The organism is Arthrobacter sp. Y81 (genome assembly GCF_002929335.1).
In the GTDB taxonomy this organism is placed as follows: Bacteria; Actinomycetota; Actinomycetes; order Actinomycetales; family Micrococcaceae; genus Arthrobacter.
This window is the reverse complement of record NZ_PJIL01000012.1, coordinates 1-57,671: the sequence shown is the minus strand read 5'-3', so window position 1 is coordinate 57,671 and position 57,671 is coordinate 1. Positions and strand designations below refer to the sequence as shown.

The window sequence follows — 57,671 nt, the reverse complement described above, 5'->3', positions numbered from 1 at the left end:
TGAATCTGCTGCTCGACGTTGTAGTTGCAGAGCGCGGAAAACCAGTGACGTTCAGGGAAGTGCAAGCAGACCTTGCCCGGAGGGGCATCAAATTGTCCCGCGCGCGCTGGTTCTACATGAAAGAAGGGACTGGCCGTCTGGTCAGCGATCCGGTTTTGCTGGCTGGCCTCTGTGACATCTTCAAGGTAGACCCGTCCTATCTGACTGGCGATGATGCAGCCTTGCCCCAACGCATTGATTCCCAGCTTGAGTTCGTCAAGTCCCTGCGTGCGGCCCGTGTGAAGACCTTCGCCGCCCGCACACTTGGGGACGTGTCACCGGAGACTTTGCAGGCCATCTCTGAATATCTCAACAAGGATATTGGACGCCACCCGGGAGGGGAGCAGGCGGCGATTACCCCTCCAGAAGATATTCAAGATGAGCCGCCAGCAGTTCCTTGATCCGTGTCTGGTTGGCTGAATAGCGTGGTGAGCGGCCATGCCGCCGGCCTGGTTCAACGTCGACTAGGACGGCGCCGGACTCCTCCAATATCAGCAGGTGTTTGGCCACGCTTGGTTCGCCGGCGCTGACTGATGCCGCAATGTCCCCACGGGAGGCGGGGCCGTGCGCCGATAGGTAGCGGAGGATCTCATTCCGTGAACGGTTGCCAAAGGTCGCGACGGCGGCTTCGACGTCGGGTGACCATGCGTCGTCGTGAGGCTGGGTAATCCTTGGCATGGAACCATTCTTATCTACAGTTCGAAGAAAAGTAAGACCCGTCGTCTTGACGATACTTTAATTATCCTTGAGAATAGTTTGCATAGCCTTATTGCATTCGTGGTCGGCCCTGGTTTAGCGGCCATTCTTGAGGTGTCGGGCGTGCCGTCACCGGACTTATTGGAAGCGTTTAGTCGAAGCGGTGAAGATCCGTGCGAGTCGAAGCCAGAGCGAATCAGGCCCACCATGACGAAGCAAATGCAGTTACCGTTGATGTTTCCTTGCACAGGCCGCCAGCGCCGACCGCGCTGGCAGTTCCGGTGGATCAGATCATGGTCGCCGTTGACGGTGTGCGCCGATATGTCGTTTCGCATCTGTCCCGGATCGGCCGGGCCTGCGACGTGGACGACGTTATGCAGGACATCCGGGTAGCGGTGTGGGATGGCGTCACCCGTGGCCATTATCGGCAACTCCCAGGTGTTCCCTTCGGGGCCTGGGTCCAGGGAGTGTGCGCCAACGTGTGCGCCGCGCACATCCGCAGGGAACTGAGCCATCAGACGTTCCCGTTGCTCATCGAGCCCGGGGATGCGGACGGTCCGGCGTCGCTCGATGCGCTCGCGATTCTCGGTATCGGTGGCGTGGATCGAAGTGCTGAGAAAATCATCGATCAGGAGTGGGCGCGAACGATTATCGAACTGACGCGGGCAAGCGTGCCGGGGCAAGTTTGGGACCTCGCCGTTGACAGTCTAACCGGGCGCCGCCAGTACGGTCCGCCGTCGCCGCAGGACCGCCGCCGATGGCACGCTGCGACCGTCGTGCGCCAAACAGCGAGGACTGTTCAAAACGCACTGGAGGTTGAGACGGCGGAGATCCGCACTATCGCGGACGTATGCCAGCGTGCAGCAGATTGCCTGCCCACAACTGTGCTGCGCCGTACTGCGGCAACCATTGTTCGTCCCGATCTGCGAGGACCAGAGCGGGCCAGGGCTTTGGCGACGTTGGCTACTGAACTCGGCGTCACTGAGCGCTACGTGGCCGTGCAGATCGGCTTCGCCCGAAGGCTGTATCAGACGTCCTGGCGGATTCTCCGGGGTGGAAGGCGACCTGCCCGCTAAGTCATGTCCTCAACGGCTCAGTCTGCAATGAACTGGCGAGGAGGCTGGAATGTCGTTGACCCGGAGAATTGCATTGCCTGGCTCGAGCAGCCAACGGCGATGGTTGTTCCTTGCGTTCGCGGTTTTGAGTGTGGCGACCGTGTTGTTCGCTTTGACGCGGCCGACCCCGAGGCCCGCACCTGAGCCAGGTCCAGCGCTGTCGGCGCCGACTCCCCAGAGTTTGGCGGCCTCCTCCACTGGGCCGCAGTCAGAAGCGCCGACGATGGCTCCCCCCGCCGTCGAAGGACTCGACAGGTATGGCCCGCCTCGCACAACGGACTTCCGCAAGCTGGCATCGGCGGCAGCGACAGCGATTTACACATGGGACACGCGCACGGCGTCGTACTCCGAGGTGTACTCCGGCCTCCGCAGCTGGTGGCATGTGCTCCCTGACGGGTCCAATCCTCTGGCCGTGTTTGTCCAGGAGTTCGAAGCGACTGGGATCAATGCCGGAACCTATCAGTATCTGGCCGGGCAGCAGGCGAACCGTTCGGCAAGGGTGGAATCCATGATGTGTGACAGTGAGCTTGCCAAGGTGCGAGAGCGACCGGCGCCCTGGATGGGTCTCCATGTTTGCACGGTCTCTCTTCGCGTCTTGGATCAGTCAATTTCCGCCCACAACACTTATACGGCCCCAGTCAGCGTCATGCTCAACTGTCCGCCAGCCGCCAGTGCTCCTTCGGATCATTGCATCATGGTCGGCTTCTACGCCGCGCCGAACAGGATCGTCTACTAATGCCGGTTCCGGCCATGTTGGCTGTCCTGGCAAGGCGCCGGATCATCCTTCGGGCTCTGGTGGCCGCGGCCACGACCGCGATCCTGGCGGGTGCTTTTGCGCTCTGTGCGGCCGTTGCAGTGCTCGGCGCCAACGCGACGACCACCGGCTCGATCTGCTATTCAGCAGGGTTGAGTGGTCAGCGAGGCGCCGACGCGAGCGGTGCCTTGGACATCGGCAATAGCAGCCAGGCGCCGGTCAACCTGACGCCCCGGCAACTGAGTCTCGCGAGGGACTACATCTCAGTCGGCAAGCAGTTGGGCGTGCCACGAGATGGTCAGATCATCGCAATCATGATGGCTTTGCAAGAATCCAGTCTCAGAATGCTGGCCAACGTGAATGTCCCCGCATCACTCAACTACCCTCACGACGGTGTTGGAACCGACCACGATTCCCTTGGCACCGCTCAGCAACGTCCGGCTGCCGGCTGGGGAAGTGTCGAAGAGCTGATGGATCCCATCTATAACGTGCGGGCTTTCTATGGGGGAGCGTCTGGTCCCAACCGGGGGAGCCCTCGCGGTCTTCTGGACATCCCTGGATGGCAATCCATGAGCAAAGGCCAGGCTGCCCAGGCTGTTCAGGTCTCGGCGTTTCCTGAGCTGTACGCGCGGTGGGAGCCGGAAGCCGTGGCCATCGTTGTTGCGCTCGACGGCGGGACCGCGCCTTCGGATTGCGTTAATACACCGAGCGCCTCAGCGCCTTCAACAGCGTTGGCGGATCTGAGCCAAATCCGAAGTGATATCCTGCGGTTTACTCGCGATGGCGTCGGTGGATCCTATGTGTGGGGCGGGGCGGCTTTCAAAGCGTGGGACTGCTCCGGCTTCGTCCAATGGATCTATCGGCAAGCCGGAATCAACCTCCCAAGGGTGGAGCAATGGAGGGTTGGGGTGCGGACGAACAATCCGCAGCCAGGGGACCTAGTCGTCCAGAACGCACAAGGGCCGAACAACTGGGGCCATGTTGGTATCTACGCCCGTGAAGGCATGATGTACAGCGCACTCAACCCCTCTGTGGGGACGTTGCTGCACCCGATCGCGTGGAATTCGGATACGGCCTATTTTGATCTACTGCCCTGACAAGTGATCCGGGCATCGCTTGCACCACACGGCCGGCCTGAGCGGTCACTATGGACCACTACAGTCCGCTCTCACCCTTCCACTCTTCCGGTGTCACCCGCTTGATGCTCGATGAGTGTGCCCAGCCCAAGTGGTACTTGCCTGAAGAGTCCATCCATTCAATCAGGCCGTAGGTGTGCGTCCACCCCACAGCCTTGCCGTAGATTCCGCTCACGTAGACCAGAGGCCGGCCGTACTTCGGGAAGTCTCGGATTGGAGCTGGGTCATCAATCGGTCGGCTCTCTTCGGCTTGCATCCGAGCAAACATGCGCTCGGAGTCGTCGGGAGTGCCACGCTTGATCACAGTAAAAGTATAGAACATACATTCGAATGAATCCCTCGCCCCATAACGTAACAGGACACACCGACGGGGTAAGGGGCCGATGGATTGGGCCATCACCGACGGCCCTCCTGCGCAGGTAGGCACGGCACAAGCCCCCAGTCCTGCCGACATTCAGGGTATCCGCGACAGGGTATTCAGGTGATGTCAGCGGCGGGGGACCGGGTCGACAGCTGCCGTATAAGGTGATGCGTTTCGGTCCGGTCTTGACGATAGTTTCCTGTACGGAGAAGCCTTCGGCCCGGAGCAGGCTGGCGTGTTCGAGCCTATCGCGTCGCCCACTGTCGGGCGCCAGCGGCGGGGCTTACGATCAGCCTTTGAGCAAACGCGATTGCGAGAGCAGGACTTCAACGTGAGCGACAACCCGTACCGGCAGCCATTGCCCCGCAAGGAAGAAGAACCCTCGTAACGTCCTGCTCTGGTGGGCAGGAATTCTGGTTGGCTTGGTCGCCGCCGCTGAACTGTTCTCTGTTTTCACCGTGGCCGTCCACCTCAACGGCAAGGAGGCCGCACCCTACATGAGGGACGTGGCAGAGCACCTCAAGACTGAGCCGGAGTGGAGGCTGTCAGCGATTCTGAAACGCTGCACACCGGTTCCTACTGCCTCGTACCAGCATGCCCTGAGCTGAACCAGCAGTGGGACCTTGGGATGGAATCCATAAGCTGCCCGGAGCTGCACCAGCTTCTTACAGACTCTGGATACGAGGTCATCACCCGCAGGTCCAGCTTCACTCCGGAAGCAAATGAACAAGCGGCGAACTGCACACAGAAGGCAATGAACGCCGTCTCATCCGATGCTGAAGCAGCGGGAGGGTTGGTACGAATTGAAGTAGTCGTCTTCCCTCCCAGCGTCCACCCGACATCAAAGCGCGAACACTACGAACTTACGCTTCGCGTCATCAAATAGGGGCAAGTCAACGATCAGGATGCCGCCCCCACATCGGTTGTACGGGGCCGGGGTCCGTCGGGCACAGGGGGGCTACCAGCACGGTAACGGGCGAGACAACCACAAGCTTCAGCGCGGCGGCCAATTGCCACCACCTAACGCAGGCCCGCGTGTCGCTATGCACGGCAAGTTACGCTGCTGGCGGCGCTCCCTGGAGAAGTGCTGTGTGGAACTTTGTTGCCGACGCCAACCACGGCGACGCTTCTGGCCTAGGTCTTCCCCATGAAAACCTTCATCTCTGAAAGGCCAGGGGTTCTGTCCCAGTTGTTTGAGCTGGCATACCCGAAGTTCTCGACAAAGCGGGCAAGGGCTAGGTGGGCTGCTGTTCGTGGGAGTTTTACGTGGTGAGTTCCAGGCTGGGTTAGGGACTTGTATGGGGGGCCCATCGTTTTCAGGATTTCCTCGACAGTCGTGTATCCGAAGTCGTGCAGGACGGGTTCCAGCAGTGTCACGATGGCTATGGAATCTGCCTTTCCGGCTGCCAGGGTGCGCAAAGATTCCTTTGTGAGGTCTATGCCCGTAGTAAGTGCGTAGCTTGCTGCTTCCGTGAGTGCTGCCGGCGTAGCTGCTACCCCAAATTCGGGCAGCCTATTCAGTACGGCATTCTTTACCTCTGCCGGCACAGCGGCACTTGTCAGGAGCGACCCCAGATCCTCCGACGGTACATGTTCGGGTTCCAGATACTTCGAGAACTGTTTTGATTGGTGAATCGCGAATTCACGGGTAGGCCAATCAAAGCCGACCGCCGGTCCATACGATTCGGCCGTGTCATTTACTATCCTGTCCCTGATGAGGAGCCCGATCAGCTGCCCGGGCTCAGCGTGGATCCGGGCAACGTCGACAAATTCCTTAAGCGCGAGGCTTTCGGCCAGCTGAACACGTGTGCCTTGATCAGGCAGAACTCCACCAGCGTTGAGGATCAGGACGGCCAGGGTCTCCTTGGCCTCTTCCGTGGCGTTCTCGTACTCAAGTACGGCTCCGGCAGCGGTGAGGAAAACAGCCAGATCTTCGTCGATTCTCCCGGTTTCCCGAACGTAACTTTCGAGGTTTGCAAAGGTGGGAAGCAATCGGTTTTCCTTGGCGAGGGACGGCCAAGTCGTCCTGTTGATCGCCTGGATATCGGCAACGATGCAACCAGGCGCTGCGTGCTTTGCGAGGGCGGCCACGGCTGACGCGTCGCGGGCTGCGGCGTCCTCAAGGATTTCGATGAAGCGGGATGGCGAATGGATGGTGTGGGAGGGTTCCGGTCTTCCGGACATCAAGGGAACATACTGGTCTGCATTGTCCAGGACATAGGCATATACCGTGGCATTCCTGTCCTTAATGGCGTCGAGCGCGAAGTCATCGTGCCCGTCCAGCGCGGCCCTCAGGTTGGTTACCGTCAGATGGTAGAGGCTGTTTTCGACGATGCCACGTTTGAAAGCGGCATTGAGCGGCAAGAGTGTGGGTAGCGAAACGTCTAGTTCCTTGAGGATTTCCATGACCGGGCCGATGGCTTGGACATGAGAGGGGTCAGCTGTGAAGAGATTCATTGACGCATAGTTGTCCTCAATGAAGGGGCCCAAACCGTGCAGACTGTAGTCCACGTCCGTTTGGGCGCCAGTCAACGCAGCGTTGAATAGGTCTGTTTTCAGCTCAAAGTCAACCGCCATGTCGACAATGGTGCTGAAGATTTCCGGCATGAAGGATGCGAGCTTGCGATACAGGGCTTCGCGCTGTTTCCCTCTGGCCAGGTACGCGGTTGTGAAGTCCTGCTCGTCCTGCCCTGGAACTGCGAGATTGCGGATGATGGGGGTACAGCGGATGTCCTCCCCTGCAAGCAGGTAGTCGAGGATCTCGATGTTGTACATGCTCCGCTCGGCCAGAACGTTAGGGCCGGCCTCCCCCAACATCGCCTCGATATCGGTCGAAGTCGGGAACGGAAAGTTGATGCCCATGCGGTTGGGTTGCACATGGTGGAGTATGAAGTTCATGGCGTCGATGCTGACGTGGACGCCTTGGAACTGCGAAGTGTAGAGCGTGAAATTCCTGTCAATGAATCCCTTGTCGACCAAGTCGATTGCCAGTGCGGACCCCAGGAGGTCCTGACGGATTGTCTTCAGGGACTGCGCTTCTTCTGAGACCTTAACGGTGTACTCGGGAGAGGCGACGAGGTCCGCCATGTCTGCACTCAGGAGGAACCGTCGCGATGCGTCGATTTCTTTCAACCGGGCCTTCAGCCTGTCGTGGTCGTATTGTTTCCAATCTTCCGGGGAAAGCTCCTTCCCGAAGGCCTCGCTGATGTCCTCAAGAGTGAACACCAGCGCGTGAGGGTTGTTGTTCGTATCCCTCACACTGACCGACAGCTGCCCTCCTCCTTCCATATAGGGCTTCCAGAAGAGAGCAGTACGTATCTCTGCCCGCGTAAAGCTGCCGGATGCTATAGAGAACGATATCTGGCGGAAGCTGACGAGACCTTGATGGCGGAAAACCCTGAAGACATACCGCTCGAGCTTTTCCCCCAGGGAATCAGCCAGCGAAGCCGAAGCATCTGGCCCTGCCACCAGTTCGACCTGGATCCTCGTGGCTTCCTTATCCAGTTCTGCAACATTTTCATCCACCAGTGCACGGCTGGTTTCGTATAGCTTGTCGAGTTGGCCGCTGCCTGTTTTGATCTGCTCGAAGTCGGAAAGGTGGATGTTCTTGTACACGATCATCGCAAACAGGGAGTCGGCGTTCAGTCCTGGGAGCGCCTCAGCAGATAGCAGGAGCCGTTCCCTGAATATGCCGTATTCGTTGTGAATGTTCTTTATCAGGCGCATGTCAGGTATGTGTCTGGCCGCCAGGGCGACGAGTTCCCGTGAGACGTCCAGGCCGGACTTGGTCAGGATGTCTGTCATATGGTCCCGTGCGCTGCGGTGCGTGATGAAAGGCACGACGGGTATGACCAAATCGAAGAACTTGGTTCTGTTCGCCCGCTCGGTCTCGGCCTTAGCCGCATCAGCTGGCTTGGAGGTCACGCTGGCGTTCCCGGCGACGTCGGGAGCGGTCGGGTCATCAGATCCGAGCTGTTCGAAGATGCTGTCCTTGATTGCATAGATGAAGCGGATGTTGCGATCAAGTTGTTTGGAGTTATTGAGGATGGTATTCAGCTCACGGAGGGTTTGAAAGATGTGCGGATCCTCAAACCGGTCGATGTCCTCAAATATTGCGATGTCGTAGTGTGTGGCCCCAAAGAAGTAGACGATCTCGTCCAGGTATTCATCGAAGTAGCTCCCTGACTTGTTGGACAAGGAAATGGTTGCCGGACCGGCGATGAGCTTCTCGATCCAGAAGCGGTTGTGAAAGACCCAACGAGCGGCAAGAATCAGCCCTGCCACCAACACGAATAGCGCCACGTGCATGCCCACCCTGGCCAACGGGTTGTCGCCTGCAAAATTGATGAGCCGATCGGTGAAACGGGTGAGATACCCCAGAAGGACGACTGTCGCGGCGCAAATGACTGCCGCCATCGATTCACGACTCCACTTGAAGGAGCCCATACGCCGATATCTGGAGCCCGGAACGCGGGCAGGGTCCTCCCGATACAGCAGCTGCTTAACGATTTCCTTCTGGATGCGGTTGGTTTTCGTCACCGGCACGGGCTGGCCGCCGTCCGCGGCAAGCGCAGTCGGTGGTTCGTCTCCGAGGGTGGACAGTGAAAGGGTAAGGACTTTGCCCTTATCGGCCCGTTCGCTGACTTCTTGGAGGATGCTGCTCTTACCGATGCCATAGCCGCCGGTCAACGCAATATTGCGGAGGGTATCCCGGTCAGAACCTGTAAGTGCTTCCTGAAGATACCTGACGTAAAGGCCATGGTGGACTTCTTCGTACCCGGCTGTCAGAGGGAGCAAACCAACCCTGCCGTCGCCGTAACCAGCCGCGCGGAAGGTTACATCGTCAGCGGCCCCGTCAGACTGGCCGGAAGGTTCTGTGCCGGCGGGAAGAGTTTGCGAAGCGGTGTCGTCCATGCCAAGAATCCTACGGTTGGAAGGCCACTCCTGCGCGTACGCCAGATGGACACCACCCCCTGGTTTGTGCGGATGGTCAGGTCGTACTCGCTCGCTGCCTTTTCCTGGACACCGGTCAGTGTCCCGGCAGCTGCTGCCGTTGGTGCACGGGACTTCTGAAGATTTGGATGAGGGGTGACATGTAGCGCTGCGAAAATGCCGCCACTCATCGCTGCAATTCACAGTGCAAGACTGCCTCACGGCCGAAATTGTGTCTCAGGGAGCCCGCCCGTAAGAACGCTCGCTGGAGGAGTGCCAGGAACGGAAAATGTGTGCGGCGTCGCAGTTCCTTGGAAGTCGGACGGCGAGAGCGGCAGGAGGCCTTCAGTAGAGATGAAGGTAGAGGACCCATTTACTTTAGGTTGTGAGATTTCGAGCCAATGCGGTTTTCTCCCTGTAGCGTGAGACCGTCCCCGGCCTCACGGGTGACTCGAATAGCGAAGGGCAGCGGCCGCAGTGAGCCACAGCGAGCAGAAGCGATTGGACATGGAATGGCGCCCGCCATACGAAGACCTGCCGGACAAAACGGTGGGCGTTGATACAAGTGCACGATCGGTGAGGCCCAACCCATTCGCCCGCCCGGATGAAGATGCAATATCGGAGCACGTCCAAGAGTTTCTGCGTCACACAGGGATCGACTGCCAGAAGGCGGTTCCGCTAGGAGTCGGAGCGGCCGCCGGTGGCCCCGGCACTGTCGAGGCCGTCTTCCGGTTCTTGAAGCCAGTCGGTATCGCTATTCAGGTATTGAAGTTTCTCCTGGGTTGGCGCGGACGGCTTGCAGCGCTTAAGCGCCGCAAGCTCTTACCTAAGGTGGTCGTCACCCTGCTGGCGGATCACATCGAGCCGTCCAGGACGGGTCCAAATGAGTGGGAGGATACAGCTCGGCTTCTGGCACTCATCCTCCCGGACCTTCAGAAGAATTTAGAGTCAGAGTTTCCCAGTTGTAACTTCCGTTACAAGTTCTACGCCAGGGCGCAGAGGATCCCCTACGTCCTGCTCCGCGCGGGCGATGGCCTGTCCGTGACGGACAATCACGTCTTGCGGATGCTCAAGCACCTCGAGCGAGACGCAGCGTCTCTCACGCTGTTGCACTGTGAGGGTTGGTTTGCTTTTCCGAAGGTTGTCGCGTCAACTTCATAGTTTGACCCATCCAGTTCCCGTGCTCATTCCTCCCACCCGAGTGGTGGGGTGGTATTCCTTATCCGCCCATCGGCGCCCGTTCGTGATGTCGCCCCGGCTTTTGTTGATCGGGGTCTTACGCCCCTGTGAGCAAGTACGTCGGCGGAACCTAGTGAAAACAATCTGAGTACGGGCGCTGAAACGCGCTCCCTGGCGGGGAGGGACCTGTTCGGCTCAGAAAGTGTATAGGGCCTTCTTGCAGAGCGGAACCGCTCTCGTAATAGGGGACACAGGTCCATTACTACCAATCTGACAAACTGACAATTAGTAAGTTCAAATCCGAGCAGATCTCAAATGGAAAGGAAGCACATGGCAAGGCAGTGGCAGAAGTTAACGGACGGCGGCCCTGATGTCCTCCTGGATTCCGACGAGCTCCTAGCGACATTCTTTATTCCACTGCCTGACTTCATGCGGATACCTGACAACACCGTCATGACCACCTACATGTCGATAGATTCGTCCGTGATTGCATGGCTTGACTCATATGGTCCGATCCCGCCAAGAACTGGGGTGGACCCTGGCTTCCCAAATTCGACCAATCTTGTCGACACGGCACTCTTAGCCGGATCTACCGTGTTCCGTCGCTACGAAGCGGACATTGTGGAAGTGTCTGAGTTGCCACTCATGGCTGAGATGTTCACTCGACACATGCCTGGTACGACCCGAGCTCGTGCACCTAAAAAGCCTGACGGAGAGTCACCAAACTTGTTTCGGTCAGTGGCTGAAATAGCAATCCCCTTAGATTCAGTGTCTTTTGACCTTAGCTTGAGCAACGCAACTGCCGGACCACGAATTCGCAATAAGAAAGACATCTCTCACGAATTCTTACGATCAGCACTCGACAGCGCACTGGAAGTGCTTCGATCACGACAGTCTGCATACTACGGAGCAACACGAACCGCAGTGACACTGATGCAATTCGAGCTGCTCCCACCGGTTATTCTGATCGCCATCCGCTCGTTGAACGAGATTGCTGATGGAGTAGAAATATCACCCAACCCGTTCGTAACGGGTAACACCCCAACCCAAATAGGTGTGATTAACGACCTTAGCGAAGACGAGATGTTGAAGTTTCAGCACGCGGCGAGCAGCTCTTCACCATTCAACCTCTACCTAGATCTCTACCGACAAGGCACGGTTGCGCTAGCACGCGGTAACACTCGGGAATGCGTCGTGATGATGGCGACCGCTGCAGAGTCTGTCGTCAATGTCTTCCTTGCTCACCTGCAATGGGAAGAATGTCTAACACCTGAGCTGAGCGCTAACGAATGGTCGTCGAGCGTAGATACGCGTATCAAAACCTCGTTTCATAATCGTCTGGGAGGTGTTTGGAGTGCCACCGTGCCCGGCCCAATACAGGACTGGGAGCGCCAAGTTGCTGCCATCCGCCACAGAGTCGTCCATGCTGGTTACAAGCCCACCACTGGGGAAGCACGTTCCTCCCTCGACGCTCTGAACTCACTTGTCAGCTACTTTGGGAACAGAGTGGTGCACAGCGGAAACCTTCGAAAGTACCCAAGAACGGCAATAGCCCTGCTTGGCGTCGAAGGCCTGAAGCGTCGGAACAGATACACGAGAGCCGTGCGTGACCTCCTAAGTGATTCCTCTGAATTGAAGTGGGACGAAGTCTTCGCCCGGTGGTACGAGACACAGATACGCTGCATACAAGACCTAACCTCTCCTCGGCGGTCAGAATTGAGTAGGGCTAATTACTTTCTTGTCTTCAAGTCGAAAGATCACTACGAGTGGATAGCTAGCGATTGGAGCACGCGGCAGGCCGTCAAAGTGGATATCACCCCCGCGAAGGGGACTTTTGATCCGGTGCAAAGTATCGCCCGTTCGTTTTCTAGCCCAGGCAAGGAACAGGTGAACTTCCCAGTCTCTGCTGTCCTCCCAGGGGACGCGGTAGACGCCGCAAGTCTTCAGGGTGACTGGGTGGAGGACTACCACTTACTTCCAATGCACGGAGTGATGCGAGACTCTAGTGACTTCGTCCGCTAAGGACCCTTTCTGGCGCAGGAACCAAGGCCCTAGTCGGCCACGGTTTTTCCGGCGGCACGGTTCTGTTCATCATGAGTGGGCGGTGCTGCAGACAATCTCAGCTACCAAGCGGCCCCTCAAAGCCATTGACGGCCTCGTCCATGAGATAACGTGCGGGACGATGTCTGCCACGTCTTCATCGTCACGGACTCGCAAGCCCCGAGCGCCCGGCAGCACCGTTCGATAGCGGCGATTGTTCATCCTCCGCTCGGCCGAAACTGCGTCCTGTTCGGCGGGCTTGCAGCTAGTTCACGCAGCGAATCCGTTTACACGTTGCGCGAGTGCGCCACTATGAAGCCATGCGATCATGTCGTCCGCCCCAACCACCTCCATGAAGTCGTGAGCTCAAACCCCTCATTCCCTTGGAAGACGACAGATGGAGCGCGCGATGTTTCTGGCAGCGGTGGATCCTGGCATCACCCCGAACACGAACTTCCCCTTTCTCGAATCACTCAAACAGATCGGTGGAGGCATCCTGGTGGGGGCCTTCATTGTGATCGCGATTGTTGCCATAGTTGGAGCCGCAATGCTCCTCGCCGGCAAGCTCAGCCAGTCATCGCGGCTCGCGTCGGGCGGCGGCATGATCTTGCTTTGGACAGGACCCGTAGCCGCAATTCTGGGCGGGATCAACGGCTACATTCTCTGGTCCCAGTCGGCGTTCAATCTCGGATTCTAGGTCCAGCCTCATGCCGGTTCAGTGCGACCTGGACGGATGGTGGCCGCCCGGTTGCGGTCTCGTCTCGCAAGCCAACGACGGCGTCCAAGGCTCCATCACGTCGTTCTTCGCGAACATTCTCCAAAGCACGGCCTCCTGGATCTGGTCCTTCATCACTGGCGCGTTTAGTGTCTCTGACGTCGATGATTCTCAATGGACGGCCGTCGAAGGACTAACGAGTTGGTGGGTTGTCATCATGATGACGCCGCTGGTCGTGGCCATGATCCTCCAGCTGCTGTCCGGTCTGATCAGCCAACAGCCCCGCCGCTTAGTGCGCGCTATGGTTGGCGGCGCGGCGGCCATTCCCCTGGTGGCCGGTGCCGTTTACCTTGTCCGCCAGCTCACCAAGGTAGGCGATTCCGCGGCTACGGCATTGCTCGACTCCATGGGGACGGATCCCTATCTGGTGTTCATGCGGCTCTTTGGCTTCGAAAGGGCCCCGGCGGACTCCGGCAGGGAATGGAACGTCGTGTCGTTGGCCCCGGGAACCAGCGGCGGTGCGGCCGGGGCCGTCGTCGTCACCGTGATGGCTGTCATTGTCGTCTGGATCCTGGCCTTCATTCTGATGTGTTCGATGATCTTCCGATCCTTTGCGCTCATCGTGCTCTCCGCTGTTGCTCCAGTCGCTCTCATGCTGATGCCGTGGGACAAGACGAAAACTTGGGCCCGTCGGTGGTGCGAGATCGTCGTTGCCTTGCTGCTCGCCAAGCCTCTTGCAGCAACTGTGCTGGCCGTGGCCATCAAGCTCTTTGCCGACTCGAAGTCATTCGCCGGGCTGGCCGCTGGTGTTGTGGGCATGGCACTGGCCTGCGGTGCGCCTCTGATGGCATTGCGGCTCGTGAGTTTCGCCGGAGGCGAGCTGGCCGCGGCCGCGCAAACTGCCGGTGGTGGACACGTCCTCACTCGAACCTCCAGCTTCACCGCCCGGCAGATCAGCCGGCAGACCGGTGGCCGTTTCACTCTGGCTGGGATGGCTGGTTGTTCGTCGATGACCCGCCCGATCCAGTCGAGCCGTCATCAATTCCCCACACGCACTTTGCCGGCGGGAGCCCCCCTTCCGGGAAGGCCAACGGGGGCAACGCCGTCATCGGCGCCAGCTGGCAACGCCAGTGCGTTGATGCTCGACGCCGGCACCTCGGCCGCCAGCCCAGGCTCGCCACCGGGAAGCAGCGCACAGCCGCGCCCGGTCCCGGGCGCATCGGCATCGGGAAGCAGAAGTGGCGGCAACGCCCCAAGCGAGTCACCAAGTCCGTCGTCGCCGCTTCCAATTAACCCGCCACCGATCGCCCCGACGGCCAAGCCTCCCATCCACCAGCCACGAGTCATCCAGCCCCCAACCGACGGTGATTTCCATGTCTGAAACTTCACGCACCCTCGAGGCAGTCAAATTCCCCCGCTACGAGCGCCGCGGCCTGTTCATGGGATTGAAGTGGTATCAATTGCTGCTGCTCGCGGCCGGCGTCGTCGTGGCAAGTCTGGCATCGGCATCTGAAGGACCGATCGGTTTGTTCGCGTCGGGACCGTTGTGGCTGGTGCTGATGCTCCTCGGCTTGTTGCAGTATTCACGGATTCCGTACCCGGTATGGGCCAGCCATGCCGTCCTGTTCTTCTACCGATCGATGGCCGGACAAACAAGGTTCCTAACGAGACCTGAACGAGCAGTCCTGGGTGGACGGCTGGCGCTTCCGGGAGGGTTGGGGAAGCTGGAATTGCGTCGGACCGCGCGAGGGGAGTGTTTCATCGTGGACGCCCGCGGCAGGGAGGCGATAGCCGTACTTCGTTGCAGCACCAGGTCATTTGCGCTGTTAGACAGCGACGACAAAGCATGGGCCGTTCAGGCTTGGTCCCGCGTACAGGCGGGCATGGCCCAGCGAACAAGTCTCGCGAGAATAGCAGTGCAGGACTTTACGGTTCCGTATCCGTCCACCGCCCTGCGGGACTTCTACGAAATGGCGTCCCCTCGGCCGACGGGCGTCTCCAGCGAACTCACTTGGGGTCAGCGCGCGTACGAGGATCTGATTTCGGCGGCGGGATCCACGATGAGCCACGATCTCCTGATCGCTCTTGTGGTCGATATGGCCAAGGCCCGACGCCGGATCAGAGAGTCGGGCGGGGGACTGGTCGGTGTCGAACGGGTGCTTCGTCTGGAGGTCGAGGCCATGACCACAGCGCTGGGGACGCACAGCGTCAAGGTAGAGGAGTGGCTGCCGGAAGGCGGAATCCTCGACGTCGTTCGGGGCGCCTTTGATCCTACCGCCGTCGCAAGCGGGGCAGGGAAACCGGCCAAAAAGGGATCACAACCCGGAGACTCCATGCCTCCCAACGTGCCTGCGGGGCCTATGGCCGTGGAAGAGCACTGGACATACGTCCGCACTGATTCCGGTTTTCATCAAACGTTCTGGATCGCTGAGTGGCCACGGCAGAAGGTGCTTCCGGGGTTCCTCCATCCGCTGATTTATGTGGGTGACTTCCGGCATACGGTGACGGAGGTGATTCGGGCCGTGCCCACAACCGAGGCGCTGCGGGACATCCGTTCCGCCCAGGAGGCCCATGAAACCAGGCGCCGCATCAATACCCGCTTCGACAGGCCGCTGACCCGCGAGCAACGGGCTGAGGAAGAAGAGGTCGCCCAGCGCGAGGAGGAGATCGTCGCAGGGCACGGGGACGTCAGGCCCGCTGCCTACGTGACCGTTACTGCAGGGACCTTGGAGGACCTGGCCCGTCACCGGCAGGAACTGGAGTCCGCGGCCGCGGGAGCCTTCGTCGAATTGCGCCTGCTGGCCGGGCAGCAATGGGCTGCATTCGTCGCCGGTGCGCTCCCGTTCGGTCGGGGGCTGCGATGACGCGGACAAACCAGTCGGTTGAATACGTGCCGGCGGGCGTGAACCGCAGGGAGCGGAAGGAACGACGGCGGCGGTCGGCTGCCGCTGACAGCCGACCGTGGGCGGCCGCTCTAGACCGGGCCGGCGAGATGGTCGGCACCCGGCTGGATACCGCCGGGCGCGGTGGCGACTGGGGGAATCGGGAACCCGCCTCGCTGCGTGGCCCCCACCGCTTGCGCCCGGCACCACACCGCGCGTCGACCCTGACCTTCGCCGCGGCATATCCGTTCATCACAGAATCCGGGCTCGGCCACGAAGGCACCTATATCGGCACCGACGTCTTCGGCTCTGGAGCGTTCTCCTACGATCCGTGGATTCTCTATGACAAGGGCGTCATCAGCGGACCCTCGATCGTTGTCATCGGCACCGTGGGGACCGGGAAATCCATGTGCGGAAAGTCCCTGGTGGCCAGGTCCATCACGCTGGGGCGGAAGGCCGCCGTCGCCTCCGATCCCAAAGGCGAATGGGTTGCCGTAGCCAATGCGGTTGGCGGCAAGGTCATTTCCGTAGGCCCCGGTCGCGCCGCACGCGTCAATCCACTCGACGCGGGGCCGCGGTCCAGCGCCTTGAGTGAGGCGCAGTGGCAGGCCGTGGTGCGCCAGCGCCGTCGCTACCTGTTGGTAGCACTGGTTTCTCTCATGCGGCAGGGCATGCCCCTCCGTCCGGTGGAGCACACTGCCCTGGACATGGCTCTCATGGAGACGGTAGCCGAGAACTCGAATCCGACGCTGCCGATGGTTCTGGACCATCTGTTGAACCCGTCGAAGGAAACGATCGGGCTGGTGGGCAAGGACGGGGGACTGGCTGTCAGCCACTCCCTGAGACGGACAGTCTCCGGTGACCTGGAAGGTATGTTTGACGCCCCGTCTACGGTCGCTTTCGACGCCGATGCGCCCATGATGGTGATGGACACTTCTGCGCTCATCGGCGCCTCGGAGCAAGCATTGTCCCTGGCCGCCGCGTGCGGTGCCACGTGGCTGGAGGCAGCCGTCACAAATCCCGACGGCGGCAAACGGCTGGTGGTGTACGACGAAGGCTGGCGTATGCTGGCCGACCCGTACATGCTCGCCAAAATGAGCGAGCAGTGGCGGCTTGCCCGCACCTATGGCATTGCGAATCTGCTCATCATGCATAAAGTCGCCGACCTCAACGAAATCGGAGACAGCTCCAGCGGGCACCGGCAGAAGGCACTCGGCCTGCTGACCGAGGCGGACACCAGGATCATCTACCGGCAAAAGCACGACGCGATGAGACTAACCAAAGAAGCCCTGGGCTTGTCGGAGGCCGAATGCGAGCACGTAGAGAACCTCCCCAAAGGTGTCGGCCTCTGGAAGGTCGGGAACCGTTCCTTCATTGTGGCGAACCGGGTCACGACCGATGAGCTTGAAGTCTTCGGCACCGACGACCGGATGATCTGAATGCCACAGATGAGTTCGCGGCGAGGCACCGACAGCCCGTTGGTCACGGCCGGGCTTATCGCCGTGGCCGGTTATGTCTGTCTGTGTTTCCTGGTCCAGGGGGCAGCTAACGTCGTGGTGACCTGGCGCTGCGCCGGCAGTCAGCCGTCGCCGTTCAACCCGGCCGCCGCCGTCGGACTTTTCATCGGCCGGATCAACTGGATCGTCCGCGTACCGCACGGATGCGACGTCGGAACCGGCAACATCTGGTGGATCGTCGGCCCAGTCCTCCTTCTGGCGGCTGCGCTCGCCGTCGGGTCTGTCTTGGCCTGGAGGCGGTGGAAGCAATCCGGCGCGTGGCTGCGCCAGGACATCCTGAGCCGCGAGGGCATCGCGCGCCGCACCGAGATCCTCCAAGATTTCGGGGCAAAGGCGGTTCTGAGGCGGGGCAAGTTCACTCGGCCGGGCCTCGCCAAGCCGCGGATCCAGGACGTGGCCTGGACACTGGGCCGTTCCCGCGGTGTCACGATCCATGTCTCCACGGAGGAATCGATGGTCATCCAGGGTGCTCCGCGATCCGGTAAGGGCCTCTATGTGGTCATCAACGCCATCCTCGATGCGCCGGGCGCTGTGGTCACGACGTCCACCCGCGCCGACAACCTGGTGGTCACTATGAAGGCCCGTGCATCACGCGGCAGGCCGGTCACAGTCTTCGACCCACAAGGCATGTCCGGACTGCCCTCGACCCTTCGCTGGTCTCCCGTTCGTGGCTGCGAGGACCCGGATACCGCCACGCGCCGCGCTCTCGTCATCACCGCGGACACGGAGATGAAGGGTGAGAACGCCGCATGGCAAAAGCGCTCGCTGATCATCCTGCAATGCCTCCTTCATGCCGCGGCCTTGTCCGGCGAGGGCGTCCGCGCGTTTCGGCGCTGGTCCTCGAGCCCGGTCTTGGCACGTGAGGCGTTGGAGGTCCTAAGCCAACCGGCGGCGGCGATGGGGTGGCAGGCCGATCTCATGGGCATCCTCGAGGATGACCCGCGGAACACGTCCAACTCATGGATTGGTGTGTCGGCTGCTGTCGCACCGCTGTCGTCACCGAAAGTGCTCGCCGCGCTGGATCCACGGGACGAATCTGAAGAATTTGACCCGAAGAGGTTCATCCGGGACTGCGGGACCCTGTACCTGATCGGCACCCGGGCGGGAGCTGCTGCGGCCGGGCCGTATCTTTCGGCTCTGATCGACGACATCGACAACGCCGCGCGCGAGATGGCATTTGTCGCTCCGGGAGGAAGGCTGGATCCGCCGCTGTCCCTCGTCCTGGACGAGATTGCCAATCTGGCCCCATGGCCGGGCCTGCCCATCGCCCTCTCTGACGGCGGAGGCATCGGAATATCAACGCTGGTGGTTCTCCAATCCCTGTCCCAGGCCCGTACTGGCTGGTCAATCGATGAGGCAGCCACTATTTGGGACTCGGCCATCATCAAAGTAATCTTCGGCGGCGGCTCCGACGAACGTGACCTGCGCGCGCTGGCTGGGCTCCTGGGGGAGCGGAGCCTGACCCTGAACACCCGTTCCTGGTCTGCACAGGGCCGGCAGGACGGCGAACAGATCAGGGAGAGCCCGGTCCTGCCGCTTCATGAGATCAGGCGCTTGCCCGCGGGCACTGCCCTCATGCTGGGACGCCGAACCCGGCCCATCCTCTTGGACCTGCGCGAATGGCACAAACGAAAAGACGCTGCCGAGCTCGGTCGGTCAAAGCTGGAGCTTGAACGGACCTTGGCTGACGGGCACCGTCTGCGGCAATTGGCAGCTGAGGAGTCGGCCGATGGCCAGCCATGACGACGTCGAACGCTTTGAGATCCCGTCAGCCGGAGCGGACGACGATGAGCTGACGGCGGAGCTCTTCCGCTCTGCATTCCGGCCACCGGGGCGAGCATCCGGCGTGACATACCGTTGGCGGGAAATGACAGCTGAGCAGGCTGGAAGCGTGTGGCGTTCTTTAGCGGTCTGGGTCCGCTGGCTTGTTGCCACGTATCAGCTGACGACGTCGGTGGTTCCGGACTGCTGGTGGCGTCATTCCGAGATCGTGGCCGAGCTCTACGCTCTGCAGCGGGCGGAAGTGGCCTCCTATGCCAGCGACGATCCCGGTTTCGGGCCCTTGGCGTTTCATGAACGGCTGCCGCACGCCGTCGAGCGTCTGCGGACCCACACCCGTACGGCCGGGTGTGTCGGGCTGCAGGCGCATAAGGAGTCCGCAGTGAGAACCCTCCGGCTCGACGCACCCGAGTTCGTTGACTGGCAGGCGGGTTCCCACCAGAGCGGAAACGAATTCTGAAGTCATGCTGTCGGCCCTTCCTCAGGACATGAACAAGTATCCGCGGGGTGGTCCCGGCGGGATTCCAAGAAGCATGGAGGCGGCTGTCGTGGCCCCTGAATCTGAAGACGTATCGAGTCCTGTGGCGGCAGATGCTTCGCCAAGCCGGGATGAATTGGGCAATCCTCGCATGACGCCGGAGGATCGCATCTCTGCCCTGACGGATGGCCTCCACAAAATCCTGGACAGGGCTGTTGAATCTCCGTCGCACTGGCAGGTGCTGCTGGACGCTTCGGCAACGTTGTGGCGTTACTCGGGCGGCAATGTTGCACTGCTCATGATGCAGATGGCCCAGCGAGGAACCGAAGAACCCACGCTGGTGGCAGGGTACAAGGAATGGGCTCGCCACGGCCGTTCGGTGCTGCGGGGTGAGCATGCACTCTGGGTGATCGCGCCTCGTACGGCGAGACTCCAGCAGGTCACGCTTTCTGACGGTACCCGGCAGCGCATCCCTGCGGGTGAGCATGTGCCCAGTGGCGCCGTCGACGATGGAAAGAAGACGGTTATCACAGGCTGGCGCGGTCAGGCAGTCTTCGACGTCTCACAAACGCAGGGCACACCGTTGCTCGTGCCCCGCGGCGGTGCCGAGTCTGTGCTGGACGTAGCTGAGCTGTGCGGATCTCTCACCACGGTGGCGGGCCGCCATGGCTTCGACGTCGAGGTGACAGACGCCCAGTCTGGGCTGACGAGCGGCTTTACGGATTTCACCCACCGCCGGGTACAGGTCGGCGCCTGGCTCAGCCCAGAAGAACGTGCAGCTGTCTTGGCACACGAACTTGGGCATGTGCTGCTTCATGGTCCCGACGATGCGGTCGGCCGGCTGTATGGCAGCAGCGCAGATCATCGGGGACTGGCTGAGGTTGAGGCAGAGTCAGTCGCGTACACGGTGCTGAAGGCCCACGGGATCGACCGCGGACCTCAATCCGCGACCTATCTCGCCGGATGGGCTGACGCCGTCATCGAAACGGAGAAAGACGCGATGGTCCACGACGCCGGCAGTCGGCTTCCGGCGTCCCGTGCGGATATTGCGAAGTCAGTACTCGGACGGGTCACTGCTGCCAGCAAGGGAATTCTCGAAATCACACACCCGCCGGGATTCGGCGGCAAGATCACCAGCGCCGACGCGGACCCACGGATGAGCCCGTCAGCGTCCCACGCAGGCGTTGGACAACTTTTGCGGTCCGTTGACGGACCTGTGATGGCCGGACCGTGAGGCCGACTGGCACTAATTTGTCTGGCGGGAAAGTCCCGCCGGCTTTGGAAAGGACAAGAACCATGGGCACTAAGATCCCGATCAACATCGCCGGCAACCTGGTTGCCGATCCCGAACTCAGCGTCGGCGAAAGCGGAGTGGCTCACGCCAAGCTCCGCGTCGCCGTCAACCAGCGAATCCAGGGAGCGGACGGCACTTGGCAGGACGGAGAGCCCGTCTTCCACAATGTCTCTGCATTCCGTGCCTTAGCCGAGAACTCTGCGAGTTCACTGCGAAAGGGCGACCCGGTGACCGTGGCAGGCGAGCTGGAATTCCGATCGTATGAGAAGGACGGCGAACGCCGCGAAGCCCGACGCATTGTCGCGGACACGATCGGACCGGATCTCCGCTTCGGCACCGCGGTTTACCAGCGCATGTCACATGCGTCAGTTGCAGCGCCGGATGCTGGGGTGCGTGCGGACCTTGAAGCACCCGTCGCGGCAGAGGCGGCTACGCCCGCATACAACGTCAGTTCGAAGAGCCCGGTGGTGGTGCCCCCTTTCGGGGCGGCAGCGGGGAGTGAGATGAGTTTCTGAAGCAGAGGGGCCGTCCGCATGGCGGGCGTGAGGCGTTGCCTAAGCGGGTTGGCGAGCAACCAACCCGCTTTAGCGTCTGGCGAAACTCGTCTTGCCGCGGCTGTTCTTTGCCCGAGGAGGCTAGATCACATACCAGGTTGTCGTCGTCTTCTGCCTCAGAAAAGTGCAAGCGCGCTGCAGCGACGGCCGGTACTACCTTTCACTGAGGACCACGGCCTGGCCATCATCGCCACGCCAGAACCGCCGGAGACGAAGCCTCGCAACCAGCGCGAAAACATAGCCCGGCTGATTCGGGTGATTGTCTGATGGGGATCGGCTCGGTGGATGCTGAGACTCCGCCTGGGCGGCTGGCATCCATGCCGCCGGTCGCCCTCCGTTGGGCTGCAACAGGCTCTGTCGCGGCTCAGACTAGACGCCGTAGTAGAGCTCGGATTAAACCAGGTCGTGGGTTGTTGTTGGGAGGCCTCGAATTCCTCTAGATTCCGCGGATTTTGTAGTTGGTCATGATTGTCTGGGTTGGACCTCTTGCGGACTTTCTGCGGACTGAAGGCATGCCAGACTGGCCCGCATGACTGAATTTAAGGACTACCAGCACACCAACTGCTGCCCGTGCCATACGGCGCGGAAGATTGCTTACAGCGTCGATGAGGCCGCGGCTCGAGTCGGACTAAGCTCACGCACCCTGCGGGATCAGATCGCGGACAACTACCTGTTGGCCCGATACGTTAATACGAAAGCACTCATCGCGCATGAGGACCTAGTTGCGTGGCTCAGTAGCCTCCCGACAGAGCCAAAGTAGCGAGCTTTTCGGGCAAGAATCCCGGTAGGCGCTTCCCCCACCTAATGGCGCGGAGTTCAGGCGGGCATTCGTGATACTCGATGATGTCCCACTCTGAAGCCGTGAATCAGTGACGGGGCCGTCGGTGCCCGGCTCCTGAAGAAGGATCCCACGATCACCGGCACCAGCGCCCGGGTACTGGCCGACTCGGCCTACGGCTCAGGAGAGATGCTCGCCGCTCTGGCCCTGACCGCCCATACCCCGGTGATCAAGCCCTGGCCGCTGCGCCCTGCCGTGGAGGGCGGGTTTACCCTTGATGACTTCACCGTCGATGAAAGGCCGGAATCGCGACCTGCCCGAACAACATCACCCGGACGATCACCGCCAAACAGAGGGTCACGTTCGGCGCCGCCTGCACCGACTGCCCGTTCCGGGCCCGCTGCACCACTTCACCGGGAGGACGGAAACTCGTTCTTCACGAACACGATGCGTTGCAGCGTGAACACCGCCACCGCGCCCCATACCCGGCATTCCAGCACGAGTACCGCACGCACCGGCTCATGGTCGAACGCTCCATCGCCTGGCTCACCCGCGGCAACCGACGCGTTCCCCACCGCGGCATCAAACGGAACAACGCCTGGCTGCAGCTACGGATCGCGGGACTGAACCTCCGCAGGCTCCTCGCCCTCGGACTGACCATGGACCAGGGAACATGGGCGCTGGGATAAAGCACCACCCGGAATCTGCCAATCCCACCACTTGGATGACGCCCCACATCCGGGGCCCAATGAACTAAGCGGGCGGAATGACCCCGTTGTCGCACCCGAGGGTGCTGACCAGAACACGCCGCTTGACGGCCATTGGTGGGGTTCCGCCCGCCCTGAAACCACTTTGTTCAGCAGTCTCCTAGAACGGGCTCCCGCCGGCCAGGAACTCTTTGCCCCCGGCGCAAACGTACTGTCTAAGGGCCGCAACTGCCCATGGCGTCGGCGGACAGCCCCAGCTTTAGTCGAACCTTTTGTGAAGCTAGGTGAGCAGGGTTTGGCGCCGCAGGATCGGTCCAAGCATTCCAGGTACTAGTGAAGCCGTCTGCATTGACGTTCGCAGCCAAACTTTCGGCGTGGCTCATCTCGCCATAAAGACCCTCAACAAAGGCGGCAATGTCGGGCTTCACGGATTCGGGCCACAACAGGTCAGGCTTCGTAAACTCGAGGATCACCTGGCGGAGAGCGTCGCGGTGAGCCCCCGCTTTTTCTTTTGACGCAACCAGGTCGAATGGGTCCGTGTGGACAGATGTCGTCAGGGCTGCGCCGGCCGCATTGGACTTGCAAACAGTTGCCAGGTAATGGGCGCCGGCCGCGGCGGGCGTCATCGGCATTGGCGTGGGTGTAGGTGTAGGTGTAGGTGTCGCACTTTCCTTGGCACTCGAAGCAGTGGGGATTTCAGATGTGGTGGTGGCGGGTTGAGAGCACGATGTTGTGGTCAGAAACAGAGCCAAGAAGAGAATCGTCCGTACGGTTTTCAATTGTTCCCCCAGTTTTAGTTGTTCCAGGCTGAGACTACGCACGGGGTGCCATAAACAGAAGACCTTGACCGGGTTACAGCAGAAAAGGTTACTGCCGGCGAACGTAACGGGTTGGTGGCTCACCAGCTCCCCTGTAGCCTTCGATCATCAAATTCATATGGGGGGAACTATGCAGTTCGAACGTGCAGCAGGGCTTTACGTAGGCGGCATTTCGTTGATTCTCGGCGGCCCGCTGGTGGGCTTCATCGCAACGTCGTTCGGGACTTGGTTCACTGTCAATAATCCGGGCAACAACCTGGGCGGAGTGGTTATTGGCGTGGCTGTTTTCGGATTGCTGCTTGGGGTCGTGGGCTTGCTCATGCTTGTTGTGGCTGTACACCGGGCACTAGTAAAGATAGACGCCCTACCGGTGAGGGTCCCTTCCATAAGTAGGGAGGAGTGGCCTGCCAACAGATAGCGACGTTTTAGCACGCCTGCGCTGTTTCATGGTCCACCCAAAGCGCCGCACGACACTACAACAAATTGGCTCGGGGAATCGTTAGGGTTGGGCCACACCGCACACTACCGCGGAGATGCGACCAGCAGGCCATCGAGGCTTGCTTCGATATGAACAAGGAAGTTATCACTTGACAACAATGCCAACGGACAAATATGACCGCAGTATTCCACTCAAGGCGATAAAGGTTCAGCCGCCTTCAGCGAGCGTCGTACATTCCCAAAGCACTTACAAGGTTCACATTGAGCTGAGCCGGAACGGTTCGAAGTGGGAAAAGGACGCTGTACAAAAGTTCTTCCCGCAGGGGCGCATCTATTCGAACACGCTGGAACTCAGCGATACGACGGTGGAAGCCATTGCCGCAGGTGCACAAACTATCTACAGCCAGTTGGCCTCTCTGGAAAGGGAGGCCCGGATAGCCGAAGATGCCGACATCGAAATTCAGCGTAAACAGGATGAAGAATATGCGGCAGAGGTAGCTCGTCACGAAAACTTGACGCGGATTGCCTCTGAAATTCGGTTCGAGTAAATTCTCGTCACATTGTCAGGCCCCGCGGATCCTAAACGGTCCGCGGGGCCCGACATTACCTGTTGTTCTTGCCGAAGTCGTCGGGCCGGAAACTGCCCGACAGGACCGCGGCCAAAATGGCGGAACCTTAGCCCCATCCATAGATGACGCCGGCGACCTGGACGCGGTAGCAGCCGCCGCCCTTGAACCAAGCCCCGGACTTCGCCGCGGGGCGACGACAGCCGCTGCTGCGTGGTGCGGTTAGGGTCCTTCGCCGGAGCGCGTACAGGCTCCGCCGCGTGCCTCCTAGCCATGAGTTGCCACAGCGTTCCGACGGATTCGCGCGACTGGACCGAACGGGGGGACATTACGATGTGCCAAGGCACTTCCGCTATAGTTAACTCACAGCCTGTGGATAAACCGGATCGAGGGTGATCCACTAATTGGGGGAGGGGTTGTAAATGACCGTTTTTGATGTTGCTAGTTCTATGCTTCGTCACGCGTCAAAAGACTCTTTGAACACACTGAAGCTGCAAAAGCTCGTGTTCTACTCCTTCGGTTGGTATGGCCACCTGACTGGGCACAAGCTATTTAATGAGCAGTTCTTTGCGATGCCGAAGGGCCCCATCGTCTCGCCCCTGCTGACCGCGCACGCCAACCGCAGCATGGTGTCCGCCGACTACCTTGAGGACTACACGCAGCGTCCGCTTGCTGTTCAGGATCCCTATGCAGAGGCGGTCGTGGAAGCGGTGTGGCATTCTTACGGCAAGTTCAGCAAGTGGGATCTCATTGACATGACTCATTGCGAGGAACCGTGGGTCAGTGCTTGGGCCACGCGCCCGGCTCACGCCAAGCGCAACGAGCTCACCTCGGAGTCTGTGGTTGAGCACTTCCAACGGAAGACGTCGGCAATCTACGAGATTCCCGCGGGGCCTGTTGAAGTGCCCGTCCTCTCGTTCCTGCCGGACCGTAGGGTGTCCTCGATGTCATTGGCGGCGTTGCGTGACATGGAGAACTGCGACATGCAGGTGCCTGTGTCACATGCCGCATCAGCGCGGGAGCTTCGTCGCAAATTCCTGACAATCGCCTAGCGCTCCAATGGATTTGGACGCTATTGGTGGGCTACGACTATGCCTTCTTGACGAATCACACTCAGTGGACAACTTCGATTGTGGGCGTGACCCCATGAACGAATGGCTGAAACGAACGGCCCTTAGCAATCAGAAGCGCGATTTATCTCGCGTCCATGCCCTCGTCTGCGGCGACGGCGCCGTTCGCGGATTCTTCAGCCTTTCCCCGCTCACGCTCGCAGTTGACGATGTCGCTAAGAAGGACCGAGGGGGAATCAAGCACGGCGGACTGCACTCGCAATTGCTTGGCCGGTTCGCGACGGACCTCAGCGTCAAAGGCAACAACATGGGCGGCCTGCTGATGGATTTGGCATTTGAGAAGTACTTGGAGCTTTGCACTTTGACGGCCAACAAGTTCCTTTGCCTCCATGCCAAGGAAGACTGGTTGGTGGGCTACTACCAGCGATTCGGTTTTCAGTGTTCGCCGAACCAGATCCCCGAGAGCACCACCACCCTGATGTATCTCAAGACGTCGGCGATCCAGGCGTACTGGAACGAGAATCATCTGCCGGCGGAAGTGGAATCTGCAGAAGCACTGTCTCCCGCGAGCTAAGTTCTCCACTGGTGCCCTGCCGAATTCAGTTGGTTGCGGACCTCGCCCATAGGGTTCAGGGATGCTCACAGACACTCAGAAGGCCATGATCGGCGCTGCCGACAGAACCCGGCGTGTCCGGTGGCAGGATACTCGCATGGAGATCGTCGAGCTTCTTGAAGCCCGGTTGGCCGAGGATGAAACCGAGTCACGCGATGCGATCCGGGATGAGCCCTACCCGGAGAGCTGGGCCAACGTCCTGGCCACACGGGTCCTCGTATTCATCGAGCGCGAACGGATCTTCGTCGACGGGAACTTTCGAATCGACCGCGAGGAACGCGGCTCAGCCTTGATCAAGCCTCGTTGCCCGGTGCCCAGGCCAGGGAATCTGAAGCCCGTATGCAATACGTCGCCGGCCACGGTGCGCCAGGCCGGATTTGCGCAGGGTCCGGTGAGATAAGCAGAACAGATCCGGGCCAGATCGGTTCCGGCAGTGCTTCGATCCATGCAGGCTGAACGTGGTCGAAGCGGTTCCACTTGATCGTGATCCAAGAGCCTGTGGGTTCAAGGGCGTCAACGCTCAGAACCGTGAGCTCTGCCGTCGTGCCACTGCTTCGCTTCGTGTCGTTGAAGTGATCCCACTTTTCGTTAGCACCAGCCATCCATGAACGCCGCCGGCGTGCTCGGACCAACCAGACCGCCCCGGCGACTGCGGCCGCGACGAGTGCCATGGCAGCGGTTACTAGCAAGAACAAGCTGACCGGCCCATCGGCGGCCACGGTCCCGACGAGATAGAAGACACAAGCAGCGATTGCCACGCTGCTCAGGATCAAAGCAGGTGTTGCAAGCCTCGGCTTCAGGACTGGGTTCGTATCCATGGATTACCTTCCCCGACCAGTTTAGAGTTGCCAGCCGACATTGATAAGGCGGTCTTCCCACGTCTTCGGGTCATCAGTCCACCTCGTGGTGTCCACAGGGCTGGGGGAGGAGACGCCTGCTTGCTCAACAAGTCGATCGATATTTGCACGCTGCTCCTTTTGCTCCCACTCGTAAGCCGCAGGAACTGGTCCCAGAGAAAGGGGCGAATCGTCTATGCCCCACCGGTCCCTATAGATGGCGATTCGGCGAAGCACACTTGTTGCCTCCTCTTGAGTGACGAACGGGCCCACGGCCTCAAAGAGGTTCCGTTTCCATTCGGAGTCACTCACCATCGCGGCCATGGCGACGTGGTCCATCCCGTGCCGCATCCGCTCCCGTACCTGGGTGATCATGTTGGCAAGGTCGGAACGAACGGTGCGGAGTTCCTCGGTCAAGGGATCAATGCCTGCGGCGGGCATCGCGGACAGGAACTGCCGGAGCCGGGAGTGCACGACTGCCGCCGCATCTCGAGCGGACGAGCTTGTATCCAGGGCGTCAGAGACAACACGCTGCGTGCTTGGTCGGCTGACTTCAACGGACCTGCGCCACGCAGTGACAGCTGCGCCCCACGAGGGCGATTGCTGAAGAGCGGAGGCCCTGCCCGGCGAGTGCGCATCAAGGAACTCCCGCAAATCCTCAGCCGCAGCCAGTTGTGCGAGGTAGTCGTACTCAGCACTGAGGCGCTCCAAGCTGTCCGCTTTCGACTGCTCGGCATCACGGACTTCGTGAGCCGTTCGTTCGGCGCCTTCGGCGGCAAGGACTTCGCCTAGGATTTGCCGCCACGAGGCTTGCATAGCGGGATCCATAGGCTCGTCATCCAGGGGATCATTCTCGCTGACATACGCGTGGTTCCCTGTGCGTCCCCGCGTCATGCTCACGTACAACAGCTCACGGGTGAGCCTGCCTTGCGTCACCACGGTGTGGCCGGTGTCCACGGTGATGCCCTGCGAGCGGTGGGCCGTCGTCGCATATCCCAGCTCAACTGAAGCCTCAACATAGTCACGGCTCAAGCTAATCGTTGCGCCGGTGTCTCTGCGAACCGCGGTCAGCGAGCCGTCGCGCCTGCCTGTACGGACGACGTCGAGCATGGTTCCGTTCCGGATGAAGTCACCGCTGCTATCGGTTATGGCCCGGTCATTCTGGCGGGCAATGACAGTGTCGCCAGTGCCGGCATGAAGTCCGTCGCCGAGCGGTACCGAGTTTTCCGCATCAACGGCGCCTTGGACCACGCGATCGGCCTGGGCGCGCTGGTTGAGCATGCCCACCGTGTCATTGTCCGCTGCAATGAGAATGGACGACTTGCCGGCCTGTATATCGGTCTGCCATCTGAGGTACGCCTGGTCGACCATATCGAGGTGCGCCCCGTGTTGAATGCGCCCGTGGCTGTCGTAGTCTGCAACGGCACCGAAGTCCCCGGCACGAAGCTTCAGCGAGGCGCCTTGCTCCCATGCCTCCTTGAACCGCCAAATCGTGCTCAGCTGCACTGTTTTGCCTTGCCGGTCCAGCCAGCCGAGGACACCGCCGGCGTCGATGGCGTCCAATTGCCCAGGGTCGCCCACCAAGAGCACCTTGGCCCCGGCATCCCGCGCCTGCTGTACGAGTGCAGACAGCTGCAGAGTGGACACCATGGAGGCCTCGTCGACGACGACCAGTTGGTTCGGATGAAAACGCCACCTGTCCTGTTCGGCAGCAAGCCGCGCGGCTTTCTGGGCGAGGAGCGTCGCCTGCGGGCCATTGTTAGCCACGTGATTGGCTAGCCGCTGCTCGGTGTCGAAGAACTGTGTGGCCCGGTTGCCGGCGCCCTGTCCGACAGATTCGTAGAGCCACTTGGCTACATTCTCCGTGGTCAGGGCAAGCTCCTGTCCAAGGACTTCAGCGCTCGCCGCCGCCGGCGCCAATCCCACCACGGTGCCGGCGCCAAAAGCAGCTTCCCATGCAGCTTTGACCGCGCCGAGGGTGGTCGTCTTGCCGGTTCCGGCAGGACCGACGACGGCGTCGAGCCGGTGCCCACTGAGTAGGACGTTGGCTGCTGCCGCCCGTTGATCCGAGTGCAGATCGAGCCGGCCACGGTGTTTGTAGCTGGCCAGCGATTCCATGGCGACGGCCGCGCCCACCGCCGGGCCGCCGTCGTCGTTCCTTGCTGCCAGCACAACGTCCTCGTTGGCGAGAGTGGACGCGTCCGTGTAGAGGCGGGAGCCGTGGAAATCGAAGATGCTGTGGTCTGCGAAGCGGAGATCGGCCTGGGCGTTCGCAGGGAGGGCGTACCGGTACTCATTGAGTGGGACGGACTGGGTTTCGGCAGCGGTGGCGATGGCATCGATCAGGGTGTGTCGGTCCGCCGGTGTGTGGCAGCGGATTTCGGCGCAGACACGTTCGGCTTCTGCCAGAAGGTTCCACCGATTCCATGTGGCGCGCTTCGTGGCGACGCGCTCGCGGGTTAGGGAGCCCACGGCGTCCACCCAGTCTCGCGTGAAGTCGCAGGCGCGGAAGGGCGCTATCCGGGAGCGCCGAATGGTGTTGGCGAGCACTTCTCGGGATTCGAAGCCCTTGGCAGCCGCCCGCGCGCACCACTGGGCGGAGAGCTGGCGCAGCGGGATGGCTGTTTCCGGCTTGGCGGTCCGGGTCGCGAGAGTTGCCTGCTGTCGGAGCTTGATGGTGGTCGTCGCGGTTGGGGGAGTGCCGTGACTGGCGGTCCATGCGGCCACCAGCCGGTCCGTTTCGAGATCGATGAGACGCGATCGATTGGAGAATTCGCGGATCAGCGCATCATCAACACCCGTTAGTTGCTGGCTGGGGTTGTGGGTGTTTGAATCCGGCACGCGGACTTCCGTATCGGTGCCAAGGTTCCGGTGGAGGGCGTCGAAGAGGAGACCGTTGTAGTGCTCGCTGGCAGCTACCGCAGCCTTGTACAAAGTCCGCGAGTCGAGCGTGACCCATGCGCCGTCAGTGATGCGCTGGACGCGGTTGGCGATGACCATGTGCGTATGGAGCTGCGGATCCCCGGCTCGCGACTCCCAGTGGTCGAAGGCAGCAGCGACAGCTCCACGCGTGCCGAGGTGGGCGACACCGTTGCGGCCGGCCCTCGTATGGATGACGTAAGTTTCGAGCCACTCAAGGGTGGCGTTGACCGCCTGGTGGTGGGTCTCGAGGATTTGGTCCTGGAGTGTGCGGGGGCTCAGCGCCCAGAGGACGGAGACGGATTTGGGGACGCTGAAAGTCAGGTCAAAGCCGACGACGGCGTGCCGCGTCTCTGTGCGGCCCTGGCTGTTTTGCACGATGGTGGGTTGGGCGTGGGGGCGGCCCAGAGTTGTGCCGGTGTCCGGGTGGGTGGCGTGATCGAAGATTGACTTGGCGTCCGATTCCATGACGACGTCTCCGGCGGTCCGGTTGATGCCTCGCACGCCGGACCCGAGCCAGCGGCCCTGCGGTGTTCCGGCTTTCATGTAGTACGTGGTCGCGTCGGCGGGGGTGATTGTCAGATCGTCCATCATGGTGGTCTTGAAGAGATACTTCAGGCCCGACTGGGCGGAGAGCCGGGCGATGGACATGGTCATTGGCTTTGGGTTTCTGGGTTCCGTTTGATGGCCGTCCAGCCTCGGCGGCGGAAAAGTGCCTTGGTGCTGCTGTGGAGCTCGACTCCGGTGTCCTGAGTCAGGGCCAGCAGCTTGCCGCCGAGGTGGACCAAATCGTGAGAATCAGTCTCCTGGATAGTTCGGAGTCGTCCGAGGTCGGCGCGGAGGTTCCGGATGACTTCGCGCTGCTCGGTGCTCTCGGCTTCGAGTCGGTCGATGTCTACAGCTTGAGCCCGGAGTTGGTTGCGGAGGGATTCTTGGCGTTGGAGGATGCTGGCTAGATCAGCGGCTAGCCTTACCGACGCCTTGCGGTGGGTCTCCCTTGGGCCAAACTCCGTATCGAAATCCCGGCGTCGAACCGGGGCAGCAAGTGCCGGGCTCGCTACGGCAACGGCGTGCCGCCGTCGTCGATCGCGTTGTCTGTTGGCGCAGCGCGTTGAACAGAAGCGCTGAGACGAGCGCGAAGGCGCGAACCTCTCGCCACATTCCCCACAAATCTTCCCGCTCACGTTGGTTCATCTTTGAGAGCTCTGCTAACGACATGACTTGCCGTGAGTCCGCGCTCACGGCGAATGCCTTGGATGCCAGAGGTGTGAGGGAGTGAGGTTGGAAGGGTGAGGTTAGCTGCGAGGAGACGAACGGCCGTCGCCGCCGGACGCGGAGAGTCATCGAGGGAGAGCCGTGCATGCGTGGCTGCGATCGGCCTGATCCGAGCCACGTGAAGACGATTTTTCGGGCCTGACACCAAGCCCGGAACGTTGAGCTTGGGCGTGTTAGCGCGCCGGCGCCGAGCTGCCAGAGCTGGATGCCCGGAGTGTTTCGACGATGGCGTCATCGATGGGAGTTGCTGTGATGCCCAGCCTGCCCGTGATTTTGCTGCGATGAATGGCTCCTCGAATTGATATTGCATTTCGAGGAGTCCACGGATGGTGGGGTTGAAGAGGCTGAGGCCGCGAAGGGGCGGCGGCGGCATGGTTCGGAGCGCAGGTGCGTTCCATCTGCCCGAGCAGGGCCAGCATGGCGAATGCCCGCTGGGCCATAGGCGAGTCAGGTTCGGCGTGTCGATGGTCAGGGGATCAGCCAGGATCCGGACACCCACCGCGCTCTTTGAGGTCGTGGACCATATTCACGGTGTCCCGGGCTGTGCGGCCAAGCCGGTCCAGGGTGTGCACGATCAGGACGTCACCGTCCCTCACGTGGGTCAGTGCTTCTTGGAGTCCGGGGCGGGCGATGGTGGCTCCGGATTTCTTGTCCACGAAGATGTGTTCGTTCTTGATGCCGGCGGCCGCCAGGGCATCCACCTGCCGGGCCAGATCTTGGTTCGCCGTCGATACTCTCGCATAGCCAATGTCTATGCCTGGAACCGTACCGAATGTTGTAGCCGTGACGGGTGATTGTGGCGGGAGTTTTGGGATAACTTACGGGACAGTCAGGTTACGCGCGATTCCACGGATCCCGAGCAGCCGGGAAGTGTCCCATCGAGGCCCTCCCACAACCAAGGAAGTGGTACATGTGCCAGGCCCTTCATGGAACAGGGTGCGTGCTTTACGCAGGGAGAATGATCCTTACAGGCGGGCACCGTGTGAGTCGAGTCTTCGAAGGCCAGCGCTGATGGCCACCGCAGCAACACCGGATCTGGATTCCTGGGCCATTTTCACGAGAATGTTCTCCACGTGAGTTGTGACAGTGCGGATGGAAATGCCGAGTTCTGATGCGATCTGTTGGTTAGAGCGCCCCCATGCAATGCGATCGGTAACCTCTGCTTCTCGGGCTGTCAGGCCGAACGGAAGCTCCATCGGAGTCTCAACGATCAAAGCGACGTCACCCTTGCCTGATGCCACCCCGGCCGTCCGGGTGATCTCCAGTGCTACTGTCCCGCTCTCAGAGGTCCAAAGCCCGGACACGGATGCTGCCGGCCCGGCCAGGAAGTGCGAGATGAAGTCCTTGAAATGGGGGTCAAATACGACGCCGCTCATCTCCCTGGAAATCACGGGTCTGGGCGCATCCTGTCCATCAAAGAGCGCTGCTCTGCAGTCTTCGTGGAGTCGCAGAATTGGGTAGCCGGACGATTGCCTTCGGCACAGCTCAGCGACGATCGGGGACAGCGCGCCAATAAGGTCGCGGGCATCATCGTCGAAGTTGTGGAAGTGAGAGGCGGAAAGGTGGAGCATTCCCGCGTACTGGCCGTCGTCGGAGAAAAGACAGGCACTCATGCCATCCGCGAAACCAGCGGGCGCCAGCGCGGTTTGGTAGAGCTGCGTCCCACGGTAGTCGTACTTCAAGTCATCAATGCGTAACGGTTGGTGAAGCTTAAGCAGCTTTCGATGGGCTTTGGTTGAAGCGTAGGGGTCACCCAGTGCGGTGAGCGTTTCTGGCTGGTAGCCATCGTTGGCCAGTACGTCGTGCTTGGACAGCGCGCGGTTCCAGAAAATCAGGGCGGCGGCGTCGTGCCTGGTTCCGTCGGCCAGAACGTGCAGGATCTCGTCAGCGCCGTCGCGCTGGTATTGGGCTGCGCCGGCAGCGAAAGCTGCCTTAAGCAGAATGTGGGACTTTCCGCTGACCATGAAGGCCTCCAAGACGGGAGGATCCTGTCCTCCGGGTACGCGCTAATTATACGGCCGTCTCTTCCATAACAGACCCGACCGGCATCTGCGGGGCCCAAATCCGCCCGGCTTTGTCAGGGCGTACGTACAAATACCGATGTTGCTAGGACCTCTGTATTCCTAGTCTTGATTGTACGGAGTGATGAGCGTCACCTGGGTCGTGAAGGAGCACAAAGTGACAAGCAATGAGCCGAAACTTCTTCTTGAAACCCACACCGGGTGTGAGCAGGAGTGCCCCTTTGACAGGGCAACGCGGCAGGCCCGCTGCAGCGGCAGAAGCGATGTCGGCGACGAACCAGGCACGAAGGAGACAGCAAATGTCCTCTCTTGAGATCCACGGGCAGGCGGATCGTTTCAACGTCAGGCCGCTCGAGGACATCTGTTTCACGGTCGTATGCCGCGGAACATCCAGCTATCAGTCTCAGTTGTTGCGGATCGAAAAGTATCGCAGCGAATCGGCCACTCCATTCATGGAAACAATGCCAGTGACCAGCAGTATCGACACGATCACTGAGCGAGGGGTCCACGCAACGTGTCTCCGCCCGTTTTTGGAGGTTCCAGGCAGCGAGGGTGCGCTTGCCGGAGCGCCCGGTGTCACCTTGGGAGCATTGATACGACCAGACGAGACAGCGGCGTCTTTTCAGGGTGTTGTGACCGCCTGGGATGCAACCAGTAACAGCGGCATTGGTCTCTTCCTGCAGGAGCGCAGGCTGACGCTGCTGGTAGGGGACGGTCACGCCACCTTGGAACTCAGCCTTCCTGAGGCACTGCACCCTGGCCGCTGGTACGAAGTCGCCGCGTCGTACGACCTCGCGGCTGGTCTCGGCGCTATTTTCATGAGGCCCTCCATCTCATCAGCACATGAGGAGCGTCGCGGCAGCCAAACAACAACCGGACATCGCAGACTCGAGCAACTGCCAGCCGTTCCGATAATGCTCGGCACAAGTGCCAAATACGTCTCAGGGTGGACGGCCGCAGAAGAGTCCTTCAAGGGAACGATCGAATCACCCTACGTGTGTGCAAAATCCACGCCGGCAACTGATCTGCGGGGACTACAGACCCGGCGACTAAACGCCCCTGACCTCGTGGCAGCATGGGATTTCTCTCAAGGGCTCTCCGCAGACGGACTCCACACCGACCAGATCCCGGATATCGTCGGTTCCTTCCACGCTCACTGCGTCAATGCCCCGATGAGAGCCGTTCCCGGCCATAGCGGCAGCAAAGCCGGCGACATCGGAACAACACCGGAGAGCTACGGTGCCATCCGCCTGATCGAAAGACGGCCAGATCCAGAGAGATGGAAGTCGCGGATCGTTCTCCCCGTCCCGCAAACACTGCAGGCAGGGTTCTACGCCGTCCGACTAAAGGCCTCAAACGTCGAGGAATTCGTTCCCTTTGTCGTCTCAACCGCGAAGGAACCGGACGACCCCCGCAACAAACACAGCCCGTGTCCCACTAATCTCCGCCCACGAGGCCGCATCACAACACAGAGCGCCCATCGATCGCTCGTCCCAACGATCCATCTACAGAATCCGCTGGCCGAATTTACGGCTAGGATTTCTTCCGAGAGGCACAGATAGCCCATGAAAACTGACAGTCACGCTACCCCGGCCAGTGACGCCGGCATCAACGACGTCGAGCAGCAAAAACTAGGTGCTCTTGGCTACAAGCAAGAGCTCAATCGCACCATGACCCTGACGGACGTTGTTGTCTATGGGCTGATCTTCATGGTGCCGCTGGCCCCCGTGGCTGTTTTCGGCACCATCTTCAACTTCTCCCATGGCATGGCCGCATTGGTTTACCTGGTCGCCGGTATCGCAATGTTCTTCAGCGCCGTCAGCTATAAGGAGATGGCCAAGGAGTATCCCGTGGCAGGGTCCGTATACTCCTACGTCCGCTTGGGCACCAGCAAGTTTGTTGGCTTCCTTTCTGGATGGGCCATCCTCCTTGACTACCTCCTCCTGCCGGCGCTGCTGTGCATCCTCGCAGCGTCCGCCATGGGGGCACTCATGCCAGAGGTTCCAGGCTGGATCTGGGTCATCGGCTTTATCGCCGCAGTGGCCTTCATCAATCTCCGCGGAATCGTCGTCACCGCACGGATGAACATGATCTTCCTGATCATCCAAGGGGCAGCGCTCCTCGTGTTCGTCGGCGGCGCCCTAGTGGCCATCACCCAAGGGCGGGCGCAGTTCAGCCTCGCACCCTTCTACCAGCCCGAATTCTTCTCCTGGGAGCTCGTGTTCACGGCCATCCCGGTTGCTGCCCTCAGCTACATCGGCTTTGACGCCATCTCGACGCTCAACGAAGAAGCCAAGGGCGGCGGAAAAGCGGTCTCCAAGGCAACCATGATCGTGCTCTGGCTCGTCATCGCAATGTTTGTCGCACAGGTCTACTTCGCGGCTCTCTTCGTTCCAAACAACGAACCATTTGCTGAGGGCGACGCTGTGAACAACGCCTTCTACTCCATCAGCGAAATCGTCGTTGCGCCATGGTTCAAAATCGTGTTCACGCTGATCACGGCCCTGATAGCGCTCTTCGCCAACGTGCTGGTTTCCCATGCCACGACATCGAAGATGATCTTTGCCATGGCCCGCGACGGGCAGCTGCCACGACGTCTGGCCGTCGTCAGCCAAAAACACCAGGTTCCGGCCGCTGCCATGATCGTGGTGACCATCCTCACCGCCGTCATTGGGGTGCTGGCCGTGGGACAGATCGAACTCATCGTTACGATGGTCACCTTTGGCGCCCTGACCGCCTATATCCTGCTGCACATCAGCGTCATCATTCACTTTGGAATACGCCGGTCAAGCAAGAAGTACTTCATGCACTGGATCTCGCCCATCCTTGGAATTGCCGTGCTCGGATACGCCCTCTACAGCACCAACATTCTTGCCAAAATAATCGGCATCTCCTGGCTTGTCATAGGAACGATCGTCGCGCTCATTCTGAAGCGCACCGGCCGCACCCTCGAAACCGTGGACGTCGTCTAGACCGGCACACGACACCTCCCGTTCCCAGACGGGCGAGGGCACCGGGCCTGCCGCTTCGGCAGCGCCCGGTGCCTTCACGGCGTGCCTGGAGGCTTCATGACCCAGAGGTCCCTGATGGAACGGGCTCCACCCTTGAAAAGCAGGCCTTGGACTACGCAAAACTACCTATATTTTTCCCGTCACCCCGGTCCTACCGTTGAAGTTACCTAGAACACACAACGCTGCAGCGCTGGCGACGGGGGAGTTCCCCGACCAGCCCCCACAGCAATCCCACCTCAGAATGAAAGCGAGAACGTCCCTTGAATCCGCGGACCAGTCCACGAAGTGGCCAAGCAAATTGTTGCCGGAGGGGAGCGAACTGATGCGTACCAGCGCGGACCGCTCATCCGAACTTATGAGCATTTTTGAACAGCGGTTCTCCTCCCGACTTCGCCGCGACTTCACCGATGAAGTATCAGCGGCGTACGACCGCTCCCCGCTGGGACCTCACGACGACAAGACCGCACGGGTTGTGCGGACCCTGGGCAACGCCTCAGTCAACGGGAAAGAGATCATCCTGAACCTCGGGCCCAACGGTCCGTGGGGGATCGGCAGGATCACTGTAGGAGCACCCGGAAACCTGGTTCTCCTGCCCTCAACCTTCTACACCTATGAAAACGCGTTGCGCGGAGTTTTCGCGTTGCGTCGCAAGAACTTTTTGGAGAGCTGAAACCATGACTGCCGAAACCGCACCCGGAACCGAGATCCGCGTCGAACCGAAAATCTTCGGGTACACCGACCGTTTTGCCGCCCGCCCGGGTGAAAGCATCTCCTTCCACGTCAGCTGCGAGGGACCCTCCGCGTACCAAGCCTCACTTGTCCGTCTACGGCACGGCTTCACAGGGGAGGCAGGACCGGGCTTCCTGGAAACTCCGGTTGCATCAACATTCGATGGTGAAAAGCGCGGCACGCAGTACGTTTGCCAGCCCGGATCCTATGTTGAGGTGCCAGACCCATCCTCGCTGATGACAGACCTCAACGGATTGGTCATCAAAGCCAAGGTGTACCCCACGTTGCCCCTGAGCTCCCGCTCCGGCAATTACGGTGCCTACCACGTCACGCAGAACTCATTCGGGGGAGGAAGTGATCGGCAGGTCATCCTGGGCAACTGGGACGAAGAATCTTCCAGTGGCTACGCCCTTGTCCTGGACGCTGGCCGGCCCACCTTCCTCTGGAGCGAACAGGGCACCGCGAAGTCAGCTGCGTTGGACAGCCCCTTGGAAGGACACCACTGGTACAGCCTTCGGGTCGAAGTGGACACCGCGGCTGGCCAGATCCATCTGACCCAGGCACCGTTGTCCAACATCATGAACCGGTACACCGACCAAGCACTGCCCCTGGAAGCCGAAGACAAGGTCGCAGACGTCACCCCGGCAGCCTCCAAACCCGAAGCCCCATTCCGAATCGGCGCCGCAGCGCGTCGAGACGGCGACCGATGGCTCGCAGCCAACGGCTTCAACGGCAAGATCGGCGACGTCTCCATTCAACGACGCACTCCCGCCAGAACCGAGACCATTGCTGACTGGCACTTTGGACGCAGCCGCCGTGACGACGGACTGCTCCTGTGGGACGTCATCGATGAATCACCAAACCAGCTCCACGGAACATGTCACAACGCGCCAACCCGAGCCGTCGCAGGACACTCCTTCACTGGTCTAATGGACGACTTCCGGATTGTCCCCGATGAATACGACGCAATCCACTTCCACGACGACGACATCACCGACGCCGGCTGGCCGACAGCGTTCACACTCGACGTGCCCCACAACCTGCCAAGCGGCGTATACGCAGCCAAACTCACCGCCGAAGGTGCAGAACAATACCTTCCCTTCTTCGTCCGGGCAGGAAAAAAGAAGAACGATGTCGCCGTGCTTTTCTCCACGGCGACATACCTGGCCTACGCCAACGACCGCATTGCCTTCGAAGCCGACGGCGCAGAGATCATCGTCAGCCGAACGCCCATCCTGGACCGCGAAGACCTCACCCTCCAGGATCACCCCGAATTCGGCCGGTCCTGCTATGAAATCCACAACGATGGCTCCGGAGTTGTCTTCGGCAGCGTCCGCAAACCCATCCTGACCCTACAGCCCAAACACCGGGCATGGTTCCAAGCCGAAGGCGTATGGGGGCTGCCTGCAGACCTGTGCATCGTCCACTGGCTCGAAACCGAGAACTGCGACTACGACGCCATCACCGATGAAGACCTCGACCGCGAGGGCTACAGCCTTCTCAGCGACTACCGGGTAGTCATCACCGGCAGCCACCCCGAGTACGTCACACGCAACGAACTCACCGCCCTGGAGGAATTCACCTCCAACGGCGGAAGGCTGATGTACCTGGGCGGCAACGGGTTCTACGCGACCGTCTCCTTCGACCCTGACCAGCCACACCTGATGGAACTCCGACGCTCCGACGGCGGCACGCGCCCCCACCAGTCCCCGTACGGAGACAAACGCCACGCCACCTCCGGGGAACTCGCTGGCATTTGGAGGAACAAAGGCCTACCGCCACAGAAGCTCGCGGGAGTGGGATTCGCCGCGCAGGGCTTTGACCGCTGCACCTACTACGAACGACTTGAAGACAGCCACACCCCAGCCGCGGAATTCATCTTCGAAGGAATCGGTGAAGACGAGCGCATCGGCGAGTTCGGAATCATGGGAGGCGGCGCCGCCGGCGCCGAAGTCGACTGCTACCAGCCCGGCCTCGGCTCGCCCCCCGGAACACTGGTCCTCGCAACGTCAGGCCCACTATCGGACGCTTACCTCCTGGCCGCAGAAGAAGTGTACGAGTCCATTCCCGGCATCGGCGCCACCGAGCAACCAGGCGTCCGATCAGACATCGTCTATTGCCCCCTGGAAGGAGGCGGCGGCTTCTTCTCAGTCGGTTCCATCGCCTACACAGCCGCGCTCTCCCACAACAACTACGACAACAACATCGCCAAGATGACATGCAATGTCCTAAGGCGGTTCCGTCAGGCCCAGCCACTTGAAGTCACTTTCAATGAAACAGAAGAACTGCGGGTAGGCGGCAACTGACGCGCCAACCACAAAGAATCTCAGCTGCCCACCAGGACAGCAGCGCGAAGCCTGAGGGCGGCCCATTCTTCGAATGGGCCGCCCTCAGGGCGCACCACCACCCGGCTTCTTCCCGACTACGCTTGCCAGCCCTCGCACAGTGGCGCGGACCCGCGGCACCAAGGTCAAAGACGACTACCACGTGGCCACCAGAGAGGTCCAATGATCACCACAATAGAGGCCGACCGCTACTTCCACATCACGGGGCTTACCACCACAGAAATCGAAGACGGCATCAGCGCCGCCGTCAGCTTGGCCCACGCCCACTCAGAAAGGGACGGATGGGAAGGGGTGCTCGTGACCCGGCACGAACCTGGCGTGTACACAGTGAACCTAAGCAGCGAAATCCCTTATGGCATCACCATGGAACGAGACCTGGACAGCAGAACCAAGCTCTTCCACGAAGTGCAGAAATAGGCGAAGGGTTATCCCGCCAAGGGTGTCCCAGTTCGAAGGAACTGGGACAGTTTTCCTTACGCGGGACGAGCGGCAAAGCGGCCTGCTGGAAGTGCTGGAGACAGACCGGAACCAGCTCAAAGCTCTTCCGGTTGTTACGGGACTGCCTATGCACTGTCTTTCCTGTCCTTCAAGTCCGTAGAGCCGCAGTTCCTGGGGCGATAAGTAGGAATAGCCATCTGTCTCTCGGGACATCAGAAGCCGTTCACGAGTGGCAGGACCCCCGGCGTTCTATAGGGCAGTCCGTTCGCGAAGCAGGTACTGCAACTCAATCCAGCGAATCCTGGAGAAACGGGTCCTCGGCCGCTGTTTGGCGGCCTTTCGCATCTTCATCAGCCAGTAAGGTTCGGGTGCTTCGTTTTCAGAGTCTGTCATGGAAGCATCGTGGGTCCGATCCCTCAACGGGCATCGGTGCGTTTCTCGGCCGGCTTCATTTCGATGAGCTGGATGAGGTTGCCGCATGTGTCATCAAAGACGGCCACAACGGCGGTGCCGATGTCAGTCGGCGGCTGTGTGAACACCACGCCCTTGCCGGTCAGCCTGGCGTGCTCGGCCTCGATGTCGTCGACGGTGAATTGAGCAAGTGGGATGCCGTCTTCTGCAAGGGCGTCCCGATACGGCTTCACGGCGGGGTGGCCCGAGGGCTCCAGGAGCAGCTCCGGACCGTCAGGGGAGTCGGGCGACACGACGGTGAGCCAGAAGTTGTCACCGAGGGGGATGTCATGGCGCTTCGTGAAGCCGAGCACCTGGGTGTAGAAGGCGAGGGCTGCTCGTTGATCGTCGACGAACAGGCTCGTCAGGGCAATTTTCATTGTTCGGTCCTCTTTCTGGTGGGCCATCGCCCCGTGATCTCGGCGAGTGGCTCGGGGTTGAAGTAGTGGAACTTGGAACGTCCGCGCCTCTCTGTGTCGACGAGGCCGGCCGATTCGAGCACGCCGAGGTGTTGCGAGATGGCCTGTCGCGTGAGGCTGAGACCGTGCCGCATAGTGAGCACGGAACAGATCTCGAACAGGGTCTGGCCGTCGCGCGCTGACAGTTCATCGAGGACGAGACGCCTTGTCTCGTCGTCGAGAGCTCGGAAGACATCGACCATGACAAACACTATAGGCAAGTGAGGGCTTGCATATCAACCACGGGCGGCTGGGCGGACGCTGTGATGGACATACCAGGCTTGGCAGGCTCTGGACATGTCCAGAGCCAGGGAGTTCAATGGAATTGAGGCGATTCTCGAAAGGTCCAGGAAGAGCGGATCGATAGTTTCAGACGGCGGCCAAAGCGGCAGCGCTCGGCGGCCGCAAGATGGGGGTTCCGATGGACGGCACAGCTTCCGCCAAATATTCGCCGGCGCGATGCGCTGCAGAAGGCTTTCTCGCACTCAATCTTCCGAGCCGTCTTTCGTTGGAGCGGCTGATATCGATTGTGGAGAACCTCCGGCGTCGGCGGATTGAGGTCGATGTTTCCGAGTCCCTGAACGGAGGATCGGTCTGCGGGCTGTGGTTGTCCACGGACAGCACGGAGATAATCCTGCACGCGCCGACGCCGTCGGCACTACATAGGCAGCAGTTCATCCTCCACGAACTGGGCCACATGGTGCTCCGACACGATGAGCTGGTGGTGTCCTCAAACTATGCGGAGACGTTGTTCCCCAACCTGTCCGGCGAGAAGGTGTCTCGGGTCCTGGGACGAAGTGACTTCCTGGACCATATCGAGGCCGCTGCCGAAACCTTGGCGGATCTATTTGCCGCTGCAATCCGGGACAGCAGCCTCGAGCCGCGGTCGTTTGAGCGGATTTTCGGATGATTCAGGACATTTCAGCAGCCGTGATCTGGTGTCTGGCGTTGTGCCTCCTGCCCGATCTGAAGCGGCGCAAAGACCAGAGCATCCTGGTGGCGGCCGTAACCATCGCCACCGCACTCACGCTCAACGTTGACCGAATCTACCTCGCGGGGGACCAGCTACTCGGAAACCGCAATTTCCTGGACCTCATAGCCAATATCTTCATGGTTGTCGGTATCTACTTCCTGTCCCGTGCGATCCTGCGGGCCGCCGATGTCAGCGAGACGGTGGACATTCACAACAGAGCAGGGCTATCGGTGCTCGGGCTCGTCGTCGTGGCGTTGGTTGTCAGCTTCAGCCTGGTTGACGCTCCGCGGACTTCCACTGCCTTCATGAGGGATTTTGGAAGCCAGTGGCCTGCGGCCGTGTACTCGAGTGTTCAGTTCCTCTACATCGGCGCGGTGGTGGCCATCACCGGCTTTACATGTTTCAGGTTCCGCGGCGAGATGGCAAAGCCGTACTTTCGCGTCGCCTTCATGTTCATCGTAGTCGGCTGCGCCCTGGCTGTGGTGTTGGTCCTTGCCGTGCTGGGAATGGACGTTCTTCATCTCATGGGGGAGCTCGAGGCAATGACGCGTCTCTCCTTCGTCTACGACGCGGCCGAAGTGGGAGCCATGGTCTTTCTCTGCATGGGTCTGGCCTTGCCGCCCGTCGCTCGTCGGCTAGAGCGTAGATCTGATGCCCGAGCAGCAGCTGTCCTTGTCGAACGACTGGCTGGGCCATGGGACCGAATCACGTCTGAGCGATCCGAGATCCGACTGGATTTGGCTCAAACTGCGATCGACCGCCATGATGCACCCAAGCGCCGGCTGCATCGGATGTTGGTGGAGATCCAGGACGCACTGTTCGTGGACCCGCACCTTGCCCAATTACTGACTCAAGATGATCTGGATGTACTAAGAGAAGCGGAGCAGCATCTCGGGGCCCGGTTTGCAGGATCCGGACATCGACGGCCAGGGTTGTTGTCACGGAAAGGGGAAACGACTCCGTGACCGACAGCGACGGTGGGATCCCCGAACAGCCGCAGGCGAAACTCGCGCGGAAGCTGAATCTCCTTCTGGATCTTTTTGAGGCGCAGGGTTCAGTGCCCCTGACGTATCCGCAGATAAGCAAGCACATGTCAGACCGCGGAACGCCGTTGTCTCGCTCGCGCTGGGCCTACATGCGTGCCGGCGACAGTTCCATGGCGACGGACCCGCAGCTTTTGAAGAACCTCGGCGAATTCTTCGGCGTTGACGCCGGATACCTTTTGGACGACGACGGCGAGGTTCCCGACTTGGTGGACGCACAGCTCGAACTACTGCGCACCCTGCGCGAAAACCGCGTCAGAAACTTCGCTGCAAGACAACTGCAGGGGATTTCTCCGGAGACATTACTGCGGCTACGCAAAGCCATAGACGAACGCTTGAAAGCTCCCGAGGACGACGCCGATGCGTAGGGCCGCTGCAAATGTGGCCATCGGTTGTGGCATTGCCGGCGTCACCGCCTTCCTTGCAGCGGCCTACTTTGCTCGGGAAGTTGTGGTGCCCAAGACGCTGCGGAGGGAAGATCTGCAAATCCGTCGTGTGTTCCGCGGCGCTGACGAAACGCTCATGGTGGAATTGCCTGCATCAGCCCGGACGACGGCTCCAGGCCGGTACAGCATCTGGTTTGCCAACGGCACAGGCCATGCCTGTATCGGAGAGATCGCGTCCTCTGACGATGTGGCCGGGACGGTAACCCGCCGCGTTGAACGGGTTGACTCCGGCGATCTCAGGATTGCCAAAGCCGGCATCTGGAGTGGATACGTCTATCCAACGCCGGGACCGTTAGGGCTGTCCTACTCGGACGTCGAGATTCCGATCGAGAACGGTATGGCGCCCGCCTGGAAGTTCACGCCGACGGAGCCGTCCGCAGATTCTTCCACTTGGGCCATCCATATCCATGGCTTGGGCGGTTCGAAAGCCGGTGCACTCCGCGGCGTGCCCGTTGCGCACCGACTGGGTTACACATCCCTGGTTGTTTCACTCCGGAACGACCGGGTTGCGCCTGCTTCTGCGGACGGCAGGTATCACCTGGGGCAGACCGAGTGGCACGACGTTGAAGCTGCGGTGTCGTATGCAGTGGGGCAAGGTGCACGCCAAATAGTGCTCTTCGGCTGGTCGCTCGGTGCCTCCATCGCCCTTCAGCTAGCGGCATCTTCGGAGTATCGGCCCCTCATTTCCCGGCTCGTGCTCAATGCCCCCGTTATCGACTGGAGCAGAACGCTAGTGGCCAACGCCCGATCCAGCATGCTTCCCGGCTGGGTTGCCCGGCTTGGACTGCACATGCTTGGGTCATCCGGTACGCGCTGGATCACCGGCTTAGACACTCCTTTGAGCTTTCCTGCCTTGGACTTTTTGGCCCGGGCGGAGGAACTCAGTGTGCCCATCCTTGTCATCCACAACGAAGGGGACTGCTCGACACCCTTTGCCATTTCGCGGGAGTTCGTCGCCCGGCGTCCCGAGCTGGCAATGCTGCTCACTTTCCCGTCCGCGGAGCATACGCAGGAGTGGAATTCCGATCCGGACGGATGGGACGCGGCGGTGGAGAGCTGGCTCCGGAACGTCCCGCCGTCGTCGTCCGCATCCCTATAACTGCGCCGCTACGAGGCTTCGAGGCCCCAGGGCCGGAAGGCCCGGTCCTTGTCCATGTTCCAGCCGGCCACCATTCCGGATCCGATCATGAGGTCGCTGAGCCTGGCCAAGCGGTAGGCGGGGTCTGCTTCGAGGGCGAGTTGCAGGAACTGGTGTGCTTTGCTGCCTCGGCCTTCCCACCAGTTGACGAAGGCGACGGCGGTGAGGATGGGGGCCGAGTGTTTGGTGCTGCTGTGCGTGTACGCGTGGAGCAGCAGCTGTTGTGCCCATTCGACCCGGGACCACTGGGGCCCGCCGTGTGTTTGGGCCAGGAGAACCCGGTCCATCGGTTCGTCGATTCCGGGGATATCGGCCATGAGTTGGTCGCGGATGGCGGGAGCCTGGAAGTTGGCGATGAGATTGATGGTCTGATCGTCGTTAGGATAGGAGATCGCGTCCAGCATGCCGTCCCAAAGGGTTCTGGCTTGCTCGAGGGCCTCGCCCGGGTTCATCGCGTGTATTGCGTTCACGCGGTTATCGACGGCGTCGGCCGTGCGGTGTTCTTTTGTCGAGGCGGGAAGGGTGATGTGGTTGGTCGGTGCGATGGTGCTGCCGCGGTAGACGAATTCGGCGTTGATCTGGCTGGACTGGGTCGCCTTCAGCGGCAGTGTCACTCCGTCCTGGGGGTCGCCGTCGTAGGGGGAGACGGTGTTGTCTCCGACGAGGAGTCCGTCGCGGATGGTCATGCCGCGTTCGGCCAGCGCGCATGTGAGTGCTGCGATGGTTGCTGCGTGCGGTTTGGGCTGTCCGGGTTTTTGGGGTTCGGAGGTGTAGACGGCGAAGAGCACGCTGGCGGCACTGGTGTCGTGGGCGAGGTAGTCGGCCACTGTGCGTGCGTAGCTGAGTCCGCCCTCGCGTGTCGGGAGGTCAACTCTGAGTGTGGCGCCGACGCGGTTGGCGTCCAGGGTGATGCACACGAGACTTTCCTGGGGCCAGAAGCCGAGGGTGTGTCCGACGAAACTGAGGACGTCGGCTGGGGTTTTGATGGTGAGCGGTTCCATGTTCCTTCTCCTTCAGCGACTGGCGGGCACCGGATGTGTCTGTCAGATTTTGTGCGTCGTTCTGATAGCGGAGTCAGCGCTGGGTGTGAGGGTCCGGAGTGCAACTTGGGGGACCGGGAGCGATTCAAAGTTTCGGGAGGAAATAAGCGACGGAGGAGCGCCGAACGAAACTTTGGATCGTGAACGGCGCGTAGCGCCCTGGTTGCGTGAAGGACCGACCCGGCGATGATGGGGATCAGAATGACAAACAGCGATGTTGCTTCTGGTGGTTCATGGATGCGGGGGAGCGGGGCGGCATGACGACCGGTTCGCGGGCAGGGCCGCCCATTTGTTCAAGGCGCCGGGGCCCAATGGAGGAGCCTGCCTGCGACACGGCCGGCGCAAGCACTGGGGGCTTCATCAGCTACCCGATGCTGCCAAATGGCCTGCTGAGATACATCAAGGACAGTGGCTGGGACTAACTCAGGACCTGTGACCGATCCCCGTCGGGATCACCGATAAGTATCCATATGTTCGGCGGCCAGTTGAGGGATACGTCGGTAGTGTCAGGGTTGAATCCGAGACCTACTCTAGCCATTGTCAGAACAGCAGAATCGGGCCCAATTCTGACGCCTTTTACACCCCAACCTGACGTCAGGTTGGGGTGTACTTCAGTGGGCGTCGGAGTAGCGCAATCGGGCCATTGTCTGCTGCCTACCGATAATTGGCCATGTGTCGGCCTGGTCGAACTGACGCGGCCAAAGGGGGGGGGCGACTGCATCTACTACCGAACGTCGTTCAACGTAAGGGATGCAAGGCAGATCGATGAGACGAATGTGAAGGCGGATCTGTCCTCGGGCGAGTGATCTTCAGTCATGTCTCACAATTCCATGGTGGATCTCACGGAAGCACGGAGCGTTGTGAGACACGACTGCGCAATTTTGCTGGCTTCCGCGGTACTACGGATGGTCCGGTCTCGTGATCGTATGTTCGTGAATGTCGAGCAGTATTCGTTCGCCTTGATGTGTAAGTATCCACACCAAGCCCTTAGGGGGTGAGTGATATCCACTTTCCCTCCCCATCGGGCACCGCTTGTGTCACAAGCTTCAACGTCATCGCCCGACGCCAGTGAAAACACAAGCCGCACTTCTTCCGCCGTCAGTACTTCTTTCATGCAGAAACTCCTTAATGCGTAGCTGCGGGATCAGGTGTCTAGTCCTGATTACTGCGCGATGACCCCGAAGGCTCCCCGATCCGAGCCACTCCCACGGACCCTGAAAAATCACGTCGAGGAAAGACCTCACTCTGGCAGCAACGGCATACCCCCGGGGGGCTAACGGTGTTCGTTGATGTAGTTGAGGCCGATCCACGGCGATGTGGTTATGTCATCGTTGGTGATTGGACCTTCTGTCTGGATGGGCGTCTATTCCTGGGTCTGATCCCGAGAGTTGCTGTGAGGGGTCCACATGGTCATTGGGCATCAGAACGCCTTCGGGTCTGTGAGCGTTTGGTACGTGTCCGAGTTGTGGAACAGCTTCCGGCCTGCACCGTTGTCTAGGAGTATCCACATCATGTCCCCATCCGTTGTTACGGCGTCCACGGTGCCAGATACTCGTTCATTGCTGGATCCTACGAGAACTACTGTGTCCCCCGGGCGGAGGTCGCTCCAGTTGGCGACGACAGATCGGCGGAACCCAAATCGGGTCGGCTTCCGTGCTGGGTTGTCGACCATGTCTGCAAGGTGGGGCGTCGCGATCCTGTCGGGCACGGTCTCCCTAACGGTTTGCAGGGTCATACTCTTCTCCTGTCAGGATTTGTTGTTGAGAATGTGTCGCAGTGTTGCTTCGCCGCGGATGCGAGTGAGCACAGGCTTCGAAGCGGGCGGGGGCAACTACTTTGAGATTGGCGTTTCCTCCGGCTGCCTCGAACGGACCTTCTGTCCTCGACGCAGGGCCGGTCTAGAGCCATCGTTGTCGGGCCACTCAAGGACGAAGGAGGCTGTGGCCCGCCAGAATGACACGTTCCGTGACCTCATCAACGGTGCCGATGCCTTCAACTCGGGTCAGGATGCCGCGCTCGGCATACTTGGCCACCACGGCTTCCGTTTGCTCGTGGTAGAGGTCGAGCCGGTGGCGGATGACGGCCTCGGTGTCGTCGTTACGGCGGGTTTCCTTGGCTCGGCCAAGAAGGCGGGCCATGAGTTCCCCATCGTCGGCGGTCAGCTGCAGGACGACGTCGAGCCTCTGGTTTCGTGTGGCCAGGATTTCGTCCAGGTAGTCGATCTGGGCCGTTGTGCGTGGGTATCCGTCCAGCAGGAAGCCGTCGTCGACATCGCTTTCGCCGAGGCGGTCGCGGACCATTTTGTTGGTCACGCTGTCCGGAACAAAGTCCCCTGCATCCATGTACTTCTTGGCTTCGACGCCGAGCGGTGTTTCGCTTTTGACGTTGGAGCGGAAGATGTCGCCGGTGGAGATGGCAACGACTCCCAGGCGCTCGGAAATGCGTTCCGCCTGCGTACCTTTGCCGGAACCCGGTGGTCCGATAATCAACATTCTGGGCATCGTATTAGCCTTTCGTTGTGGTTGTCTGTTGTTGCTGCGTTTCGGATTCACGGACGGTGTGGGATGACCGGGCAGAGCGCCCTCAGGCGCCCACGCCGCAGATCATAGGAACCACGAAGGTGGATTTCTCCGAATGCCATACGCCGGGTGAAGTTCCTACCGTGCGGCCATATCCACTGTCCCTTGGTCCCGTACGGACTGCCCAGGGGGCCGAACCGTAGGTCCACCGAGGGCGATTCGGTAAGTGACTGGAAAAAGCTGAACGCCTGTCTTGTCGGTGATCTTTCCCCAGATGCCATGGGGCAACCAGATGGCGGCCGTTGCGCCTATCAGGCCGAGAACGATCATGTACCAGGATCCGTAGCCAGCGAGCAGCTGCTGCAGCACGAAGAAAACGATCGCGCCGATCAGCGGCCCCTCCAGGTATCCGATTCCGCCCACAATGACGATGAAGATCATGTAGGCGGACCATTGGACGTTGAAGATCGCTCCAGGTTGGACGCTTAGAGCGTCGATGATTAGTAGTCCGCCGGCTGCGCCGCACCCAGCGGCGGACACCAGGTAGACGAGGCGTTTAGAGCGTGTGACATCCACTCCGTTGGCTTTGGCGGCTGTTTCGTCGTCGCGGACGGCGGTCAGGGCGAGGCCGGAGCGCCCAGAAGCTCGAAGGTACAAGGTTCTGCGGCCCCGAGGACCGGCGACCTCCGTTCGGCCCGTAGCTTCCAGTCGGTGTCTTGGCTGAGTTGCGGTGGCTGTACGGGGAGGACGCGATTCAGCAGCATGCGCGGGATGAGGTTGTCGTCGCTGGCAGCTCCATTCGTATCGGCTTGGCATGGCGGCAGTCCTTGCAGAGAAGCCGAAGGTTCCCGGGATGGCCGGACGGGCCGTCACTGTAGTCGATTTCTTGGCCCGAGGCGCCGCAGCTCCCGCAGACCTTGTCCTGTGCTTTCACCAACGCGCGTGTTTCCGGCGGGATCATTCGTGCCTACCGGCAATATCCGTCCATATGCGCCGGCCGTAGAGTAGACAGGACACTGCTCCCGATGGTGCGGTGCTCCGGGTTCGGGCGCGCCAGTTTCCGGCTTTGGATGCGTGATTCGCGCATCCATTGGGAGTCCAACTCGAACGCCGATAATGGACGTTCCGTCAACGCCGCATCGGCCATAGCACCACGACGGCGCCGGCAGGGGAGCGGTTCACTCCAGGTCGGTGTGTCGCAGATGCTGGTAAACCGTCTCCCCGAACCTCTGCGAAGCAGAGGGACGCATCTAGGCGCAGAGCCCTGGACCGGGCAGGTCCAGAACCTAGCTCACCGCGGTCCTTACACTAACTCCCGAAGTCACGACCGCTGCTCCTGCCCAGTCGATCAAGCCCAAGGGCGGACTGGCGGCTTAAGCTCGGTCCGTGTCGGGTCCGGCAGGTGAATTGCTGAACGGTCCGCGGTCATCCTGGGCGCGCTGTCCGGGCGGGATGGGATCCGCGGGGATCATGACAATTCCGCCGGGACTCAGCCTCAATTCTTCGACGATGGCGGTCCGTTCGTCAGGGGTGGCATTGGGCCACGCTTCCACGGCGCGTGCAAACTTGCCGACCCGCTCCAGAAAATCCGAATGCCACTTGACTCGTTGCTCACTCTTAGGGGATTGGCGGGCGTTGTTGCCCGCGTTCATTATCCAGTGCGGCCAGCCCATGATCACCTTGAACGGAGTCGGATCGCTGGATTCCAGTTTCCCGGTCACCAAGCACGCGTGCATCCTCCGTCGCACGGCCTCAAGCTCGGCGTCGCTGACGAGAACAGCGGCCCGCATGTCGTGGCATGCCACAACGAGGTCTGCAATCACCTGGTTTTCCCGGGACCGGGAGACGTCCGCGGCCTGTTGCCGGAGCTGGTGGGCGGAAATACGGGACTGGTGCCTATTGGCCAAGTTCACCACCACCAGCGCTACTACGCCGCCTATGACCGCAGCCACGAACGCGCCTACGGTCCCGCTCCACAGTTGGAGCCACTGATCCCCGTTAAGTCCCCAGAACATCTGAGCAGTTTAGCTCCCGGCGGGGATCCAGGCGGACCAAATGCTGGCCATGGTGGCGCATAGGGCGCCGCCGAACACGAATATCAAGGCTTTTTTGGCCACGGAGAGGCGTCCTCCAACATTGCCGTAGAGGGTCTGCTCAACCAGGCGGTTAGCGTAGCCGTACGTGGGGAAGGGAAGGTTTCTGGAGCGGTAGTCCGCAACCTTGGCCTCCCGGAGGCTTATAAATGTGCCGTTCGCCTTTGCTTCCTCCTCCAGCCCGTTGTACTCTGCGTCAATTTCCGTTTTGAGCGCTTTCGCCCGATCCTGGGCCTGCCGCTTTCGAATCACGGTTGCGAATGTGTGCGCGATACCAATTGCCGGAAGGATGAAACCCAGGGCTGTTAGGGCCCTGATGACTCAGCGCATCATTTCCGCGCTCATGGCATGAGGCCCCTCAATCTCGCTTGCCGCTCAGCTTCAAGGTTTTCAAGGCTGGGCCCTCCCAAGGGTGGGCCAGTTGAGCTGACCGTCGATTCCCATGATTGGGCCAAGAGGCGCTTGTCCCGCCATTTCAATTTGGCGTGCGCAAAGGCTGCCTCACCCAGCTGGTTTCCGATAACACGCACTGGCAGATGGAATGACGCACCTGGCGCAAGTAGGGGAATCGGGAACGGGTCCAGCTCCCGCCAGGGCTTCCATTGTTGTTTGCCGGCCTCCTGCCCCGGGACGTGGACAACGCCATCGCGGACTTTCGAAGCAACGGCCTCAAGCTCAACTGTGAGGGTCAGTTTAATGTTCTTGGCGCTTGCCGAGCCGTGGTTCACGATGATCAGACGATCCGCCCTGTACTTGTAGTCCGACGTCTTCGCGAAGCGCACGCTCAGATCAGCCTTACGGCCCGTGAAGAACTGGCCAGCAAAAGCGGCACTACTTAGGGCCAGGGCTAGTAGTGCTATCCAGGTTTAGCCAACGCTACTGGTGGACGCGTACTCCACCCAATGGGCCACGAATGCCAGCGGATCCCTATCCAACTCGTCGAGCGGGGGAGCGGTGGGCTCCGTCTTCTGAAGTGCGGCACTAACGACGGGATGGTTGGCCCGGTTCGCCTCGTCAGCCATGTCTCCCGGTAATAAGAGCCACAGAATCGATGGCCAGCCGTGATCGCCTGCATTGCCAGTGAGAAGCCCTAGTATCGCGCTTGAGCCCATTTCAGTCCATCAGCCCCTAATGTCTTCTATAGGAGCTCAGGAAGGGCTCCTCTAGAACCTGCAAACGGATGAAAGAACTTCATGAAGGCTTACCCAACGGTCCACAACAAGCGGGACAGCTACGCCCTGCCTGCGTACGAAGTCCGGGGCCAGGAGCTGTACCCCACGGTCCACAACAAGCACGACAGCTACGCCCTGCCAGCATACGAAATCCGGGGCCAGGAGCTGTACCCGACGGTCCACAACAAGCGGGACAGGTACGCCCTGCCTGCGTACGAAATCCGGGGCCAGGAGCTGTACCCCACGGTCCACAACAAGCACGACAGCTACGCCCTGCCAGCATACGAATTCCGTTCCTGACGCCTGGTTGAACATTGACCAGGTCCTGTCTTCCCGAAGCGGGGCCCGGTTAAGAGATATATGGAGTGCCGCATGAAGAACCGAGACAAGGTGCTTGTGGGAGGTTCGGTTGTCTGTGGGCTCGTTGCCTTAGCGCTCTCTCCTGCTTTCATCTGGATCAATGATCATGGAGACGGACTCTCCGCGATGGCAGCCATTGCCACCGGAATCGTCGCTATCAATGCCCTTCGAGCTTCCGCGCGGGATAGCGCTGATCGTAGCCGTCCCGTTGTTGTCGCGGAGTTTCAGCTCGCAACCGAAAGTGATACGAGCGCAGACCTTGTTATCCGCAATGACGGTGCGACAGTTGCGAGAAATCTATCCGTATCATTCGATCGAGATATCGTTACCGGTGATCTGGACAAGGATAGGGGTGCCAGTAGTATCCAACAGCGATACTCCAGAACTATCGGCGTCCTAAGCCCAAGGCAGGAACTCCGCAACACGTGGTGGTTCGGAGGATCAGTTGCTGGAAGCGATCGACTGAAAAATTTGAACCCAACTCCAGACGAAGTTGTTGTCACACTTAAGTACGAGGACCTGAACGGACTTAAGTATCGGGATGACTTTGAACTCCACGTCGATGTAATGCTGCACTCAACGCATAGTTTTTCTAGCACGTCAGTCCGCGGCCAGTTGAAGACGATGGCGCAGGCTCTCAAGAAGATGTCTGAACGTGCCCCCGTCTCGTCCACAACCACGACTAGCAGCTTCAAGATGACGGATAACTTCGTCGCGGAGCGACCCATCTTCAACGACGACGAGTAATCCGGCCGATGCCCGCATTTGCGGGGGAGGGCTTTTACGCAAGCGTGGCGTGGCGCAGGTATTGGTAGGCGGTTTCCCGGCTGATGCCGTAGTCACGGGCAAGGACGGATTTCGGAACACCGCTGCCGGCGCGTGAGATTAGCTCGGCGGCCCGATCCGGCGTGAGGGTCTTTTTCCGTCCTTTGTAAGCGCCGCGCTGTTTGGCCAGGGCGATGCCTTCCTGGCGTTCCCTGATGAGGGAGCGTTCGAATTCGGCGAAGGCTCCCATGACGGAGAGCATGAGGTTGGCCATGGGGGAGTCCTCGCCGGTGAAGACCAGGCTCTCTTTGAGGAACTCCACCCGCACGCCTTTACGGGTCAAGTCCTGCACGAGGGCACGCAGGTCATCGAGGTTGCGGGCGAGGCGGTCCATGCTGTGCACGACGAGGGTGTCCCCGTCGCGGGCGAACCGCAGCATTTCAGCCAGCTGCGGCCTGGCTGTGTCCCTGCCGGAGGCTTTGTCTGTGAATAGCCGGTCCAGGACCTGGCCTTCGAGCTGGCGTTTCTCGTTTTGGTCCAGCGTGCTTACCCGCACGTACCCGATCCGCTGTCCGACCACCGGTACCTCCAACCCTCGTCCTGTCAGTCTGAGTTTCAGACTCCTATCGGACAACAGTCGAATACGCGACGGCGCGTTGGTGGGCGTGCCGGACCGGGGCCGGCACGACCCCATGAATGGCTCCAAGATCAGGCTGTACGTTCTCTGCTACCTGGCCTGAAGATGACGCCGGGTAAGGTACGAGCTAGACTGAATTAAGAGGCGTTGGCAACTATCAGCCAGGCTTACTATACGTAACGTCGGCTATCAGTTGTCAGCCGCCAGGCAGTCGAGCACGTCTTGGCCGGGGAAGAGGCGGCCGTTGCGGTCGGCTCGACTGCGGCGGTGGTGGTCCGTGCTCATTCCTGGGGCCGGCATCTCGGTTGGTCGTGCAGGTCGCTGTTCGTTTCTCCACGAGATGTTCGGAGAGGAGGAGCCCGACATCATGAAGCTCGTTGATTCCAGCAGGAGGCCCGCCGGGGTAGTGCGGTGCTTATTCGGGTGCTCGCTTCCGGACCCCTGCTCATCGTGTTCGAGCGGAATCGCGCCCTGCCCGGACGGCCGTCTTAGCAGCCCGGTTGGGGTCGCCGAAGTAGACAAAAAAGGGTGTGCACAATGTGCACACTTTGGGCTTCGGACTGGGGCTGTGATGTCTCAGGACATGGGTGACGGATCTGTATCAGGACATTGGTGGCATTTCGTGTATCAGGACATTGGTGACGGTTGGGGTTGTTTCGCCGTGAATCCGGGGGGCTTGCCGTTTCCGACTGTTTTGGTCCCGGCCTGTGGACGGGGGTAGGACGTGATGTGGGTGCCCTGGTCATCGAAGAACTGGATTGTCTCGGGGTCCCAGAGCGCGTGGATGCATTGCCGGGCGTAGGGTTTGCCGATCATGTAGACCACGCTGTTGATCGTGACTCTGCCGTTGGGGTAGGCGATGCGGGTGGCCTGGCCGCTGCCGTGGGTGCCGTCCTGGGTGAGGGCGGCAACGGGTTTCGGGTGGGGTGGCTCGGCGGCCGGTGTGGCGTCCCATGCTTGTTGCGGGGTGATCCGTCCGGGCAGGCCCTGGTGCGGGCGTTCGGTGTTGTAGAGCTGATCGAACGCGTCGACCTGTTCCTGAAGCTGTTCAAGGCTCCCGGCGAGGGGTTGTTTGTCCAGGAAACGGAACAGGGTCCGGTGGAAGCGTTCGTTCTTGCCCTGTGTGGTTGGCTTGTACGGTTTACCGGTGATCGCCTCGATCCCCAGGGAGGTGACGTACGTGAGGAGCTGGCCTTGGCGGCCTCGCCGTGAAGGGTTCAACGCGGCCCCGTTGTCCGTGAGCGGTTTCTGGGGCACCCCGTGCGTGGTGATGCCCTTCTTCACTACCGCGATCGCGGCTTCGGATGTTTCCCCGGCGGCGACGTGGGAGGCGACCGCGAAGCGGGAGTGGTCATCGATGAGTTGGAAGATCACGCATTTACGGCCGCCGGTGAGGACGTACTCGGTCGCGTCCAGTTGCCACAGACAGTTCGGGGCCGGGTAAACGAACCGGCGGTATGCGGCCCGGGGCTTCTTCCGCGGTTCCAGCCTCGCGACACCGCTTTGTCGGAAGATTCTGGCCAGCGACGCAACCGAGGGCACCGGTTCCAGGCCCATGGATTTCATCTTCTCGAACACGCTGATCGGTCCGTGGTCCAGGCCCGAGCGCTCCAACGCCGCCCGCACCCGCAGTGCCTGCTCCTTGGTCTCATCACTGATCCTGGACGGGCTCGTGCGCGGCCGGCGGGACCGCGGTTCCAACGCCGCGGCCGGGCCCTCGGCCCGGGCTCGGCCGAGCAACACGTAAAACGTCTTACGGGAGATGCCATGCTCGCTACAGAACGATGTCACGGCACCACGCGGCGGATCTTCCGGCCACTGCGAGATCGCTAAACGGACACGAGGATCAATAGGCTCAACTCCACTCATCCACCAATCAGATCGGCAAAAGTGTCACCACCAAGAACCCCTGAACTGTCACGGTTGACCTGAAACAAAACTGTCACCCATGTCCCGAGACATAACACTTCGGACTGGGTCGTACCGGTGCCGGACTGGGCCGGATTGGCGATGTTTTCAGGGGATTGGCGGATTTGTAAGGGCTGGAGTCCGGTTCGAGTCCCACCTTGGGCACAGCATGACCCCTCGTCAGAGGGTTTTTGCTTTAATGTGTGGACATTGACCCTCCTCGGGTCCCTCTGACGCTGTCCGCGGTTTGTGCCTGGCGCTGCGGTCGCCTATTCGGTTGTTTGGGTGGCGGGGTCAGGGTCCTGGCCTGTGGGCCTTCCGCCTGCTGGAATCTAGGGTGATGTGCCGTCCTTTCTTGGTGTTCCGGTGGCCAGTTGTTGGTCCTCACTCATTCATGTCCAAGAGTTGTGGTGACGACATGACCAAGCCGAATTTTCTTCGAGGAGCTTCCTCGGATAGCTGCTTGCTGCGAGCCAGGCAGAGGGCGATCATCGCGTGTTTGTCCGGCCAAAGGGGGTGTGCGCATTGTGCACACGTTTGTGCACGGGCGGCTCTTCGGCCTGCATTGTGATCCCCTCCTCCTGGCTGGGCCTTTACTAGTTCATGAAGTTCTCTGTTTCAGAGGACATGACTTCGCGCCTAGATCGTCGGTTTTCGTGGGACGTTCCTGTCAGCGGCCACCTCTCATGGCGTAGCTGTGGCCGGCGCATGGTCCGTCGACAAAGTGAAGGTGTGTGGGATCCGGACTCTTCTTCCGGGGCAGTCCTTGTTTGGTTGTTCCCCCAGACTTTTCCTTTGGCTGGTTGCAGGGCTTTGGACATGACGACATGAGCGTTCTCTCAGTCCTTGGCTTTTCCGATTCGGTGAACAGGTTTTGGCCGCCTGCTTTTGTGGGGCCTTTTGGTAGAGGAGATCACCGCTGGGTACAAGGGACCGGAGGGCAACCCGGGGGACCGGGCAGGAGGAGAGAATTCTTGCGAGGAAATAAGCGACGGGGGAGCGCCGAGGAAGAATTCGTGGGGGAATGCCCGGCGCGGAGCGCGCGGGTTGCGTGCAGGGACCGCCCAGCGATGATTGGGGACCAGAAGGCACCGCTGAAGATTGGGATGACTCCGCACAGCTGTCCTAGGGATGGCCTGTGTTCGTGCGCCGATGGCGCCGCTTCAGGCAATGCTGTGGGCGCAAGAATTTTGCCCGGCGCGGACTGCTCCTTTGGCTGATGAGTTCTTTGCATGTGGTTTTGATTGCCCACGCTAAAACTCGTTCCATCCAGCTTGGTTCTTCGTACCCTCGTTCTTCCATGCGGTCTCTCAGGGCATCGGACATGACGATGCAGCAGGGAACATTAGATCGACATCGGTGCGTATCGCGCCGCAGTTAGACTCAGGACCCGCTCAAGGAACGCAGCCTTTGCGGCGCTGGCTCATTCACCATGTATTCGCACGTGATCTATGGGTGGCTGCCTGAACTGCTGCACGTAAAGGAGGGCAGACGCTGCGACCCCCGAAGCGGTACCGGCTGAACCGAACCGAGCCACCAACAAGTGACACTACCGTCGCGCCGCTCAGCAACGACGACCAAGTCCAGATTCGCGGCTTCGATCTCGGCATGTAGAAGGGTCTCCGGGCCGGCCCGGTAGCCATGTCAGCGACGGACTCGGTATCGGCAATGCGGCGTTCCCAGATCCCGACCCTGCGGCGGATCCATTCACCGGTAATATTCACGATCTGGCTCAGCTCCTCGTTTCCAGGATCCATGCGGGCTGGTACGCGCCGACCCCTGCGGTCCGGGAGCCTCGGCCTGTTGAGGGTTCTGGGGGCGGGCACGGACGGTGCTTCTATGTTTTGCGCCTTGAACATCGGGACCGGTTGGGTGCCGGTCCCTCCGGGCTGCAATTTTGCGAAGGGGTGTTTGTGGCGGCGCAGAGATTCCAGCACTCCCACCCGGGTGAGCAGGGCCGGGCGGCGTCCTGGATGCCTTTGATCAACGCGGTGATGCCGCGTTCGAGGGCGTTGACGATGTCGGTGATGACTCTGACCGCTGTAGCGTTCCAGGACCTGGAGCTGTGACATGCGGATGATAACGACATCGACGTTGCGGATAGCGCTGACCCGGTCCAGGACGCGTTCGGCCGCGGCGAAGAACAGGGCCCCGTCGAGCCGGAACACGGCGAGAAGGACGCTACGGCGATGCCTGTCGCCGCTGCCCCGATTAGGTCGAAGGAGGCGGCGATCAGGGCCGAGACGAAGGACACGACCGGCAGGCGTCTAGGCGATGACGCTGCGCAGGGTGGTGGTGGAGACCATATGGGCGGCGTGACCACCGGCGAGGGCGACGAGCGGGATCCGCGAGACCGGGCTGGTGGCCAGGTACACCACCCCCTGCAGCATCAGGGCGTGCGTCACGGTGCGAGCCGGGGCCGGCCTCCGGAGCGGTGTGCACCAAGGTGCGTGCGGTGGCGCCGGTGACCAGTATGCCGCCGCAGAACCCGGATGTGACGGACGCCAGGCCCTGGCCCAGGAGTTTACGGTCGGCGTCGTAGGTCCGGTGTGGGTATTCGTTGAGTTCATTCTTCTGGAATGCCAGCCGAGTTCGACTTACGAAGGGACAGCAACGCACCTATCAGGGGCAGGC

At 60.7% G+C, this 57,671-nt stretch carries 51 protein-coding genes and 2 pseudogenes (1 of these 53 running past the window's edge); 33 read left to right on the top strand and 20 right to left on the bottom strand.

The window, feature by feature from the left end:
• A protein-coding gene (locus CXQ91_RS16010; RefSeq protein ID WP_104174897.1) for a hypothetical protein crosses the window boundary here: on the top strand, window positions 1-440 show its 3' portion. Its footprint begins 64 nt before the window's first position; the window shows 440 of its 504 coding nt (coding positions 65-504); its start codon lies off the left edge, out of view; its stop codon occupies window positions 438-440.
• Here CXQ91_RS16010 and CXQ91_RS25765 read toward each other — a convergent pair.
• On the bottom strand, window positions 394-717 hold the full coding sequence (locus CXQ91_RS25765; protein ID WP_146072367.1) for a helix-turn-helix transcriptional regulator: 324 nt from the start codon (window positions 715-717) through the stop codon (window positions 394-396). The genes CXQ91_RS16010 and CXQ91_RS25765 overlap by 47 nt on opposite strands.
• Before the next feature lie 311 nt (window positions 718-1,028).
• Between CXQ91_RS25765 and CXQ91_RS16005 the strand changes: the two genes are divergently transcribed.
• The 3 genes from CXQ91_RS16005 to CXQ91_RS25325 all read left to right on the top strand — a co-directional run bounded on the left by CXQ91_RS16005 (window position 1,029) and on the right by CXQ91_RS25325 (window position 3,701).
• Window positions 1,029-1,811 carry a sigma factor gene (locus CXQ91_RS16005; RefSeq protein ID WP_146072366.1) on the top strand — a complete coding sequence of 261 codons (783 nt, stop codon included), beginning with the start codon at window positions 1,029-1,031 and terminating at the stop codon, window positions 1,809-1,811.
• A gap of 451 nt (window positions 1,812-2,262) precedes the next feature.
• Entirely contained in the window at window positions 2,263-2,586 is a 324-nt protein-coding gene (locus CXQ91_RS24535; RefSeq protein WP_146072365.1) for a hypothetical protein, read from the top strand.
• A gap of 14 nt (window positions 2,587-2,600) precedes the next feature.
• A complete protein-coding gene (locus CXQ91_RS25325; RefSeq protein WP_146072364.1) occupies window positions 2,601-3,701 on the top strand; it encodes a C40 family peptidase in 1,101 nt (366 codons plus the stop codon).
• Window positions 3,702-3,759: 58 nt separating this feature from the next.
• On the opposite strand, the gene CXQ91_RS24770 is transcribed toward CXQ91_RS25325, so the two are convergent.
• Window positions 3,760-3,915, bottom strand: coding sequence for a hypothetical protein (locus CXQ91_RS24770; RefSeq protein WP_181038920.1), 156 nt, complete (start codon window positions 3,913-3,915; stop codon window positions 3,760-3,762).
• A gap of 1,320 nt (window positions 3,916-5,235) precedes the next feature.
• A complete protein-coding gene (locus CXQ91_RS15980) occupies window positions 5,236-9,015 on the bottom strand; it encodes a hypothetical protein (RefSeq protein ID WP_104174891.1) in 3,780 nt (1,259 codons plus the stop codon).
• 495 nt (window positions 9,016-9,510) lie between these two features.
• Here CXQ91_RS15980 and CXQ91_RS15975 point away from each other — a divergent pair, with 495 nt between their 5' ends.
• The 11 genes from CXQ91_RS15975 to CXQ91_RS15920 all read left to right on the top strand — a co-directional run bounded on the left by CXQ91_RS15975 (window position 9,511) and on the right by CXQ91_RS15920 (window position 22,938).
• Complete coding sequence (locus CXQ91_RS15975) at window positions 9,511-10,194, top strand: hypothetical protein (protein WP_104174890.1); 684 nt, start codon at window positions 9,511-9,513, stop codon at window positions 10,192-10,194.
• 348 nt (window positions 10,195-10,542) lie between these two features.
• The gene (locus CXQ91_RS24530; RefSeq protein WP_146072363.1) at window positions 10,543-12,234 is read left to right on the top strand and encodes a hypothetical protein; all 1,692 of its coding nucleotides are present in this window, start codon (window positions 10,543-10,545) and stop codon (window positions 12,232-12,234) included.
• Window positions 12,235-12,661: 427 nt separating this feature from the next.
• Window positions 12,662-12,949, top strand: a complete 288-nt coding sequence (locus CXQ91_RS15965; protein ID WP_043480665.1) for a hypothetical protein — start codon at window positions 12,662-12,664, stop codon at window positions 12,947-12,949.
• Between the two features lie 235 nt (window positions 12,950-13,184).
• Window positions 13,185-14,348, top strand: a complete 1,164-nt coding sequence (locus tag CXQ91_RS15960) for a type IV secretion system protein (RefSeq protein ID WP_181038919.1) — start codon at window positions 13,185-13,187, stop codon at window positions 14,346-14,348.
• On the top strand, window positions 14,341-15,831 hold the full coding sequence (locus CXQ91_RS15955) for an SCO6880 family protein (RefSeq protein WP_104174887.1): 1,491 nt from the start codon (window positions 14,341-14,343) through the stop codon (window positions 15,829-15,831). The genes CXQ91_RS15960 and CXQ91_RS15955 overlap by 8 nt, the downstream gene beginning before the upstream one ends.
• Window positions 15,828-17,288, top strand: a complete 1,461-nt coding sequence (locus CXQ91_RS15950) for an ATP-binding protein (RefSeq protein WP_146072362.1) — start codon at window positions 15,828-15,830, stop codon at window positions 17,286-17,288. Before CXQ91_RS15955 ends, CXQ91_RS15950 begins: the two co-directional genes overlap by 4 nt.
• Before the next feature lie 9 nt (window positions 17,289-17,297).
• Window positions 17,298-19,109, top strand: coding sequence for a type IV secretory system conjugative DNA transfer family protein (locus CXQ91_RS15945; protein ID WP_181038918.1), 1,812 nt, complete (start codon window positions 17,298-17,300; stop codon window positions 19,107-19,109).
• Window positions 19,096-19,605 carry a hypothetical protein gene (locus CXQ91_RS15940; RefSeq protein ID WP_104174884.1) on the top strand — a complete coding sequence of 170 codons (510 nt, stop codon included), beginning with the start codon at window positions 19,096-19,098 and terminating at the stop codon, window positions 19,603-19,605. The genes CXQ91_RS15945 and CXQ91_RS15940 overlap by 14 nt, the downstream gene beginning before the upstream one ends.
• 169 nt (window positions 19,606-19,774) lie before the next feature.
• The gene (locus CXQ91_RS15935; protein WP_181038917.1) at window positions 19,775-20,857 is read left to right on the top strand and encodes an ImmA/IrrE family metallo-endopeptidase; all 1,083 of its coding nucleotides are present in this window, start codon (window positions 19,775-19,777) and stop codon (window positions 20,855-20,857) included.
• Between the two features lie 62 nt (window positions 20,858-20,919).
• Window positions 20,920-21,432, top strand: a complete 513-nt coding sequence (locus CXQ91_RS15930; RefSeq protein ID WP_104174882.1) for a single-stranded DNA-binding protein — start codon at window positions 20,920-20,922, stop codon at window positions 21,430-21,432.
• A 1,122-nt stretch (window positions 21,433-22,554) separates the two neighbouring features.
• Window positions 22,555-22,938 carry a transposase gene (locus tag CXQ91_RS15920; protein ID WP_104174880.1) on the top strand — a complete coding sequence of 128 codons (384 nt, stop codon included), beginning with the start codon at window positions 22,555-22,557 and terminating at the stop codon, window positions 22,936-22,938.
• A gap of 233 nt (window positions 22,939-23,171) precedes the next feature.
• Here the strand turns inward: CXQ91_RS15920 and CXQ91_RS24525 are convergent, their stop codons facing one another.
• Window positions 23,172-23,858 (bottom strand): hypothetical protein, encoded by a 687-nt coding sequence (locus CXQ91_RS24525; protein WP_146072361.1) that lies wholly within the window; start codon window positions 23,856-23,858, stop codon window positions 23,172-23,174.
• A 46-nt stretch (window positions 23,859-23,904) separates the two neighbouring features.
• Between CXQ91_RS24525 and CXQ91_RS15910 the strand changes: the two genes are divergently transcribed.
• From CXQ91_RS15910 to CXQ91_RS15890, 5 genes are all read left to right on the top strand, one after another.
• Window positions 23,905-24,192 carry a hypothetical protein gene (locus CXQ91_RS15910; protein ID WP_104174878.1) on the top strand — a complete coding sequence of 96 codons (288 nt, stop codon included), beginning with the start codon at window positions 23,905-23,907 and terminating at the stop codon, window positions 24,190-24,192.
• Between the two features lie 169 nt (window positions 24,193-24,361).
• A complete protein-coding gene (locus tag CXQ91_RS15905) occupies window positions 24,362-24,760 on the top strand; it encodes a hypothetical protein (protein WP_146072360.1) in 399 nt (132 codons plus the stop codon).
• Between the two features lie 440 nt (window positions 24,761-25,200).
• Window positions 25,201-25,830 carry a Panacea domain-containing protein gene (locus CXQ91_RS15900; protein WP_104174876.1) on the top strand — a complete coding sequence of 210 codons (630 nt, stop codon included), beginning with the start codon at window positions 25,201-25,203 and terminating at the stop codon, window positions 25,828-25,830.
• Between the two features lie 94 nt (window positions 25,831-25,924).
• Complete coding sequence (locus CXQ91_RS15895) at window positions 25,925-26,422, top strand: hypothetical protein (protein WP_104174875.1); 498 nt, start codon at window positions 25,925-25,927, stop codon at window positions 26,420-26,422.
• Between the two features lie 136 nt (window positions 26,423-26,558).
• Entirely contained in the window at window positions 26,559-26,861 is a 303-nt protein-coding gene (locus tag CXQ91_RS15890) for a hypothetical protein (RefSeq protein WP_146072359.1), read from the top strand.
• A gap of 439 nt (window positions 26,862-27,300) precedes the next feature.
• On the opposite strand, the gene mobF is transcribed toward CXQ91_RS15890, so the two are convergent.
• Complete coding sequence (gene mobF / locus CXQ91_RS15885) at window positions 27,301-30,873, bottom strand: MobF family relaxase (RefSeq protein WP_104174873.1); 3,573 nt, start codon at window positions 30,871-30,873, stop codon at window positions 27,301-27,303.
• On the opposite strand from mobF, the gene CXQ91_RS15880 reads away from it, so the two are divergent.
• A complete protein-coding gene (locus CXQ91_RS15880; protein WP_146072358.1) occupies window positions 30,873-31,172 on the top strand; it encodes a hypothetical protein in 300 nt (99 codons plus the stop codon). The genes mobF and CXQ91_RS15880 overlap by 1 nt on opposite strands.
• A gap of 795 nt (window positions 31,173-31,967) precedes the next feature.
• Here CXQ91_RS15880 and CXQ91_RS25320 read toward each other — a convergent pair.
• Together CXQ91_RS25320 and CXQ91_RS15870 are read right to left on the bottom strand one after the other, a co-directional pair.
• The gene (locus tag CXQ91_RS25320; protein WP_374953667.1) at window positions 31,968-32,192 is read right to left on the bottom strand and encodes a recombinase family protein; all 225 of its coding nucleotides are present in this window, start codon (window positions 32,190-32,192) and stop codon (window positions 31,968-31,970) included.
• A 264-nt stretch (window positions 32,193-32,456) separates the two neighbouring features.
• The gene (locus CXQ91_RS15870; RefSeq protein WP_104174871.1) at window positions 32,457-33,467 is read right to left on the bottom strand and encodes a LuxR C-terminal-related transcriptional regulator; all 1,011 of its coding nucleotides are present in this window, start codon (window positions 33,465-33,467) and stop codon (window positions 32,457-32,459) included.
• A 344-nt stretch (window positions 33,468-33,811) separates the two neighbouring features.
• Between CXQ91_RS15870 and CXQ91_RS15865 the strand changes: the two genes are divergently transcribed.
• From CXQ91_RS15865 to CXQ91_RS15845, 5 genes are all read left to right on the top strand, one after another.
• Window positions 33,812-35,074, top strand: a complete 1,263-nt coding sequence (locus CXQ91_RS15865) for a hypothetical protein (protein WP_104174870.1) — start codon at window positions 33,812-33,814, stop codon at window positions 35,072-35,074.
• 3 nt (window positions 35,075-35,077) lie between these two features.
• Window positions 35,078-36,484, top strand: a complete 1,407-nt coding sequence (locus tag CXQ91_RS15860; RefSeq protein WP_104174869.1) for an APC family permease — start codon at window positions 35,078-35,080, stop codon at window positions 36,482-36,484.
• A gap of 361 nt (window positions 36,485-36,845) precedes the next feature.
• On the top strand, window positions 36,846-37,193 hold the full coding sequence (locus CXQ91_RS15855) for a hypothetical protein (protein WP_104174868.1): 348 nt from the start codon (window positions 36,846-36,848) through the stop codon (window positions 37,191-37,193).
• Window positions 37,194-37,197: 4 nt separating this feature from the next.
• On the top strand, window positions 37,198-39,558 hold the full coding sequence (locus CXQ91_RS15850) for a N,N-dimethylformamidase beta subunit family domain-containing protein (protein WP_219816538.1): 2,361 nt from the start codon (window positions 37,198-37,200) through the stop codon (window positions 39,556-39,558).
• Window positions 39,559-39,759: 201 nt separating this feature from the next.
• Complete coding sequence (locus CXQ91_RS15845) at window positions 39,760-40,014, top strand: hypothetical protein (RefSeq protein WP_104174867.1); 255 nt, start codon at window positions 39,760-39,762, stop codon at window positions 40,012-40,014.
• Between the two features lie 437 nt (window positions 40,015-40,451).
• On the opposite strand, the gene CXQ91_RS15840 is transcribed toward CXQ91_RS15845, so the two are convergent.
• The gene (locus CXQ91_RS15840) at window positions 40,452-40,865 is read right to left on the bottom strand and encodes a VOC family protein (RefSeq protein ID WP_104174866.1); all 414 of its coding nucleotides are present in this window, start codon (window positions 40,863-40,865) and stop codon (window positions 40,452-40,454) included.
• On the bottom strand, window positions 40,862-41,146 hold the full coding sequence (locus CXQ91_RS15835; RefSeq protein WP_104174865.1) for a helix-turn-helix transcriptional regulator: 285 nt from the start codon (window positions 41,144-41,146) through the stop codon (window positions 40,862-40,864). Before CXQ91_RS15835 ends, CXQ91_RS15840 begins: the two co-directional genes overlap by 4 nt.
• 218 nt (window positions 41,147-41,364) lie before the next feature.
• Between CXQ91_RS15835 and CXQ91_RS15830 the strand changes: the two genes are divergently transcribed.
• Genes CXQ91_RS15830 through CXQ91_RS15815 form a run of 4 tightly spaced genes read left to right on the top strand, consistent with a single transcriptional unit; the run spans window position 41,365 to window position 44,504 of the window.
• Entirely contained in the window at window positions 41,365-41,853 is a 489-nt protein-coding gene (locus CXQ91_RS15830) for a hypothetical protein (protein WP_146072356.1), read from the top strand.
• Window positions 41,850-42,881 carry a hypothetical protein gene (locus tag CXQ91_RS15825; RefSeq protein WP_104174863.1) on the top strand — a complete coding sequence of 344 codons (1,032 nt, stop codon included), beginning with the start codon at window positions 41,850-41,852 and terminating at the stop codon, window positions 42,879-42,881. The genes CXQ91_RS15830 and CXQ91_RS15825 overlap by 4 nt, the downstream gene beginning before the upstream one ends.
• A complete protein-coding gene (locus CXQ91_RS15820; RefSeq protein ID WP_258074034.1) occupies window positions 42,878-43,327 on the top strand; it encodes a hypothetical protein in 450 nt (149 codons plus the stop codon). Before CXQ91_RS15825 ends, CXQ91_RS15820 begins: the two co-directional genes overlap by 4 nt.
• Window positions 43,320-44,504, top strand: coding sequence for an alpha/beta hydrolase (locus CXQ91_RS15815; RefSeq protein ID WP_104174862.1), 1,185 nt, complete (start codon window positions 43,320-43,322; stop codon window positions 44,502-44,504). Before CXQ91_RS15820 ends, CXQ91_RS15815 begins: the two co-directional genes overlap by 8 nt.
• 8 nt (window positions 44,505-44,512) lie before the next feature.
• Here the strand turns inward: CXQ91_RS15815 and CXQ91_RS15810 are convergent, their stop codons facing one another.
• From CXQ91_RS15810 to CXQ91_RS15780, 7 genes are all read right to left on the bottom strand, one after another.
• Window positions 44,513-45,544, bottom strand: a complete 1,032-nt coding sequence (locus tag CXQ91_RS15810) for a DUF4192 domain-containing protein (protein WP_104174861.1) — start codon at window positions 45,542-45,544, stop codon at window positions 44,513-44,515.
• Between the two features lie 1,459 nt (window positions 45,545-47,003).
• Window positions 47,004-47,318, bottom strand: a complete 315-nt coding sequence (locus CXQ91_RS15805; protein WP_104174860.1) for a hypothetical protein — start codon at window positions 47,316-47,318, stop codon at window positions 47,004-47,006.
• Between the two features lie 187 nt (window positions 47,319-47,505).
• Complete coding sequence (locus tag CXQ91_RS15800; RefSeq protein WP_181038922.1) at window positions 47,506-48,075, bottom strand: adenylate kinase; 570 nt, start codon at window positions 48,073-48,075, stop codon at window positions 47,506-47,508.
• Between the two features lie 165 nt (window positions 48,076-48,240).
• Window positions 48,241-48,759, bottom strand: a complete 519-nt coding sequence (locus CXQ91_RS15795; RefSeq protein ID WP_219816537.1) for a branched-chain amino acid ABC transporter permease — start codon at window positions 48,757-48,759, stop codon at window positions 48,241-48,243.
• A gap of 716 nt (window positions 48,760-49,475) precedes the next feature.
• Window positions 49,476-50,117 (bottom strand): hypothetical protein, encoded by a 642-nt coding sequence (locus tag CXQ91_RS15790; protein ID WP_104174857.1) that lies wholly within the window; start codon window positions 50,115-50,117, stop codon window positions 49,476-49,478.
• A gap of 9 nt (window positions 50,118-50,126) precedes the next feature.
• Window positions 50,127-50,447: a hypothetical protein gene (locus CXQ91_RS15785; RefSeq protein WP_104174856.1), complete on the bottom strand. Its 321-nt coding sequence runs from the start codon at window positions 50,445-50,447 to the stop codon at window positions 50,127-50,129.
• A gap of 89 nt (window positions 50,448-50,536) precedes the next feature.
• Entirely contained in the window at window positions 50,537-50,977 is a 441-nt protein-coding gene (locus tag CXQ91_RS15780) for a hypothetical protein (RefSeq protein WP_104174855.1), read from the bottom strand.
• A 411-nt stretch (window positions 50,978-51,388) separates the two neighbouring features.
• Between CXQ91_RS15780 and CXQ91_RS15770 the strand changes: the two genes are divergently transcribed.
• Window positions 51,389-51,667, top strand: a complete 279-nt coding sequence (locus CXQ91_RS15770) for a hypothetical protein (protein WP_104174853.1) — start codon at window positions 51,389-51,391, stop codon at window positions 51,665-51,667.
• Between the two features lie 72 nt (window positions 51,668-51,739).
• The gene (locus CXQ91_RS24520; RefSeq protein WP_146072355.1) at window positions 51,740-52,474 is read left to right on the top strand and encodes a hypothetical protein; all 735 of its coding nucleotides are present in this window, start codon (window positions 51,740-51,742) and stop codon (window positions 52,472-52,474) included.
• A gap of 34 nt (window positions 52,475-52,508) precedes the next feature.
• On the opposite strand, the gene CXQ91_RS15760 is transcribed toward CXQ91_RS24520, so the two are convergent.
• Window positions 52,509-53,072 (bottom strand): recombinase family protein, encoded by a 564-nt coding sequence (locus CXQ91_RS15760; protein ID WP_104174851.1) that lies wholly within the window; start codon window positions 53,070-53,072, stop codon window positions 52,509-52,511.
• 658 nt (window positions 53,073-53,730) lie between these two features.
• A pseudogene (locus CXQ91_RS15755) lies at window positions 53,731-54,920 on the bottom strand (integrase core domain-containing protein).
• A gap of 2,030 nt (window positions 54,921-56,950) precedes the next feature.
• On the opposite strand from CXQ91_RS15755, the gene CXQ91_RS25315 reads away from it, so the two are divergent.
• Complete coding sequence (locus CXQ91_RS25315; RefSeq protein WP_258074032.1) at window positions 56,951-57,106, top strand: hypothetical protein; 156 nt, start codon at window positions 56,951-56,953, stop codon at window positions 57,104-57,106.
• Between the two features lie 198 nt (window positions 57,107-57,304).
• On the opposite strand, the gene CXQ91_RS25310 is transcribed toward CXQ91_RS25315, so the two are convergent.
• Window positions 57,305-57,427 (bottom strand): hypothetical protein, encoded by a 123-nt coding sequence (locus CXQ91_RS25310; protein WP_258074046.1) that lies wholly within the window; start codon window positions 57,425-57,427, stop codon window positions 57,305-57,307.
• A gap of 97 nt (window positions 57,428-57,524) precedes the next feature.
• Window positions 57,525-57,656, bottom strand: a pseudogene (locus CXQ91_RS25305) (hypothetical protein); the annotation flags it as partial.
• Window positions 57,657-57,671: the final 15 nt, after the last annotated feature.

Coding starts and splice junctions, on each gene's coding strand:
- CXQ91_RS15855 (WP_104174868.1), top strand. CDS start 36,846: ATGCGTACCAGCGCGGACCGCTCATCCGAACTTATGAGCATTTTTGAA.
- CXQ91_RS15815 (WP_104174862.1), top strand. CDS start 43,320: ATGCGTAGGGCCGCTGCAAATGTGGCCATCGGTTGTGGCATTGCCGGC.
- mobF (WP_104174873.1), bottom strand. CDS start 30,873: ATGACCATGTCCATCGCCCGGCTCTCCGCCCAGTCGGGCCTGAAGTAT.
- CXQ91_RS24530 (WP_146072363.1), top strand. CDS start 10,543: ATGGCAAGGCAGTGGCAGAAGTTAACGGACGGCGGCCCTGATGTCCTC.
- CXQ91_RS15860 (WP_104174869.1), top strand. CDS start 35,078: ATGAAAACTGACAGTCACGCTACCCCGGCCAGTGACGCCGGCATCAAC.
- CXQ91_RS16005 (WP_146072366.1), top strand. CDS start 1,029: ATGGTCGCCGTTGACGGTGTGCGCCGATATGTCGTTTCGCATCTGTCC.
- CXQ91_RS15890 (WP_146072359.1), top strand. CDS start 26,559: ATGGAGATCGTCGAGCTTCTTGAAGCCCGGTTGGCCGAGGATGAAACC.
- CXQ91_RS15790 (WP_104174857.1), bottom strand. CDS start 50,117: ATGTTCTGGGGACTTAACGGGGATCAGTGGCTCCAACTGTGGAGCGGG.
- CXQ91_RS15835 (WP_104174865.1), bottom strand. CDS start 41,146: ATGGTCGATGTCTTCCGAGCTCTCGACGACGAGACAAGGCGTCTCGTC.
- CXQ91_RS15965 (WP_043480665.1), top strand. CDS start 12,662: ATGTTTCTGGCAGCGGTGGATCCTGGCATCACCCCGAACACGAACTTC.
- CXQ91_RS15810 (WP_104174861.1), bottom strand. CDS start 45,544: ATGGAACCGCTCACCATCAAAACCCCAGCCGACGTCCTCAGTTTCGTC.
- CXQ91_RS15960 (WP_181038919.1), top strand. CDS start 13,185: ATGATGACGCCGCTGGTCGTGGCCATGATCCTCCAGCTGCTGTCCGGT.
- CXQ91_RS25325 (WP_146072364.1), top strand. CDS start 2,601: ATGTTGGCTGTCCTGGCAAGGCGCCGGATCATCCTTCGGGCTCTGGTG.
- CXQ91_RS15950 (WP_146072362.1), top strand. CDS start 15,828: ATGACGCGGACAAACCAGTCGGTTGAATACGTGCCGGCGGGCGTGAAC.
- CXQ91_RS15900 (WP_104174876.1), top strand. CDS start 25,201: ATGACCGTTTTTGATGTTGCTAGTTCTATGCTTCGTCACGCGTCAAAA.
- CXQ91_RS15980 (WP_104174891.1), bottom strand. CDS start 9,015: ATGGACGACACCGCTTCGCAAACTCTTCCCGCCGGCACAGAACCTTCC.
- CXQ91_RS15800 (WP_181038922.1), bottom strand. CDS start 48,075: ATGTTGATTATCGGACCACCGGGTTCCGGCAAAGGTACGCAGGCGGAA.
- CXQ91_RS25310 (WP_258074046.1), bottom strand. CDS start 57,427: ATGCTGCAGGGGGTGGTGTACCTGGCCACCAGCCCGGTCTCGCGGATC.
- CXQ91_RS15850 (WP_219816538.1), top strand. CDS start 37,198: ATGACTGCCGAAACCGCACCCGGAACCGAGATCCGCGTCGAACCGAAA.
- CXQ91_RS15825 (WP_104174863.1), top strand. CDS start 41,850: ATGATTCAGGACATTTCAGCAGCCGTGATCTGGTGTCTGGCGTTGTGC.
- CXQ91_RS15935 (WP_181038917.1), top strand. CDS start 19,775: ATGACGCCGGAGGATCGCATCTCTGCCCTGACGGATGGCCTCCACAAA.
- CXQ91_RS15865 (WP_104174870.1), top strand. CDS start 33,812: ATGTCCTCTCTTGAGATCCACGGGCAGGCGGATCGTTTCAACGTCAGG.
- CXQ91_RS15770 (WP_104174853.1), top strand. CDS start 51,389: ATGAAGGCTTACCCAACGGTCCACAACAAGCGGGACAGCTACGCCCTG.
- CXQ91_RS15955 (WP_104174887.1), top strand. CDS start 14,341: ATGTCTGAAACTTCACGCACCCTCGAGGCAGTCAAATTCCCCCGCTAC.
- CXQ91_RS24520 (WP_146072355.1), top strand. CDS start 51,740: ATGAAGAACCGAGACAAGGTGCTTGTGGGAGGTTCGGTTGTCTGTGGG.
- CXQ91_RS15830 (WP_146072356.1), top strand. CDS start 41,365: ATGGACGGCACAGCTTCCGCCAAATATTCGCCGGCGCGATGCGCTGCA.
- CXQ91_RS15930 (WP_104174882.1), top strand. CDS start 20,920: ATGGGCACTAAGATCCCGATCAACATCGCCGGCAACCTGGTTGCCGAT.
- CXQ91_RS15805 (WP_104174860.1), bottom strand. CDS start 47,318: ATGACCCTGCAAACCGTTAGGGAGACCGTGCCCGACAGGATCGCGACG.
- CXQ91_RS15895 (WP_104174875.1), top strand. CDS start 25,925: ATGAACGAATGGCTGAAACGAACGGCCCTTAGCAATCAGAAGCGCGAT.
- CXQ91_RS15945 (WP_181038918.1), top strand. CDS start 17,298: ATGAGTTCGCGGCGAGGCACCGACAGCCCGTTGGTCACGGCCGGGCTT.
- CXQ91_RS15840 (WP_104174866.1), bottom strand. CDS start 40,865: ATGAAAATTGCCCTGACGAGCCTGTTCGTCGACGATCAACGAGCAGCC.
- CXQ91_RS15910 (WP_104174878.1), top strand. CDS start 23,905: ATGCAGTTCGAACGTGCAGCAGGGCTTTACGTAGGCGGCATTTCGTTG.
- CXQ91_RS15845 (WP_104174867.1), top strand. CDS start 39,760: ATGATCACCACAATAGAGGCCGACCGCTACTTCCACATCACGGGGCTT.
- CXQ91_RS25765 (WP_146072367.1), bottom strand. CDS start 717: ATGCCAAGGATTACCCAGCCTCACGACGACGCATGGTCACCCGACGTC.
- CXQ91_RS15940 (WP_104174884.1), top strand. CDS start 19,096: ATGGCCAGCCATGACGACGTCGAACGCTTTGAGATCCCGTCAGCCGGA.